The sequence below is a fragment of the Caulobacter sp. UNC279MFTsu5.1 genome (assembly GCF_900114015.1).
GTDB lineage: Bacteria > Pseudomonadota > Alphaproteobacteria > Caulobacterales > Caulobacteraceae > Caulobacter.
The window spans coordinates 1-57,671 of sequence record NZ_FORN01000028.1 but is presented as its reverse complement, the minus strand read 5'-3'; the positions used below and the strand labels follow the sequence as shown (position 1 = coordinate 57,671).

The window sequence follows — 57,671 nt, the reverse complement described above, 5'->3', positions numbered from 1 at the left end:
CTGCTTGACCGCCTTGCCGGTGGCGCCCAGCGGCGCGCCGCGCCGGAGCAGGGCGGCCTGGGCCCGGCTGGCGGCGGCGGCGACGCCGTCGATCTCGACGACGCTTTCGGGGTTGGCTTCCAGCCGCTGGATCAGCGCCTCGGGCGGCGTTTCGCGCGCCGCCTGGCGGACGCCGTCGATGAAGGCCTCCTCCTGCAAGGCCGCGATGGCGCCGTAGGCGATCATGCCGGCGTCCAGCTGCTCGGGCTGGTAGGCCGCGCCCTTGGCCAGGGCCTCGGCGACGCCGCCGCCGCTGTCGAACGCCGCCGAGATGGTCCCGGCGCCGCGGGTGTAGGTTTCGAAGGCGCTGGCCGCGGCGACTAGGTCGCGGGCCAGGCTGACGCCGGGCGCGCCGCGCTCCTGGCGGGCGACGGCGAAACCGGAGATGGCGACGGCGGCGATCAGCGCGCTCGTCGCCCAAAGGACAGGTTGCTTCATGGTGATGGCCCCAGACCGAACATGGGACCTATTGGGCGACCGCCTCGGTTGACCACCCTCTAATGTTCATGCCGAATAGGACGTTAACACCTATGTATTGGACCGTTTTCGCCGGGCCTTTTGTCGCACCACAGCTTTGCCACGACCGGCATGTTCAGATTGGTGTCTTTCTATCCGAAAAGTACGAACAATGGACATTCACACATCGATGAATATTATTCACCCGAAGATTGCAAACCTCTGCAACCCCACACCACGACCACCACGGATGACGAGGTCCGAAAACCGCGAGACGGCGCTTCGTCCGGGGCTATGATCGGGCGCATGGACCTTGATCCCGACGCCTGTTACCGCGCCATCCAGACCCGCGACGCCCGCTTCGACGGCCGGCTGTTCGTGGCCGTGAAGACGACGGGCATCTACTGCCGGCCGGTGTGTCCGGCCCGCACGCCCAAGCGCGAGAACGTCACCTTCCACGCCACCGCCGCCTCGGCCCAGGAGGCCGGCTATCGCGCCTGCCTGCGCTGCAGGCCCGAGACTTCGCCGCAGTTGGGGGCGTGGAACGGGGCGTCCAACACCGTCAGCCGCGCCCTGGCCCTGATCGAGGCCGGCGCGCTCGATGAAGGAGACGTGGAAACTCTGGCCGAGCGGGTCGGGGTCGGCGGGCGTCAGCTGCGGCGGCTGTTCCTGCAGCACCTGGGCGCGACGCCGGTGGGCGTGGCCCAGACCCGGCGGGTGCTGCTGGCCAAGCAGCTGATCCACGAGACCGACCTGCCGATGGGCGAGGTGGCCCTGGCCGCCGGCTTCGGCAGCGTGCGGCGCTTCAACGAGACCTTCCAGCAACTCTACGACCGGCCGCCCGCCGCCCTGCGCCGCAGGAAAGCCCTCCCCGCTCCCGCCGGAGAAGCCATTTCCCTGACCCTGCGCTATCGCCCGCCCTACGACTGGGACGGCATGCTGGCCTTCCTGGCCATGCGGGCGATCCCCGGCGTCGAGGTCGTCGAGAACGATGTCTACCGTCGGGTCATCGCCCTGGACGGCGCGGCTGGGACCCTGGCCGTGGCGCCGATCGGCGGCGACCGGCTGAGCGTGGCGGTGCGGTTCCCCAAGCCCTCGGCCCTGCCCCGCATCCTGGCCCGGGTACGCGGGGTGTTCGACCTGTCGGCCGACCCGGTCGGCATCGGCGAGGTGCTGTCGCGCGATCCGGACCTGGCGCGCCGGGTGGCCCTGCGGCCCGGCCTGCGGGTGCCCGGGGCCTGGGATGGGTTCGAGCTGGCGGTGCGGGCGATCCTGGGCCAGCAGATCACCGTGGTCCAGGCCCGCAAGCTGGCCGGCGACCTGACCGCCGCATACGGCGAGCCGCTGTCGCAGACGTCTCCCGGTTTGGGGGCCGAACCGGGCCTGACCCACGCCTTCCCGTCGGCCCGGCGCCTGGCCGACGCCGACCTGTCCGGCCTGAAGATGCCCGGCGCCCGCATCCGCTGCCTGTCGGCCATGGCCGAGGCGGTCGCCGCCGACCCGAACCTGCTGTCGCCGACCGCCAGCCTGACGCAGATGGTCGCCCGCCTGCGCGCCTTGCCCGGCATCGGCGAATGGACGGCCCAGTACATCGCCATGCGCCAGCTGCGCGAGCCCGACGCCTTCCCGGCCGCCGACGTCGCCCTGATGCGCGCCCTGGCCGACGCCGACGGCGTCCGCCCGACGGCGGATCAGCTGCTGGCGCGGGCCGAGGCCTGGCGGCCCTGGCGGGCCTACGCCGCCCTGCACCTGTGGGCCTCGCTGGCCGATGAGGGCGCCCCGCCGGTCCGGAAGGTGAAGCGTGCGGCCTGAGATCCTGACGCTGGACGTGCTGGCCACCCCGATCGGCGAGGTCGACGTGGTCGCCGACGCCGAGGGCCGGCTGCGGGTGCTGGAGTTCCACGACCGGCCCCAACGCCTGGCCGGCGCCCTGCGCCTGCACCACCGCGGCCAGACGGTGGCGGCCGGCGCGGCGCCGGCGGCGGTGCGCGACGGGCTTGAGGCCTATTTCGCCGGCGAGCTTGCGGCGCTGAAGACCATCCCCTGGACGATCGGCGGCACGGCCTTCCAGCAGCAGGTCTGGAACGCCCTGGTCGAGATCCCGCTGGGTGAAACGACCAGCTACGCCCGCCTGGCCGAGCGGATCGGACGCCCCGCCGCCGTGCGCGCGGTCGGCGCGGCCAACGGCGCCAACCCGATCGCGGTCGTCGTGCCCTGCCACCGGGTGATCGGGACCGGCGGCGCCCTGACCGGCTATGGCGGCGGCGTCGAGCGCAAGCGCTGGCTGCTGGCGTACGAGCGCGGCGACCAGTCCTGAAGGCGCGCGCCCTCGCCCTTCGTCGACGCTCAGGCGCCGTTCGTCGATTTCCCCGCGGCTCGCTGTCGCATTCCCGGTCAAAGCCGCGTCCTTGGGCAAGAGCCTTCTGGAGCGCCCCATGACCGTCCCTGTCCTCGAAGCCCCCGTCCTCCTCGAAACCAAGACCCTGCTGGACGGCTTGGTGATGGGCGAGTCGCCGCGCTGGTGGAACGACCGGCTGTGGGTCTGCGACTGGGGCGCGCGCGAGCTGATCACGGTCGACATGGCCGGACGGCGCGAGACGATCGTTCCGGTCGACGCCCTGCCGTTCTGCATCGACCCCCTGCCCGACGGCCGGCTGCTGGTCAGCGCGGCCGGCCAGGTGTCGTACATGGCGCCGCACCGCCAGCTGAAGCCCTATGCCGACCTGTCGGCGCTGTCGGCCAAGCCCTGGAACGAGATCGTCGTTGTCGCCGAGGGGGATGGCCGGGGCAACGCCTATGTCAACAACATCGGCTTCGACTTCCCGCACGGCGAGCCGACGACCGGGATCATCGCTTTGGTCACGCCGGATGGCGCGGCGCGCCAGGTCGCCGACGGCGTGGCCTTTCCGAACGGCATGGCGGTCACCCCCGACGGCGCGACCCTGATCGTCGCGGAGTCCTACGGCCAACGCCTGACCGCCTTCGACATCGCCCCCGACGGCGGCCTTGCGAACCGGCGAATCTGGGCCGAGGTCGACGGCCATCCCGACGGGATCTGCCTCGATGCCGACGGAGCGCTCTGGTACGCCGACGTGCCGGGCCGCTGCTGCGTGCGGGTGGCCGAGGGCGGGCGGGTCCTGGCCCGAGTCGAGGCTGACCGCGGCTGCTTCTCCTGCGCCCTGGGCGGTCCGGACGGAACCACCCTGTTCATCGTCGCCGCCGACTGGCGCGGGCCGGAGGGCATGGCCCGGCCGGCGCGAACCGGCGTGGTGCTGACGGCCCAGGCGCCGGCGCCCGCCGCCACGCGGACCTAAGCCCGCACGCCACGCGTTGCCTCGCCCCGCTCAGCCCGTAAGATGGCGCGGTCCCGCGAAACCGTCAGGCCTCATGCAGCTGTCCCTCCCGACCTCCACCTCCGTGCGCTGGCTCAGCTGGCTGCGGCGGCGGATCCGGTCCAGCGAGCTGTGGCTAATCGCCGTGGCCACCCTGATCGGGGCCGGGGCCGGGGCGCTGGCCGTGCTGCAGGCCAAGCTGGCCCACGGCCTGCAGGTGCTGCTGTTCGCCATCAATATCGACGAGCGGCTCAGCGCCCAGAGCGTGATCGCCCCCTGGCGGACCCTGGCCATCCCCCTGGGCGGGCTGGTGCTGGGCGTCGCCACCTGGGCCTGGCTGAAATACCGCCCCAAGCCGGCCGTCGACCCGGTGGAGGCCAACGCCCTGCACGGCGGCCATCTGTCGGTCCGCGACAGCGCCTTCATCTGCGGCCAGACCCTGCTGTCGAACGGAGTCGGGGCCTCGGTCGGGCTGGAGGCCGCCTACGCCCAGGCCGGGGCGGCCATCGCCTCGTTCGTCGGCCAGCGGCTGAACCTGCGGCGGGCCGACATGCGCACCCTGGTCGGGGCGGGGGCCGGGGCGGCCATCGCCGCCGCCTTCGGCGCGCCCCTGACCGGCGCCTTCTACGCGTTCGAGATCGTGATCGGGGCCTACACCGTCGCCAACCTGGCCCCGGTGGCCGCCGCCGCCCTGGCCGCGGTGCTGGTGGCCGGGCGGATGGGCGGCCTGCCCTATCTGCTGAAGACCTCGACCCCGGCCGTGCAGTCGTGGTTCGACTACGGCCTCTACGCCCTGCTGGGCGTGGTCTGCGCGTTCGCGGGCGTGGCCCTGATGCGGCTGGTGGCCTCGGCCGAGGGGCTGGTCGGCAAGTCGAAGCTGCCCAAGACCTTCAGGCCGATGGTCGGCGGCCTGGCCCTGGCGGCCATGGCGATGATCACTCCCCAGACCCTGTCGGCGGGCCACGGCGCGGTGCACGTCAACCTGACGGCCGACCTGGGCCTGAGGATGCTGCTGATCCTGCTGGCCATGAAGGCCCTGGCCAGCGTGGTGTCGCTGAGCTTCGGCTTCCGGGGCGGCCTGTTCTTCGCCTCGCTGTTCCTGGGCGTGCTGGTGGGCCAGATCTTCGCGGCCCTGACCGTGTTCGTGCCCTGGCTGCCGTCGCTGGACCCGACGGTGGCGGCCCTGGTCGGACTGGGCGCGTTTGGGGTGGCGGTGGTCGGCGGGCCCTTCACCATGTCGTTCCTGGTGTTGGAGGCGACCGGCGACTTCACCGTGGCGGCCGCCGCCCTGGTGGCCTCGCTGATCGCCAGCGCCCTGGTGCGAGAGACCTTCGGCTACTCGTTCTCGACCTGGCGGCTGCACCTGCGCGGCGAGACCATCCGCAGCGCCCACGACGTCAGCTGGATGCGGCCCCTGACCGCCGGGCGGATGATGCGCAAGGACGCCAAGACCATCCCCGCCGAGGCCACCCTGGCGGAGTTTCGCCGCCGCTATCCGCTGGGCTCTACCAAGCGGGTGGTGATCCTGGACGCCGCCGGCCGCTACGCCGGCATCGTCCGCACCGCCCTGGCCTACGCCCATCCCGACGACAGCGAGGCGGCCGTCGCCTCCCTGGCCCTCTACGCCGACACCGCCCTGATGGCCGACCAGTCGATCAAGGAGGTCATGCGCGCCTTCGACCACACCCAGGCCGACGAACTGGCGGTGATCGACGCCAACCGCGAGGTGATCGGGATCCTGTCGGAAGCCTATGCGACGCGGCGCTATGCGGAGGAGCTGGACAAGGCGCGCAGGGAGCTGACGGGGGAAGCGGGGTAGGTTTCGAACCGCGGAGCTTCCCAACGGTTGTCATCCCGGAAGCCTCGCAGAGGCTGTCCGGGATCCAGGGGACTGGGCTGATGCGGTGCAGCGGCCCTCGATCCCGGACAAGCGCTACGCGCTTTCCGGGAAGACAACGAGAAAGAGGGCTAGCGCCCTACGCGCAGGTAAATCGGATTCCCGATCAACAGCAGACGGCCACCAGCGTCGCGCAGATTCAGCCGCACCCAGCTCGCCTTGTCGCCCATCTTCACCGTGAAGGCTCCGGACGGCCCCACGGCCACGGGCAGTCTCGTCCCATCACGGATCACCTCCAGCCCCGCCCTCTCGCCGCCGGTCAGCGACGCCGTGAACGCCACCGTCTCGTCCGGCTTCGCGATCAGGACGCCGCCCATCATCGCCTGGCCGGATTTCGAGCGAGCGCTCAGGTCCAGCATCCGGTCCCTGGTCCCGTCCAGGTCGATGAACACCCGGCCCGCGCGGATCCCCGCCAGGATGCCCGCCGTCGACAGCTCGGCGGCATGGACCACGGTGGTCGGGCGGCCGACGGCGCCGGGGGTGTCGGGGGCCAGGCCGGCGTCGTGGTTATCGCTGCCGCCGACGGCGGTGATCCGATGGCCGGCTTTCAGCCGGGCCTCCCAGAACGGAACGCCGAACAGCGGCCCTTCGACGCCGCCCTGCGCCCGCTGCGAGCCGCCGTTGGCGACCTCGATGGACTGCACCTGGTCATAGTCCGTGCCCGGAACGGTCCAGCCGCAGCCCATGCACTGCTCGCCCGACGGCGAGCTGGGGTGGTTGATCGAGAACAGCCCGCCGGCCGCCGCCACCGCGCCCTGCAGGGCCCGGATGTCCGGCACGCTGGGGTCGCCCAGCCGGAAGTCGATGAAAGCCGTGGGGCCGAAGACGTTGGCGTGGCCCTGGAAGGTGGTGATCTCGCGGCCGGGGATCAGCAGCAGTTGGTCGAAAGCCGGCTGCAGCTCGGCCATGGCCTCGTAGTGGCTGGTGGTGTTGTGGTCGGTGATGGCGATGAAATCCAGGCCCCGGGCCTTGGCCGCCTCGACCGTGCGATAGACCGGGCACGGGGCGCGGACGCCGGACTGGGCCAGGCAGGAACCGTCGCTGTGGGCGGTGTGCATGTGCAGGTCGCCGCGATACCAGCCCGGCGCCGCCTTCAGCGGTCCGGGCGCGAAGCCGACAGCGCCAGGCCGACGCTCGAAGGTGATCTTGGCCTCATAGGCCGCCGCCGAGCCCGGCCGGGCGTTGGGCACGCCCAGCAGCAGGGTCCAGCGGCCGGCCGGCAGCGGGCCGGGCAGATAGCTGGGCGTGGCGTCCTCGGCCGAGACGGTGAAGCGCTTCTTGTTGCCGCCGCTCCAGCCGCGGAACCGCACCGGATCCAGCAGGCCCAGGTCGACGACGGTCTTCTGGTCGCGGGCGTAGTCGACCTCGACGGTCAGGCGGATGACCCCGTCGGGCACGTCGAAGGTCACCGGCTTGTAGGTCTGATGGTCGGCGCCCCGCACTTGGCCGGTCAGGACCAGGTCGGGCTTGGCTTCAGCCCAGGCCGGAGCCGCCATGAGGAGGAAGAGAAGCGCCAGCCAACGGACCATGTTCGGCTCCTGAAAAAACGGGCGACCGGTGGAAACCGGCCGCCCAGTGGGGGGGATTCAGGGGAGGAAGACTAGAACCGGTACATCAGCGCCGCGCGGAACGAGCGACTGAACTCTGGACGGCCGACGCCGTACAGGGCCCCGGCCTCGCTGCTGATGATCTGGCCGGCGCGGGGGTTGCCCTCGGTCAGGCCCAGTTCGTTGGTCAGGTTGTTTCCGTAGGCGTAGACCGTCAGGGCGTCGGTGATGTCGTAGCGGACCGTGGCGCCCACCAGGGTGTAGGCCGGCAGCCTGGAGGTGTTGGCCGCGTCCGAATAGCGGTCGCCGTAGCGCTCGACGGTGGCCTCCAGCCGCAGCTTGCTGTCCAGCAGGTTCAGGCCGGGCGTCAGGCGGAACGAGGTCTTGGGCACGCGCACCAGGCGGTTGCCGGTGAAGTCGCGGGTGCGGCTGGCCGTGGCGGCCGGCGGCTTGACCTGGCAAGTTGGGTCGGCGGCCGAGACCGTGCAGGCCTCCTCGAACTTGTAGTCGCCGAACTCGGGGTTCTGGAGCGTGGCGTTGAAGCGCAGGTCGAACCACGCGGCCGGGCGCACCACGCCTTCCAGCTCCAGGCCCAGGGTCTTGGTGTCGGTGATGCTGGTCTGGTTGACGTAGGCCCCGGTGGTCGGGTTGAACACCAGGCTGCCGAAGCCGAGATTGTCATAGGTGGTCTGGAAGGCCGTGGCGTAGAGCTCGATCCTCGGGGTCACCCATTTGAAGCCCAGCTCGCTGAGGTCCATGGTCTGGACCGCGCCCGAGGCGTTGGTGGCGTTGGTGATGTAGTCGCCCAGCGACGGCAGGCGGAAGGCCGCCGTGTAGCGGCCGAACATGCCCATCTGGCCGGTGAACTTGTAGTCGACGCCCAGCGTCCAGCCGGCATGGTCGAACCTGCGGTCCAGGCGGTCGTAGACGCCCGTGCCGGACAGCACCGTGTCGTCGGCCGGGGTCGGCGACTGGCCGAGGTTCCGGGTCGCCGAGCGCTCGCTGCGGCCCTCGAACGCGATCTTCTCCCAGCGCACGCCGGCGTCGACGCGCAGCTTGGGGGTGAGGCTCCACTCGTCGGTCAGGTAGAGGGCGACGGTGTTGGACTTGCCGTCGCCGTTGGCGAACTCGGCGCCGTAGCGGCTGATGCCGTTCTCGGTCAGGCTGGACAGCACCTTGCCGGCGGCGTCGACGGCGACCAGGTCCAGGCGCCGGGCGTTGCTGCGCACGTCCAGCAGGGCGTTGGCCGAATAGCGGTTGAAGGCCTCTTCCACGTGGGCGGTGTAGACGCCGAACGCCACGTCGTGGGTCTGGTCGCCGAACTGGAACTTGTGCAGGACGCGGGCGTCGTTGATCAGCTCGTCCAGCGGCACGGAAACGTAGCGCAGCGAACCGTCGAGCACGAGGCCGTTGCCGTTCTGGCCGGCCCCGGCGATGTTGAAGACCTCGCCGCTCGTCGTGTAGCGCAGCTGCACGTCGGCGGCGCCCGGCGTGGCGGCCAGCAGGGCGGCGCGGTACTGCTTGATCCGATCGGAGCCCAGCACCGGGGTGTTGGGGAACAGACCGATGCGCTTGGACTCCGAGGTCCGGTAGCGCAGCGTGTCCTGGAAACGCCAGCCGTCGAACGGTTCGTACTTGAACACCGCCGTGGCCTGGGTCAGCTCGACCTCGGTGCCGCGCGTCAGGTCCCAGTTGAACGGACCCGTCGGGCCGCGCAGGGTCAGGTGAGCGGTTTCCGGCCCGGCCAGCGTGCCGGTCAGCGGGTCGAAGCCGGGGGCGGCGCTGGGTTCGCCGGCGGCGTTGAACTTCAGCGGCACCCCGGCGAACAGGATGATGTTGTCGTCCAGGTGTTTCAGGTTGAACTCGAAGCTGCCGCGCTCGAAGTCGCGGCCGGCCTCGATCCGCCACTGATAGCCCTTGTTGGCCGTGTAGCCCGGGTCGCGGACGCCGTCTTCCTCGCGCCAGAAGCCGCCGACCGAGGCGTGCCAGCCGGCCGCCAGCGGGCCGCCGTAGAACAGGTCGACGCGCTTGGTCCCGTAGTCGCTGACCTGGACCTTGGCCAGGCCCTCGGGCGTGTCGCCGCCCTTTCGGGTGATGAAGTTGACCGTGCCGCCGGGCGCGTAGGAAGCGAAGATCGACGAGGGGCCGCCGCGCACCACCTCGATGCGGTCGATGGTCTCGTCCAGGCGGAACGACTGGTCGGCGTTCAGGTAGCCCAGGCCGCCGTCGTGCTGGATCGGCGCGCCGTCCTCCTGCAGGGCGATGGCCGAGAAGCCCTCCTGCGGGATGCCGCGGGCCCGGATGTTGGCGCTGGCCTCGCCGCCCGAGGCCTCGACCCAGAAGCCGGGCACGGCCTTCAGCGCGTCGGCCACGCCCATCGGCGCGCGCAGGCGCAGCGACTCCGCGCTCATGGTGGTGACGGCGTAGCTGGTCTCCAGCCGGGTGCGGACGTCCGAGCCGGCCCGCGAGGTGACGATGATCTCGCCGACCACGTCAGCCGGCGCGTCGGCCAAAGGGGCCGGGGCCTTCTGGCGCAGGGTGATGACCTGGGCGTTGGCCGAGGCGATCTCCAGCTCGCCGCCGTCGATCAGCCGGCGCAGGGCCTCCTCGCGGCCGTAGGCGCCCTTCAGCCCGGCGGTGCGGTGACGGGCGGCCACGTCGTAGGGGAACATCAGCTGCACGCCGGCCTGGCGCGAGAAGGCGTTCAGGGCGGCGGCGGTGTCGCCGGCCGGGATGTCGAAGGTCACGCGCGCGGCGGCCTGGGCCTGGGCCGCGGCCGGGACGATGGACGCCAGGGCCGTGGCGGCCAGCAAGGCGCAGGCGCCGATGCGCAGGCCCAAGGTCTTGATCATGGAAACACCCCCTTGTCGTTGGTCGCCGCGATCGGCGTCTCGAACGGCAAGACGGGGGAGCGGGGCGAAACCCCTATCGAGATTTAAGAAGAATTCGCGACGGTCCGTCCTCGACGATCCGTACACCGAAGGTCGTGCGCAGAGCGTCCAGGAAGCTGTCGGGGTCGCCGGTCAGGAAACGGCCGCCCAGGCGCAGGGCCCCTGCCCGCTCGTCGCCGATCACCAGCTTGCGGGTCAGGTAGCGGTTGTATTCCTCGACGGCGGCCGACAGGGCCTGGCCCTCGAAGACGATCTCGCCGCGCCGCCAGGCCTGGACGCTCTGGGCCTGGTCTTCCGGCGTGGCCACCACCGCCACGCCGCGGGCGCTGACCTCCAGCGCCTGGCGGGCGTCGGCGGGTCCGACCACCTGGGCCTGGGCCGCGCCCGAGGCGGTCTCGACCGCCGCCCGGCCGGCCAGCACGATCAGGTCCAGCCCCGCCGGCCGCAGGCGGGCGTTGAACTGGCCAGCGGCCAGGCGGGCCAGCCCTTGAGACGTGAACAGCTCGAACGGCCGCAGGCGGTCGTGGGCGACCATCAGGGCCGCCTCGCCGCGCGACAGCCACAGCCGTCGGCGCTTGCGGTCGAACCGCCAGAAGACCTCGGTGTCGGTGTTCAGCTCGACCGAGCTGCCGTCGGGCAGGGCCAGGGTCCGGCGCTCGCCCACCCCGGTGATCGCGCGGTCGCGCAGCAGGAGGTCGCGGCCCAGCCAGGCCCCGCCCACGAGACTGGCCGCCAGGGCCGCGCCGCCGCCGGCCAGCCAAGCCCGACGGCTGGGCCCGGGAACGGCCTGGCCGTCGGCGCCGCGCAGGGCGTCGAGCCGGGTCCAGGCGCCGGCCACCTCGGCGAAGGCGGCGGCGCGGCGCGGGTCGGCCTCGCGCCAGGCGTCCAGGTCCTGTTGGCAAGCCCGGCCGGTGTCGAGGCGCGCCAGCCACAGCGAAGCCTCGGCGATCAGCGCGTCTCTGTCTTGATCGCCCGGTTGCGCCATGAACTCGACCGTTTCCCGATACTGCGGCCATCGCCCGTGGCCAGGGCCTTGGTCAAGAGCTTGAGGCCCTTGGCCAGGTGCTTCTCGACTGTAGAGACGGACAGGTTCAACCTAACCGCTATCTGTCCGGGCGACAGGCCGTGCATTTTTCGCAGGGTCAGCACTTTTCGGCACTTGGCGGGCAGGCGATCCAGGGCCGCCAGCACCAGGTCCAGCTCCTGGCGAGCGCTGGTCACCGCATAGGCGTCCGGCGCCGGGTCGGGCAGAGCGTCCATCTCCAGCACCCCGATCTGACGGATGCCCACCACCTTGGCGCGGCGGAAACGTTCGAAGGCCAGGTTGCGGATGATGGTCAGCACGAACCGCTCTGGCGCCTCCAGCCGCCGCCACTCGGCCACGCCCAGCACCTTGGCGTAGGCCTCCTGCACCAGGTCCTCGGCGTCGCCCTCGTCGCCGACCAGCTTGCGGGCATAGGCTCGGTAGTTTCCCGCATAGGGCAGGACGCGGGCGGCGAACCAGCGGTCGATGTCGCGAAGCCAGGCCATGGAAGACGTCCCGCCCCCTCATCGCTGCGCCAGGATCCCGGACGCCGAACTAGCCGCATCGTGTGTCGGTTTGCTGACAGGCGCTGGGAGTTCGGCGCGCCGTGGAGCGCTTGAAGACCGAGGATTGTATAATCTCATAAAATGGATTGACGTTACAAAATATGGAATTAGCGTCCGAGGCGAGGCTGGCGGAGACCGCCCAGAGGACGCGCGCCCATGACGACGCCCACCCGACGTGATGTGATGGTGCAGGCGGCCCTGGCCGGCGCCCTGGCGGGACCGGCCGCGTCGCTGGCCGGCGCTCCGGTCCAGGCCGCGACGGGCAAGCCCTTGCCGCAAACGCTGGCGACGTGGATCGACGGCCGACCGCCGGCCCTGAACGCCGGCCAGACCTGGGGCGTCCCCTGGCCGCAGGGCGCGCTGCCCCGCAAGCAGGCGTTCCGCGCCCGGTCGGCCGACGGCGGCGCCGTGCCCCTGCAGACCTGGCCCCTGGCCTACTGGCCCGACGGCTCGCTGAAATGGACGGCCCACGCCGTGGGGGCCGGCGACCTGGGCGCACGCTTAACGATCGAGCCCGGCAAGCCGGATCCCGTCACGCCCGGTGTCCGCGTGACCGAAGGCCCGACCGCCATCGAGGTCTCGACCGGCCCGGCCACCTGGCGCTTCCCCCGCGACGGCTCGGCCCTGATCGCCTCGGCGACCCGGGGCGGGCGCGAGGTGCTGCGCAATGTCCGCCTCGTCCTGCAGACCCAGGACGCGCCCGAGATCGGCCCGGCGCCGGTGAGCCGCAAGACCTTCGAAAGCGCGCTCGACAAGGTCGTGATCGAGCAGAACGGACCGGTCCGGGCCGTGATCCGTGTCGAGGGCCGCCACAAGAACGCAGACCGCGCCTGGGCCCCGTTCATCGTCCGCTTCTACGCCTATGCCGGGGCGGACTCGCTGCGGATGATGCACACCTTCGTCTTCGACGGCGACGCAGGCGCGGACTTCGTCTGCGGCCTGGGCGTCACCGCAGACGTACCGATGGCCGATGAACTCTACGACCGCCACGTCCGCTTCACCGGCCAGGATGAAGGCCAAGATACGGGACTGTGGGCCGAGGCGGTCAAGCCGCTGACCGGCCTGCGCCGCGACCCCGGCGCGGCGTTCCGCGAGGCCCAGGTCGCCGGCCGCAAGGTTCCGCCCGTCGAGCAGATGGCGGCGCCCGTCCGCTCGGCCCTGCACCTGATCCCGGCCTGGGGCGACTTCCTGCTGTCGCAGCCCACGGCCGACGGCTTCACGATCCGCAAGCGCACCGCGCCGGGCCATGCCTGGATCCGTGCCGACGGCGGAGCGCGAGCCAGCGGCGTGGCCTATGTCGGCGGCGCCGGCGGCGGGGCGGCGATCGGCCTCGGCAACTTCTGGCGCGCCCCGCCGACCGCCCTGGAGATCCGCGGCGCGGCCGGCGACGTCGCCCAGCTGACCGCCTGGCTGTGGTCGCCCGACGCCCCGGTGATGGACACCCGCTTCTATCACGACGGCCTGGGCATGGAGACCCACGCCCAGGAGACCGAAGGCCTCAACATCACCTACGAGGACTACGAGAAGGGCTGGGGGACGCCCACGGGGATCGCCCGCACCACCGAGCTGCGGCTGTGGGCCTTGGACGCCACCCCGGCCCGCGACCGCTTCCCGCTGATGGCCCAGCTGAACGATCGGCCGCCACGGCTGATGGCGACGCCCGAGCGGATCCACGCCGCCGGCGTGCTGGGCGCCTGGAGCCTGCCCGACCGGAGCACGCCGCTGAAGGCCCGGATCGAGGACCGCCAGGACCAGTTGCTGAACTTCTACCTCGCTCAGATCGAGCAGCGCCGCTGGTACGGCTTCTGGGACTATGGCGACGTCATGCACAGCTACGACGTCGACCGCCACGTCTGGCGCTATGACATCGGCGGCTTCGCCTGGGACAATTCCGAGCTGTCGACCGATCTGTGGCTGTGGCTGAGCTTCCTGCGCGGCGGCCGGGCCGACGTGTTCCGGATGGCCGAGGCCATGACCCGCCACACCGGCGAGGTCGACGTCTATCACGTCGGCCCCTACCGGGGCCTGGGCACGCGGCACGGCGTGCAGCACTGGGGCGACAGCTCCAAGCAGCCGCGGGTCAGCAACGCCCTCTATCGCCGCATCTACTACTACCTGACCGCCGACGAGCGGGTCGGCGACCTGATGCGCGAGCTGGTCGACGGCGACCAGGCGCTGACCCGGGTCAATATCGGCCGCAAGCTGGAGGACGGCGCTTGGCCCAAGGGCGAGATCCGCGCCTCGTTCGGCACCGACTGGAGCTCGCTGTGCGGGGCCTGGTTCACCGAGTGGGAGCGGACCGGCGATCCGCGCTGGCGCGACCGGATCGTCGCCGGCATGAAGTCGATCACCGCCCTGCAGAAGCAGTGGTTCGCCGGCAGCGCGACCTACGACGCCAAGACCGGCGCGTTCTCCGGCGCGGGCGACCGCCTGGCGGTCTCGCACCTGAACGCGGCGTTCGGCGCCCCAGAGATCCATGTCGAGATGCTGGCCCTGATCCGCGAGCCCGCCTACGACAGGGCCTGGCTGGACTATTGCCGCTGGTACAACGCCTCGCGCGAGGAGCAGACGGCCCAGTTCGGCCGGCCGCTGGGCCCCAACGGCCTGCGCCAGGGCCATTCGCGCCTGACCGCCTACGCCGCCTCGCGCCTGGGCGACAAGGCGCTGGCCGAGCGGGCCTGGAGCGAGTTCTTCGGCCGCGGCGTGGTCGAGGACCTGAACCTGACGACCATGACCCGGCGCTTCGCCGGCCCCGACGTGCTCAACCCCGTCGACGAGGCGGCCGGGGTCACCACCAACGGCGCGGCCCAATGGGGCCTGGCGGCGATCATGAACCTGGCCCTGGTTCCGGAGGCGTTGGGGGCGGTGGAGGTGAAGTAGCGACCGCCTTACGGCTCATAACCGCTGTCATCTCGGAAGCCCCGCAGAGGCCGTCGGGGACCCAAGGGACTGGGCTGATGCGGTGCGGCTGCCCTGGATTCCGGACAAGTGCTGCGCGCTTTCCGGGATGACAACGGGAGGGGCTTGCCGAAGGACGCGGTTTTCGCTCCCCGGAAGGCGCTCTAGTCCAGGTCCAGCGCCCAGGTTTGCCCCAGAAGGTCGTGGCCGAACGAGTGGTGCGCCGTCTCGTCGACCAGCACGAAGCCCGCCCGCTGGTAGATCCGCCGGGCGGCGACCAGGATGCTGTTGGTCCACAGCTCCAGGCGGCGATAGCCGACCGCCCGCGCCCGCTCGATGCAGGCCTGGACGAGCATGGCCCCCACGCCCCGGCCTCGCATGTCGGGCTCGACATAGAGCAGCCGCAGCCTGCCGACGTCCGGCGCGTCGCCGCGCACCAAGAAGATCGACCCCACCACCCGGCCGTCCTGCTCGGCGATCCAAGCGGCCTCGCGCGTCGGATCGAACGCCTGGACGAAGTCGGCCAGGATCCGCGCCACCAGGGCTTCGTAGTCCTGGGTCCAGCCGTACTCCTGGGTGTAGAGCACCGCCTGCCGGTGGACGATCCAGCCCAGGTCGCCAGGGCGCAGGTCGCGGAGCGTCACCGCGCCGGCGGGCGCTTCCTCGAACACCTCGCCGATGGACCGGGCGGCCGCCAGCAGGATCTCGCGCTTGCCCGTCGGCAGGGCCGTCAGCAGGCCGGCGATCGCGTCGCGGGTGTTGCGCTCGAGGGCGGCGAAGGCTTCGCGACCGGCGGGCGTCAGGCGGATCGGCCGGCTGCGCCCCCCGCCGGGATGCGGGACCGTCTCGACCAGGCCGCGCGCCTCGAAGCGCTTGAGGGTCCGGCTCAGTTGGGCCGGGTCGAGGTCGAGGACGCGGGTGATCTCCGCCGCCGTCGGATCGCTCCGGTGGGCCAGTTCATACAGAACCCGCGCCTCGGTCAGCGAGAATGGACTGCTGTCCAGGCGAGGATTCAGGAGGCCGAGCTTGCGCGTGTACAGCCGGTTGAAGGCGCGCAGGGCGGCGATCTGGGTCTCCGGAATCATGGCGGGCTCCGCGCTGCATGTTGACGGAGTCAAATAGTTGATATCTTGACTGAGTCAATATACTGAGCAGGGCGCGTTCAGACCGCCGCCGGCGCCGCATGGGCGGGACGGTATCGGGCCGCGTCGGTGACGTATTCGGCGTGGCCGTAGCGGGCCAGCAGCCTGTGCACGCGGCGCTCCAGCACGGCGTCGGCCAGACCGCGCAGGCCCGGAACCTTGCCGGCCATCTGAAAAGCCGCCATCCGCGCGGTCACGTCCAGGGCCACGGCCGCGAACACCAGCCGGTCGACCGGCGCGACCTCGACCCCCATCCGCGCCGCCGCCGCCCGGTCGCCGTTCAGGAAGTGGCGCACGAAGAACACCTTGGCGAAGCGGCGCTCGACGTGGTCGTGCAGACGGTTGGCCGGCGAGCGGTCGGGCGGCAGGTAGGCGGCCAGGGTGGCTCGGATCAGGGCGCCGCAGGTCTCGTCGTCGAAGCCCCGGCGCAGGGTGGAGTCGCGGGCGGTCATGGCGCGGACGATCCCCTCGGGCGTGTCGGCCAGCAGGTCGCGCGGCAGGCCCAGCAGGAAGCAGCGATAGCGGGCCAGCTCGACCTTGGCCCGCTCCTCGGCGGTGAACCGCCGTCGGCCCTGGCGCAGGATCTTGAACGACAGCAGGTAGATCGGGATCAGGCCGGCCGGCATCTGGTCGACCTGAGGGATCGGCACGCCGTAGACCGACGCGTCCCAACGGCCCGAGCGAAGGGCGTTGAACCGCACCATCGAATGCATCAGCCGCACCATGGCGGCGGCCTTGAACCCGGCGCCATGGCGCTCCAGAGCGCCGGGCAGCACCGTGGTGGCGAAGAAGGCCGCCGTCTCGTTGACCCGCCGGGCGGCGCCGTCGTGGGTCAGAGTCCCGGTCAGGGCCATGGGCAGGGCCGAGTATTTGTTCAGGAAGGTGGCCACGAACGCCCCCCGGATCGCGAACGGCGCCAGGTGAGCCATGGCGTTGAGGTCCAGCCGCGCCCCCTCGCGCACCAGGTCCATGTCGATCCAGTCGGGCGCGGCCTCCATGTCGGCGATGAAGGCGGCCAGTTGCGGCGGCGCGTCGGCCACGGCCTCCACGCCGTGCTCGCAGGCCGTGGTCAGCATGTCGATCAGCCGGCGAAAGCCGTACTTGGGGATCAGGGCGGCGTAGGCGTCGGCGACCATGTCGCCCAGCAGGGTGTAGGCCTGGACCCGGTCCAGGTCGTCCTGGGTGACGGTCACGCCCAGCGGCGCGCGGTCGCGCACCACGGCCTTGGACGCGTCCGGCGTGAAGCGCTTGGGCACGGCGTCGAAATCGAGGTTTCCGTAAAGCGCCGGCAGTCGCGTCTTCTGCGACGCCACCTTGGCGCGGACCTGGTCGATAGAGAGACTCATCGGCGCTCCTGGAGGTGCGAACTTGGGGGCGAAACCCTGGTGTCGCCGCCGAGCTTATGTAACCGTCGTTCAGGGTCTACTCGCCTTCCCGCCGAGACGGCGGAGCGGCAGGGGAAGGATGGCAAGTGGCTGAAAGACAACGCAGAACCCCGCGCCAGGCCCGCTCGGAATCGACGATCGACGCGATCCTGGACGCGACCTTTCAACTTCTCGAGGCCGACGGCGTCGACCGGCTGACCACCAACCGCATCGCCGAGCGGGCCGGGGTCAGCATCGGCACCCTCTACCAGTACTTCGCCGGCAAGCAGGACATCCTGGCCGCCCTGGCCCAGCGCCGGGCCGCCAGCGTGCGCGACGCCATCGCCGAGACGGTGATCGAGCGCCCGGAGATCGGCAGCGTGCGAGATATCGTCCGCACCCTGATGAAAAGCGTCGAAGGTTCGCCCGCCACCGGCCAGGTGCTGTTCGACGCCCTGTTCCAGAAGGGCAAGGACGGCATGCTGGCGCACCACCACCAGGCCTTCCTGGCCTCGATCGCCGGCAAGGCGCGGCTGGAGATCGCCCTGACCAACGAGTCGGCCTTCGTCCTGACCCACGCCGCGATCGGCCTGCTGCGCGCCGCGGCGGCCGAGAAGGACCTGAGCCTGGACCCGGCGGCGCTGGAGGACGAGCTGGTGCGGCTGATGGAGGCCTATGTGGCGGCGCTGGCGACGGCCCAGCGAACCCAATAGGCGTTGTCATCCTCGAGGTGTTCGGGGGCGTCCCGCGCCTTAACCGGACAAGCGGAGAAGCGGTAATATTGCAGCCCGATACAGCGATGTTTCGGCCCGATACAAAGCCGCATCAAAAAAGACGCCGGAAGACCTGACAAAGGGTCCAACCGCGCCGCTTCGCCCATGATGCAAGTCCAGGCGAGGCCATAATCTGGCTGTATGTCCGCTGTCATGATCCTGAACGCCCTCGCCGAAACCGCCACCGTCCTGCTGGTCGAGGACGACGACGTGCTGCGCCAGGAGATGGCCGACTATCTGGCGGGCCAGGGCTACGCCGTGCGCCAGGCCGCCGACGCGCACGCCGCCCGCGCGGTGCTGGAGACGCGGCCGGTCGACGTGCTGGTGCTGGACGTCAACCTGCCCGGCGAGACCGGCCTGTCGCTGTGCCGCCGGGTGTCGGGGACCGACGGGCCGGCCATCCTGCTGCTCAGCGCCCTGGGCGATCCGATCGACCGCATCGTCGGCCTGGAGCTGGGCGCCGACGACTATGTGGTCAAGCCGATCCCGCCGCGCGAGCTGCTGGCCCGGGTCAAGGCCCTGCTGCGCCGCCGGGCCGGCGGCAAGGGGCCGCGCCGCGACGTGCGCCTGTTCGCCGGCTTCCGGCTGGACGCCGCCGCCCGCCAGCTGACCGCGCCCAACGGCGTGCTGCTGCTGCTGACCCCGGGCGAGTTCGCCATCCTGTCGACCCTGGCCGACCACGCCCGCTCGGTGGTGTCGCGCGACGAGCTGCTGACCATCATCGCCGGCGAGACGGTCGAGAACCTGGGCCGCCGGGTCGACCTGCACATCAGCCGCCTGCGCCGCAAGATCGAGGCCCAGTCCGAGCAGCCCCTGATCCGCACCTATCGCGGCATGGGCTACATGCTGGACGCCAAGGTCACGCTGGAATGACGGGCCGGGGGGCCCTTCCCGGCGGTCGCCTGTTCAAGGGGTGGCCCAGCCCGCCGATCGCCTTGCAGATCCTGGCCCTGCTGATCGCCGGCCTGGTCGTGGCCCAGACCGTGACCCTGGTCCTGACCGTGCTGCTGCCGCCGGCCCCGGCCATGCACCACAGCCTGGCCGACATCGCCGCCGGCCTGCGCGGGGCCGTGCCCGACAGCGACGACGACCGCCCCCTGGTCCGTACGGTCGAGACCCAGCCGCCCAGCCTGCTGAGTCCCGGCTGGGTGGCCTCCGAGCCGGCCCGCGCCGACCTGGCCCGCCTGCTGAACGCGCCACGCGAGGACGTCCGCCTGCTGTTCTACGCCCCGCCGCCGTTCGCCGGCACGGAGAGCCGCCCCGCCCGGTCGCCGCTGGCCCTGCTGTTCACCACCTACGCCGAGGCCCAGACCCTGCCGCCGGGGCCTGGCCCCAGCAACGTAGGCGGCGTGGGCGGGATGGGCGGCGGCATGGGGCCGATGGGCGACTCGATGGGCCCGGGGAGCGTGCAGATCCACCAGGACTTTCCGTCCGGCGCGGCGATGCGCGCCGGGCCCGGCCAGCGCGTCTTCCGCTACGTGTCGCCCGAGGCCGGCCGCTCGACCGACCCGCTGTTCGCCGCCCCGTTCCGTTCACGGACGACCCTGCCGGATTCGCTGCGCGGCGTGGCTCCGCCGGCGCCGCCTCTGGATCCGGTCGCCGACGCCGCCGCGCGCGAGCCGACCTTGAAGCGCCCGCCGCCGCCCCAGCCCCTGGCCCGGACCACCCCGGTCACCGAGCCTGTCCAGTCCGCGCCCCACGTCGCCCTCCCCGCGCCCCGGCCGGTCCCGCCCAGGCCCGAGCCGGCCGCCGAGGCGACGGCCGGCCGCCCCCTGGCCGCGCCGGTGACCCGCAGCCTTTTCGGCCTGGCCCCGCCGCCGTTCATCGAGGGCGACTTCGTGGCCGCCCTGCGCGTCGGTCCAAACCAGTGGGCGACCCTGCGGCCCCGGCCCGAGGCCTTCCCCAACAGCTGGCAACGCCGGGTGCTGATGTGGTTCGCCCTGTCCCTGGCCGTGGTCGCGCCGCTGGGCTGGATCTTCGCCCGCCGGCTGGCCGCGCCCCTGGCCGGCTTCGCCGCCGCCGCCGAGCAGCTGGGCCGCGACCCCGCCTCGCCGGTCATCGTCTCCGACGGACCGGCCGAGATCGGCCGCGCCGCCCGGGCCTTCAACGCCATGCAGGGCCGGCTGAGCCGCTACATCACCGACCGCACAGCGATGATCGGCGCCATCTCGCACGACCTGCGCACGCCCCTGGCCCGGCTGCGCTTCCGCCTGGAGCGCGCCTCGCCCGCGCTGCGCCGCGAGATCACCCAGGACCTGGACCAGATGGAGGCGATGATCACCTCGGTGCTGGCCTTCATGCGCGAGGACGCCGAGGCCGGCGCCCGCCAGCGGGTCGACCTGCGCTCGCTGCTGGAATGCGTGATCGACGAGGCCGAGGTCACCGGCGCCGACGCGGCCTTGGCCCCGGGCGAACCGGCCGAGGTCGAGGTCTCGGTGCTCGGCCTGCAGCGGGTGTTCGCCAACCTGGTGGACAACGCCGTCAAGTACGGCGACAGCGCCCGGGTGTCCCTGCATGTCGAGGGCGACGAGACGGTGGTCGAGATCCGCGACCGGGGCCCCGGCCTGGCCCCGGACGAACTTGAGCGGGTGTTCACCCCGTTCTATCGCGGCGTCGAGGCCCGCACCTCCAGCAAGCAAGGCGTCGGCCTGGGCCTCAGCTCGGCCCGCTCGATCATCCGCGCCCACGGCGGCGACATCCGCCTGGCGCTGCCGGGCGAGGGCCTGCTGGTGCAGGTGCGCCTGCCGCTGGTCGGCGGCGGCGTGGCGGCGGCGCCGGCGCGGCTGCAGGCGGCGGAGTAGGCGGCCTCTCCCGTTGTCATCCCGAAAAGCACACAGCGCTTGCCGGTCCGCGATCAGGTCGCCGCGACGCCGCAGTATCGGTCGATAAAGGCCTGGTGGTTCGGCAGGCCGCCGACGGCGCGGGCGATGTTGCCGCTCAGGTCGGCCAGGGCCCGGCGCAGCTGCTCCGGGGGCATCAGGCGGCCCATCTGGTGATGGGCCGCCGGCTGCAGCCGCTGGCCCAGCATCACCTGCAGCCAGGAATCGACCTGGAACAGCTCGCCCGGCGCCTGGAAGGCCTGGGCGCTCTCGCGGAACAGGGCGATGCGTTGGGCCAGGCTGTCGGGAATGTCCATCGTCCGGCAGCGGTCCCAGAACGGGCTGTCGGTCCGCTCGGTCAGCTTGTAGTGCAGGATGATGAAGTCGCGGATCTTCTCCAGCTCGTCGACGGCCTGCTGGTTGTAGCGGGCGACCACGGCCTCGCTGACGCCGCCGAACGGGAACAGCTGCATCAGCCGCGTCACCCCGATCATGATCAGGTGGATCGAGGTCGATTCCAGCGGCTCGACGAAACCGCTGGCCAGGCCCAGGGCGACGCAGTTCTTGGACCAGGTCTTGCGCCGGCGGCCGGTGCGGTAGCGGATCACCCGCGGCTCGATCAGCCGCTCGCCGTCCAGCGCCCCAAGCAGCGTCTCGCGCGCCTGGTCATCCGACATGTATTCGTTGCAGTACACCAGGCCGTTGCCGACCCGGTGCTGCAGCGGGATCTTCCAGCGCCAGCCGGCCGCGTGGGCGATGGCGCGGGTATAGGGCACGGCCGGGCCGGTCGAGCGGGTCTGCACGGCCAGGGCGCTGTTGGTCGGCAGCCAATGGCTCCAGTCCTCGTAGCCCGCCTCCAGCGTCTGCTCGATCAGCAGGCCCCGGAAGCCGGTGCAGTCGACGAACAGGTCGCCCTCGACCCGGTCGCCGTTCTCCATGACCAGGGCCTGGATGAAGCCGGTCTCCGGGTGCTGCTGGACCTGGCTGATCTTGCCCTCGACCCGCCGGACGCCCAGGTCCTCGCTCATCCGCCGCAGGAAGCCGCCGTACAGCGTGGCGTCCAGGTGATAGGCGTAGTTCAGCTCGGGGCCCTCGCCGGCCGAGAACCGGTCGGCCTCCGCGGCCTTCAGCTCGAAGCAGTAGTCGCCCAGCTCGCCGCCGAAGCCGGCCGCCTTGGCCGCCAGCCAGAAGTGATGGAAGCTTCCCATCCAGTTCGACTTTCCCACCTGGCCGAACGAGTGGATGTAGCGGTCGCCGATCTGGCCCCAGTGCTCGAACGAGATGCCCAGCTTGAACGTCGCCTGGGTGGCGCGCATGAAGGCCGGCTCGTCGATGCCCAGCAGGGCGTTGAAGGTGCGGGCGGTGGGGATGGTCGACTCCCCCACCCCGACCGTGCCGATCTCGTCGGACTCGATCAGGGTGATGTCGAGCAGCGGGCCCAGCTGCTTAGCCAGCGCCGCCGCCGCCATCCAACCCGCCGTGCCGCCCCCGGCGATGACGACCTTCTTCACGACCTGGTCTTGCATGGGGCTCTCCTGGCCGTCAGCGATTCAAGCGGTTGAGCAGATAGGCCCGCAGCCGCCGGGCCTTGCGTTCGTCCAGGGGCGCGAGGTCGCCGCGCGCCGCCTCGGGCAGGTGCGCGCCCGCCCGATCGGCCGGGCCGAAGACGTAGTAGTCGAACAGGCGCTTCCAGGCCTGCTTCTCGAAATCGGGCCGGTCGCGCAGGCTGAGCAGGCCGTGCAGCAGGGTGTTCATGGGGGTGTCCATGAAGGCCGGCACGGCGTTCCACCAATAGTTTATCAGCACGTTGAACGGGTCCAGCGCCTCGACCTGGTGCCACCACAGGGCCGGATAGACCAGCACGTCGCCGGGCTCCAGCTCGGCGACCTGGGCCGCCGCCAGGGCGTCCTTGAACCGCGGGAAACGGTCGAAGTCCGGCGCGGCGAAGTCCACCATGCTGACCGCCTGGCCGCCGGGCGTCAGGTCCAGCGGGCCAGGATAGAGGTTGTCCACCTGGTCGGGCGGAAACAGCGTGAACCGCCGCCGTCCGACCATGCAGCAGGCGATGTTGTTGGACATGTCGTAATGGGCGGCCGCCACCGTGCGGTTGCCGATCCAGATGCTGGCCAGGGGCGTCTCGTCGCCCAGGGCGGCCCAGTCCAGGCCCAGGTCGTTCTCGGCCCGCAGGCCCGGCAGATAGGCGTCCAGGTCGCTGGAGCCGATGTAGAACGACGGCCCGTCGGCGACGTCGAGATGCTGCTCGACCCGCTCGAGGAAGGCCGCCAGCGGCACGCGTTCGGTCTGGAAGTTCAGCCGCGCGACGTCTTCGTTGTAGCCGAAGCGGCCCCGGATCTCCGGCGGCCCCGCATAGCCGATGAAGCGCTCGCCACGATCGTGGGCCAGCAGGTAGTCCATGGCCGCGCGGGGCGAGGCCAGGCCCGCTCGCACCAGCGGCCAGTCGCGAGCCATGCCGCGGAAGATCGTCGGCCGCTGCTCGGTCAGGATCGCGTCGAACGGGATCTGGTTCGGCGCCAGCCCCTCGACCACCGGCGTCTTGCGAGCGATGTCGATCATCGGCCCCTCCCGCTCAAGCCGCGCGGGCCCGCTTGCGGTTCTTCAGCTCGACCAGCGTCCCGACATTGCCCAGGGACGACAGCGTCCACTGGGCGGCCGCCAGGAAGCCTGCCCGATGCAACGCCTCCAGCGCCGCGCCGTCCAGGCCGGCGAACCGTTCCTGGGAGATCGTGTAGAGGTCGGGCAGGTCGTACTGGACGTGCTCGTCCAGCTTGATCTCGACGTCGACCGGCTCGATCAGGTCGTGGGCCGCGAAGGCGTCGAACATCGCCTTGCCGATCTCCAGCCCGTCATAGATCACACCCAGCAGGCGGGCGACGTGCTGCAGATAGGGCGAGTTGCCGCCGGCCGGCAGGAACACCGGCTCGCCCTGGCCGCTCCGGATCCGTGGGTGGTCCAGGTCGACATGGATCATCGGCTCGCCGTCCCGCTCGCGCAGGGCGATCGAGAACGGCCCGCGCTGCTGGACGGCCGGCACGTAGCGGGCGTTCCAGCCGTGCCCGTCAAGGAACAGGTTCTCGTCGCGGTCCAGGCCCAGCAGGGCCACCGCCTGGAAGGCCCCGTCGGCGTCCTTGCGGAAGAAGATCGGATATTCGCGCTGAACCGCCTCGAACTCGGTGGAGAAGATCAGCACCTGGTTGATGTCGTCGCCGAACGCGGCGCCATGCCCCGTGACGACCCGCAGGTCGCCATGGTCGACATTGTTGAGCAGCACTCTGTTGGTCATGTCCGCCTTCCGCCCCATCGCGGTTCGATGCGCGGCTACTGTAGAGAAGAAAGGGCCGCTGCGAACAGCGACCCTTTCCAAATCCGGGCCGGGTCCGAGGATCCGGCCATCACCCGCCCCTAGAAGCGGTAGCGCGCGCCGAGCAGGAAGCGGCGGTCCAGCTCCTGGGCGTACCACAGCTCGTTTTCGTCGCGAGCATAGGTGCGCAGGTGCTCCTTGGTCAGGTTGATGCCTTCCAGCGAGATCGCCAATTTGGGCGTCACGTCGTAGCTGATGTTGAAGTCCAGCTGGGCGAACGGCGCGACGAACACCGGGTTGCGCGAGCCGCCGCGATTGGTGGCCTGCAGGAACTTGTCGCGCCAGTTGTAGGCCAGCCGCGCCGAGATCCCGTTCTTGTCGTAGATCAGGGTGGCGTTGGCCGTGTCGCTCAGGCCCAGCAGAGCGAACTGGTCCTCGGCCGGATTGGCGCCGTTGTTGAACCCGACATCGCCGCTGACCAGCGTATAGGCCCCCGAGACGCCGAAGCCGGTGTCGCCGAAGAAGTGCTGGGCCGCGACTTCGAAGCCGTGGATCTTGCCGGTCCGGTTGTTGATCGGCTGCGAGATCTGGAAGTTGAACAGCGGATCGCTGCTGTTGGCCGTGATGTCGTACGCCGCCAGGATCTGGTCGACGAAGGCTTGGTTCAGGTCGCCGCCGGCGATGCGGTTGGCCTGGAACTGGGCCGTCGCCGCCGCCACCGAGCCGGTCTGCTGGATCAGGGCGGTCATCGTGAACAGGTTCACGTCGGTCTGGTTGGCGCCGATGCCTGTGAGGGCCGTCTTCGCGTCGCCCGACCGGCTGCCCGCCGCCCCGGAGCTGGGGTCACGCAGGCCGAACAGGTTGCCCGTCTTGGTGCCGGTGCCGACGAAGTTGTTCACCCGCTTCTCGAAGAAGCCGACCGACACGTAGCTGCTGGGCTTGTAGTACCACTCGACCGACACGTCGAAGTTGTCGGAAATCAGCGGATCCAGGTCCGGGTTGCCGCTGGTGCCCAGCGGAATGGCCCCGTTGGCGATCGGACGGTTCGGCGCCCCGGCCGTCTGGGCGGCGAACAGGTTGCCGTACTCCGGCCGCGCGATGGTGCGGCTGAACGAGAAGCGGCCCGTCAAGTCGTCCCGCAGGTCGATGCGGAAATCCATCGACGGCAACAGGTTGTTGTACTTACCCTTGCCCGAGATCGGCTGATAGGTGCTCGACGTCTGGACCGTGAAGTCGTTGTCGGCCGTCCAGACGATGGCGCTGGGCGTGCGGACCAGCGACGTCGAGGCGACCTTGGTGGTCTCGTAGCGGATGCCGGTGACCAGTTCGGTCGGCCGGCCCGCCAGTTCCGACTTCCAGGTGATCTGGCCGTAGATGGCCGAGATGTCTTCCTTGACGCGGTTGTTGTCCTGGCCGGTCACGCCGATGGCGTTGCCCTTGGCCACGTATGGAGCCGACAACGCGTTGTAGAGGTCGATGGCGTTGGCGCGGAACGACACCAGGCCAGCGCCCGTCTGGTTCGGGTGGAACGAGTTGAACTGGCAGGCCAGGCAGAATTGCTTGACCAGGCTGCCGGCGTACTGCTGCACGTCACGCGGGTTCGAAATGCCCCAGCTGCCCAGGTCCTGCTGGGTGTTCAGGCTGGTCTGGATCATGGTCGACGTGCGGTAGTCGGCCCCGAAGTCGAAGCGGCTGCCGTTGTCGTCCAGGTCCCAGTGGCCGTCGAGGCGGACTTCCTTGACCTTCTGCTGCTGGCGCTGGGCCGAGGTGCGGGCCACCTGGCTGCCCAGGTCGCCGGCGTCCAGGACGCCGTTGCCGTTGCCGCGCGGGGCGGCGTCGTTGATGGTGATCGTCTGCACCGGCACGTCGCCGCGATAGTCCACGCTGTGGGCCGAGACGACCGGCGCGCCGATCGAGACCGAGGTCATGCTGGTGCCGTTCGGGGCGTCCGGACCGCTGTCGGCCTTCGAGACATGAGCGTCCAGGCTCAAGCCGAAGCGATCGGTGACCTTCCAGTCGCCGTTGAAGCCGACCGACTTCAGCGTGTCCTTGGTGGCGCGGTACTGCTGCTCGAAGCCCATGTCCTTGGTGCCGCTCAGGGCTTCGGACAGCAGGACGGCGGTGGCGACGACGGGATTGTTGTCGAACGTCACCTTGTCGAACGGACGGTTGAACCAGTTGGTGCTGTCGTTGCGGCGTTCGAACTGCTTGTTCTGGGCGTAGACGCCGTCAACCGTCAGCGTCAGGTTCTCGACAGGACGGTACTGGACCGACATCTGGCCGTTGATCCGCTCACGCTCGCCTTGCGAGAAGTGATAGCGGCTGTCGTTGGGGATCGCGACCAGGGTGTTCGGGTTCGACGGCGCATTGGTGATCTGCGTCGCGCCGCCATTGCGGACGAAGCCGTTGGCCGGATTGATGAAGTCCGCGTAGGTGCGGATGTTCCAGTCGTTCGACGTGGCCGCGCGGCTGGTGAAGTCGCGCTTCTGATAGCTGCCGAACAGCGAGACGCCGAACTTCTCGCTGTCGTCGGCCCAGTTCACCAGACCCGACACTTCCGGCGTGAACTTGTGGCCGAAGTCGTCGACCTTCTTGTCCATGCTGGTGTCGTAGACGCCCTTGGCGCCGATGCTGCCCGTCAGGCCCGGCTTGCCGTCCAGCGGGCGGCGGGTCTTGACGTTGATCGTGGCGCCGATGCCGCCCGACGGGATCGCCGCCCGGCCGGTCTTGTAGACCTCCAGGGTCGAGACGCCTTCCGAGGCCAGGTTGGAGAAGTCGAACGAGCGGCTGGTGCCGGACGCGAAGTCGGCCGACTGGTCGCCGCCGACCGTGGCGACCTTGGCGGTGGGCATCGAGCGACCGTTCAGGGTCACCAGGTTGAAGCTGGGACCAAAGCCGCGGACCGTGACCTGCGAGCCTTCGCCATTGGTGCGGTCGATCGACACGCCGGTGATGCGCTGCAGCGATTCCGCCAGGTTGGTGTCGGGGAACTTGCCCATGTCTTCGGCCGAGATGGCGTCGACCACACCGCTGTTGGTGCGCTTGATCTCGATCGATCGCTCCAGCGAGGCGCGGATGCCGGTGACGACGATCTCCTCGACCGTGCTGTTGTCGGCGCCGCTCTGAGCCTGGGCCTGCGCCTGGCCGGCGGCGAAGATCGCCGCGGACAGCGCCAACAAGGAGGCAGAAGTATTCAAACGACGGTGTCGTTTCATGGTCGTTTCCCCGCGCAACGCCCCGAGCTGAGGGGCTTGGTTCTTTTTTTTCGGCATCGACAAACTTCGCCCGGCCGTTTTTGCGATCTTCGCTAAAAACAACCAGGCGTCGACGACTGCGTTAGCGGTAACATCAGTATCGGAAACCGGTCAAGCGACCCGAAACCAATTTTGACAGCGCTGTTTTCGTCGATAATTCATACAAATGAGGGTAAATCCCGGCCCCACAAGCGAATTGCCGCCTTTTTGACGCAAACGCCTTTTTCACGAGATGCGCCGCATGTTGCAGAAGAGACACGGAATGGTTTCGCAACGCCTGGATCAGTAGGCCCGCAAGCTCCACCATCGACGCCCAGGCGCCGGCCTATCCCGAACCGCGTCGCGGCGGCGCGCGAGACAAAGCCGTTGACGCAACCGGGGAGGCTGTTACCGCTATCTTCGGCTTTGAGAGCCGGCGCTCTTGAATCGCCTGCTCGAGCCGCCCGTGGACCACTTCAGGGGCCGCCATCCCGGATGTCGGCCCCGTTTTTCGGGCGTCGCTCCGAGCTCGCCGCAGCGACGGCGCCCCTACCCCGCCGGGTCCGCCTTCGCCCAGGCCCGTCGCTCGCCCCCGAACCGGTCCGGAACCACCGTGCAGGCCACGTCCAGCACCATCGTCGACCGCGTCTTCAGGTCGTAGGCGGGCCAGGCCGGCTGGCCCGGCGCGCTGGGCCGTCCGGTCCGGGCGAAATTGGCCCACATGGCGCTGACATTGCGCGCCGCCGCGAAGCGGTCAGCCCGGCTGCCGGCCAGGGTGTCGGGCGAGGCGACGGTGTTGAACACCAGAGGGATGTCGCTGGCGTGCATGGCCCCCAGCTCGATGTCGGTCCCGTCCATCTTGCGGTTCGAGCGGTAGGCGATGTTGTAGACATAGGCTGGGGCCCGGCCCTGGGCGGCCTTGCGCTCGGCGGCCAGCACCGAGCCCGCGCCCATGGCGTAGTAGCTGGACCCCGCCAGGTAGATGTCGCTGGGCGTCGCGCCGGGGCGGTCGGCGCGATAGGCGTCGATCAGCGCCTGGGTCTGGTCGCCGAACCGCCCCCCCAGCCGCGCCTTCAGTCCCGCCTCGTCCAGCCGGAACGCCTCGACGTCCTTGCCCGTCCAGGCGAAGAACGCCGCCTCGTTGTCCAGCCAGCCGATCATCAGCGGCTTGTCGGCGGCGCTGGCCGGGGCGGCCGGATCAAACGGGTGATGCGGCAGCAGGCCGCCATCGACGATCGGCCCGTACGAGCCCGGATTGAGCGACTGGATGCCCCGCCAACCGCCGCTGTCGCCCCTGACCTTGGCGTTCAGCGCCTTCTGGGCGGCCAGGACCTGGGGGGCCGGAACGTCCAGCACCTTGCGCCAGTCGGCCGGAGCGATGCCCAGCTCGGCCAAGAACATTCGCGTCGTCTGGGCCGCCACGTCCGGGGTCGAGATCCGCACCACCGGCCCGCTCTGGATGATCGCCTTGGAAAACAGCGGCGCGACCGACGGCATGGCGTAGAGGCACGAGGTCTTGGCCCCGCCGCCGGACTCGCCGAAGATCGTCACGTTGGCCGGATCGCCGCCGAAGGCTTCGATGTTCCGCCGCACCCATTTCAGGGCCAGCACGATGTCGGACAGGCCCTGGTTGCCCGAGCCGGCGTAGTCGGCCCCGCCCAGCTCGCCCAGGTACAGATAGCCCAGCACGCCCAGCCGGTGGTTGGTGGCCACCACCACCACGTCGTGCTCGCGGGCCAGCATCGCGCCGTCCTGGGACGTGCTGCCGCCCGAGCCGGTCGTGTAGCCGCCGCCGTGGCTGTAAAACATCACCGGCCTGCCCTTTCCGCCGCCGGCCGGGGTCCAGACGTTCAGCACCAGGCAGTCCTCGCCGGGCGCGGGCTCGTTGAGGCCGTAGACGGTGGTCGGGTCCTGCAGCGATGGCGTCCCCAGGCGGCTGGCGTCCAGCACGCCGGTCCAGGGCGCGACCGGCCTGGCCGGCTTGAAGCGACCGGCGTCCGAGACGCTGGCCCCATAAGGCACGCCCTTGTAGGCGTCGACCCCGCCGGTCCGCACGCCGCGCAGCCGCCCCTCGGCGATCTGGATCTCCACCGCTTCGGACGGCGCCTCGGCGGCGCAGGCCGCTGTCGGAACGGCCAGCAGGCCGGCGACCGCCGCCCCTCCGACCAGCAGGCGGCGGCGATCGACGCCGGTTTCTCGAGCAAACGACGTCATGGGCGGCTCTCCTCGAAGGTTTATCGGCACATCTTGTCGAGATCGGCGAAAGGCAGGTCCAGCCTGGGGACCGGCAGCCCCTTGGCCTTCATGGCCTCCTCCAGGGAGGTCGGGACGCTGGTCGCCTCGGTCTTGAAATCGGCCGCGTAGAACTTGTCGCGCTCGGCCTCCTCCAGGCTGACGAAGCGGACGCCGTTGTCGCGGTACAGTTGCAGCAGGCGGGGCGCCATCCGGGCGTCGAAGGCCCCGGCGTGCATCAGCAGCACATAGGGGATGTCGCGGCCGTACAGCGTGGCCGACAGGCTTCGCGAATAGTCCAGGCTGTCCTTGGCGGCCTTCAGGTAGCTGACCTCCAGCGTCGCCACCGCCGCCGCGTCGCCCTTGGCCATGCAGCGGGCGTAGGGTTCGTTCCAGGCGTAGTCGCCAAAGCTCATGGTCACGCTGGCGATGCGGTAGCCGCGGGCCTTGAGCATCTTGCGGGCGGCGACGTGCTTCTCCGGGGTCCCGCCCTCGCTGAGAAACGGATAGCGCAGCCAGCGCCAGTCCTGGCCGGCCATGTGCCTTTGCAGCAGCGGCTCGTTGCGGACTAGGTCGGCCTCCCAGTCGGCCAGGCTGTGGGTATTGAGGTCCATGTGCGACCAGGCGTGGTTGGCCAGCGGATGGCCGGCGGCGCGCCACAGCGACAGCACGCCCACCGAATCCGGCTCGCGCTCCTCGCCCACGCCGTTGACGAAGCCGTAGACCGGCCCCGTCCCCGCGTCGTGGAAGGCGGCCAGCAGCCGGCCCGCCACGTCGATGCGGCTGACGCCGGGCGGCAGGGCGCTGTGGGTGGGCAGGTCGTCGAAGGTCAGGGCCATCTTCACCGACTTGGCGGCCTGGGCGGCCTGGGCGGCCTGGGCGGCGCCCGCCATCGTCGCGGCGACGGCCAGCGGCGCGATCCAGCGCGCCCGAAGCCTCGCCCGCGCGTTCCTGCGGCCCTCGATGCCCATGCGTCCTCCCGTTTCATTCCTTGGCGAATGATAACGGTACCATCTATGCCGTCCTTCGCCGTCGCCGCAAGGCCGATCGCACGCGTCCCGACGCCGCGCGAAAACTTCAAGCGCCGCGCTGCGGGTTTTTCCGCGACGCGCGTCATACATCCTGGGAAAATCGCCAGACCTTCTTGGACAGGCCAGACCCTCTTGGACAGGACCGTGCGGCCAGCGACCGAGCCAGACCTGAGCAGACTCGACCGGCGCTATCGGCCCGCGCTGATGGCGTTCTTCATGCGCCGCGCCGCCAGCCACGGCGACGCCGAGGACATGACCCAGGAGCTGTTCGCCAAGCTGGCCACGGCGGAAGCCAGCTCGATCGACAACGCCGACGCCTACATCTTCCAGATGGCCGCCAACCTGCTGCGCGACCGGGGTCGGCGCGAGAAGGTGCGGGCCAACTACCGCGCCAGCCTCGACACCGGCGCCCTGGACCTTGAGCCGCTGGACCCCGCCCGCGTGCTGCTGGGCCGCGAGAGCCTGGGCGAGGTGTCCGACGCCCTGCGCGAGCTGCCCGAGCGCACCCGGGCCATCTTTCTTCTGTTCCGTCTGGAAGGCATGAAGCAATCCGAACTCGCCGCCCTGTACGGCGTCTCCGTCAGCGCGGTGCAAAAGCACATCCTCAAGGCCATGACCCATCTGACCCGACGCGTGAGGGCCGGCGAATGACCGCGATCTCTCCCGACGATCGGCTGGAGGCCGCCCGCGAGCAGGCCGCCCTGTGGTGCGTGCGCCTGGCCGACGGCGCCCTGGACCCGGCGCAGCAAGCCGATCTCCAGGCCTGGTTCGAGGCCGACGCGGCCCATCGCGGCCTGCTGGACGACGCCGTCGCCGCCTGGCGCGCCGTCGAGGAACAGGCCGCCAGCCCCGGCCTGATCACGCTGCGCCGCGAGGCGCTCGAGGACCTGCGCCGCGCCCAGCACGGGCGCTGGGCCCGGCCCGGCCGTCGCCGGGCGCTGTGGGCCGGCCTGGCCGCGGGCCTGGTCGTGGCCGTCGGGGCCGGAGCCGCCTGGCGGGCCAGCCTGCCCAACGTCTACCGCACCACCGAGGGCGAGCGGCGGATCGTCGAGCTGGCCGACGGCTCGCGCGCCTCGCTCGACAGCGCCACGGTGCTAAAGGTGAAATATTCGGACGGCCGCCGCCGGCTGTGGCTGGACAGCGGCCGGGCCAAGTTCTCGGTCGCCAAGGATCCGCTGCGGCCGTTCTCGGTGGCGGCCGGCGACAAGCTGGTGGTGGCCACCGGCACGGTGTTCAGCGTCGAGCGCCTGACCGGCCAGATGCGCGTGGTGCTGTACGAGGGCCACGTGGCGGTGCTGGACGACAAGACCGGCCGCGCCGACAAGGCCGCGCCCGTCCAGATCGACGGCGCGCCCGCCGACCGCCTGCTGACCCCCGACCACGAACTGGTGACCTCGACCCGGACCAACGCCACGGTCGTCAGCCAACTGGACCCGGTCCGCGCCAAGGCCTGGGAGAACGGCCAGCTGGTGTTCCAGGACGAACCCATGGACCTGGCCGTCGAGCGGGTGAACCGCTACGCCCGCGACAAGCTGCGGATCGGCGACCCGGGCGTGGCCAAGCTGCGGATCAGCGGGGTGTTCACCTCGGGCGACACCGGCGCCTTCATCGACGGGGTGACGGCCGTCCTGCCGGTCCACGCGGTTGCGGCCAACGGCGTGACCGTGCTGAAAATCGACCACGGCCAAAAAAATTCCACGCCGGCCGGTGTGTCTTCGACGAGCTGAGGCGTCTCACCTTCCAAAGCGCCGCAATCAACGTCGGCGCATCAGGGAGGGAAGAAATATGCGCAGACCGTTCGACCGCCGCCTGGCCTGGAGCTCCACCGCCGCCGCGGCCCTGATGCTGCTGGCCGCTCCCGCGGCGGTCCAGGCCCAGCAGCTCTCCCAACAGACTCGGGGAGCCGCCTACAGCTTCGACATTCCCGCCCAGGACCTGAGCGGCGCCCTGCGCGCCTTCGGCCAGGCGTCCGGCCAGCAGGTGGCCTTCGACGAGGCCAGCGTGCGCGGCAAGCGCGCCCCGGCCCTGCAGGGCTCCTACACCGCCGAGGCCGCGCTCAAGCGCCTGCTCAGCGGCGCCGGCCTCAGCGCCCAGCCCACCGCCAGCGGCGTCTACGCCATCCGCGCCAAGACCCTGCTGGTGGCCACCAGCGCCCAGACCCAGGCCCAGCCCGCCACGGCGGTCGAGCCCGAACCCGAAACCCCCGCCCAGGTCGACGAGCTGATCGTGGTCGGCACCCCCGGCGGCAAGGGCATCGACAAGCTGGCCGCCAGCTTCGCGGTCACCACCGTCAACGCCGACGACATCACCAAGGCCTCGCCCAAGAGCACCGCCGAGCTGCTGACCCTGGTGCCCGGCGTCTGGGTCGAGACCTCGGGCGGGGTGGCCGGCGCCAACGTCTTCGTGCGCGGCTTCCCCGCCACCGGCGACGCCGAGTTCCTGACCATCCAGCTGCAGGGCTCGCCGATCTATCCGCCCTCGACGCTGTCGTTCCTCGAGAACAGCTCGATCTTCCGGGTCGACGAGACCATTTCGCGGATGGAGGCCCTGCGCGGCGGTCCCAACCCGATCTTCTCCAACGGCCAGCCGGGCCTGACCACCAACTTCCAGCTCAAGGAAGGCGGCGAGGAAACCCATGGCCTGGTCAAGCTGTCGACCTCCGACTACGACCTGCGCCGCGTCGACGGCCTGCTCAGCGGCAAGCTGGGCGACGACCTCTACTTCATGGTCGGCGGCTACGCGACGACCTCGCCGGGCGTGCGCGACACCCAGTTCGACAGCGAGGTCGGCCAGCAGTTCACGGTCAACATCACCAAGCGGATGGAGCGCGGCAAGATCAACCTCTACGCCCGCTACACCGACGACCACGGCGCCTGGTACCTGCCGTTCGCGATCAACGTGCCCGGCGTCGACAAGGGCGAGTACACCCAGCTGGGCAACGCCAGCCGCTTCCACACCCTGCAGGTCAACGGCGCCGGCGCGACCCGCAATTTCGATCTGGCCGACGGCCGGGGCTTCAAGGGCTATGTGGCCGGCGGCAGCTTCGACCACGAGTTCGGCGACGGCTGGACGGTGCGCGACCGCTTCAGCCTGACCGACGGCGACGCCGACACCTACGGCCTGGTGCCGGACGGGGCGGCGATCACGGTGGCCGCCCTGAACACCGTGGTCCCCGGCGCCATCAAGACGCGTGGCGGAACGACCCTGGGCGCCAACGACTACGTCCAGAACTGGGGCGCCTGGATCGTCGAGAAGAAGATCAAGGCCGTGACCAACGACCTGTCGATCGCCAAGACCCTCGGGACCCACCAGTTGTCGGCCGGCTACTACGCTTCCAGCTTCAAGTCCGACGACTTCTGGACGCTGGGCAATGTCGAGCCGATGCAGGTCAAGGCCAATGGCGACTACCTGGCCGCTCCGGTCACCTGCGCCAACCTGGCCGCGGCCGGCAGCACGTCCAGCTGCTTCAAGTTCGGCCTGACCTCGGCCGGCGACGGGCGGGTGGACGCCCTGTACCTGGCCGACTCCTGGCAGGTGATCGAGCCGCTGCGCATCGACCTGGGCGTGCGCCGCGAGCGGTTCCAGACCGACTACGTGGTCGACGACGGCCCCGGCTTCCCCGACGGCCTGGCCCTGCGCACCACCGACTACAGCAACAGCAAGACCAGCTACACGGTCGGGGTCAACTACGACCTCAACGCCGTTTCGGGCGTGTTCGGCCGCTATTCGCGCGGCTACAAGTTCCCCAGCTTCGACAACTTCCGCGAAGGCCTGACCGACACCCTGTCGGTCGACCAGTACGAACTGGGCTACAAGCTGCGCAGCGGACCGTTCGAGCTCTACGCCACCGGCTTCGCCAACAAGTTCGAGGGCGCCAAGTTCGCCGACGTCGGCGGGATCCAGGAAAGCAACAGCAACAAGGCCCACGGCGTCGAGCTGGACGGCCGCTGGCGCTCGGACTTCGGCCTGTCGCTGGCCCTGAACGGCACCTGGCAGAAGACCGAGATCGTCAAGTCGTCGATCCCGGGCAACAAGGGCAACAGCGCCCAGCGCCAGCCCGACTGGATGATCCGCTTCACCCCCAGCTACGACGTGACCCTGGGTTCTGTGGAGTCCACCTTCTACGGCACGGTCAGCGCGGTGGACGACCGCTTCGCCGACAACGCCAACACCCAGGTGCTGAAGGGCTACACCAAGGTCGACCTGGGCGCGATCTTCGACGTCAACGACTTCACGGTGCAGGTCTCGGCCGACAATCTCACCGACAGCCACGGCCTGACCGAGGGCGACCCGCGATCGACCAGCGGCGCCAACGCCCGCCCAATCCTGGGCCGGTCGTTCAAGGTCAGCGTCGGCTACAACTTCTGACCGGCCCCCAGTCCGGTCCGAATCCGCCGGGGCCGCTTCGGCCCGGCGGACGGGTTGTCCCCAGCAACCCTCCCTGCAAGCGGATCGGGTCCCCTACGGACCCGATCCGCGCTTTTGCCGTTTGAAACTCGGGTGATTTTAGAACCGCTCATCCCGGCGAACGCCGGGACCCAGATCCCAAAGCTGGGTAGCTGATTGGAAGAGCTCGGCGATCCTGGAAACAGCCTTTGAGCCATTCCATCTGGATCCCGGCTTTCGCCGGGATGAGCGGATATGTGGAGGAACCGTCGTGAAACGTCGCAACACCCTGCTCGCCTCCGCAATCTGGCTAGGCCTTGCCTCCCCGGCCCTGGCCCAGACGCCCCAGGCCAGCCAGGTCCCCTCCCCCGCCGACACCTATGGCGCGCTGTTCCACCAGGTGCAGATGCGCAGGCTGTTCCCGGACGGCAAGACCTTCGTCGACGCCACGCCCAAGCGTCCGCCGGCCCAAATCCTGGCCGCCTACCGCGCCCACGCCGCCTTCACCGACGCCGAGCTGAAGCGCTTCGTGCGCGCCAACTTCGTCGTGCCGGACAGCGCGCCCCCGCCCCCGCCGTCCCAAGACCGCACCACGCTGAAGGCCCACGTCGCCGCCCTGTGGCCGGTGCTCACCCGCCCGCCCGTCAAGGCCGTGGACGGCGACAGCGCCCTGCCGCTGGACAAGCCGTTCGTGGTGCCCGGCGGGCGTTTCCGCGAGATGTACTACTGGGACAGCTATTTCACGATGCTGGGCCTGGCCGCCGACGGCCGCCGGGACGCGGTCGAAAACATGGTCGACGACTTCGGCGGGCTGATCGACCGTTACGGCCACATCCCCAACGGCACGCGCACCTACTATCTCAGCCGCTCGCAGCCGCCGTTCTACTTCGCCATGGTCGGCCTCGCCCAGAAAGAGGGGGCCGACAAGACCGACAAGGCGCGGTTCAAGGCTCGGGTCGACCTGATGCGCCGCGAACACGCCTTCTGGATGGACGGCGAGAAGACCGTGGCGCCCGGCCAGGCGCACCGCCGCGTGGTCGCCCTGCCCGACGGCGCGATCCTCAACCGCTACGCCGACGACCGCGCCACCCCGCGCGACGAGTCCTACCGCGAAGACGTGCTGACCGCCCGCGAGGTCACTAACCGCCCTGCCGGCGAGGTCTTCCGCGACCTGCGCTCGGGCGCCGAAAGTGGTTGGGACTTCAGCTCGCGCTGGATGGCCGACGGCAAGAGCCTGAAGACCATCCAGACCACGTCGATCGTCCCGGTCGACCTGAACGCCCTGATGTACGGCCTGGAGACGGCGATCGCCCAGGGCTGCGCCGACCTGGCCGACGCCCCCTGCGTCGCCGAGTTCAGCGGCCGCGCCAAGGCCCGCCAGGCGGCGATGGACGCCTGGCTGTGGGACGCTCCGCGCGGCCTCTATCTGGACTACCAATGGCGTGCGCGGACGCGGCTGGACCATCCCAGCGCCGCGACCCTCTATCCGCTGTTCGTCGGGGCGGCGAGCCCGGACCAGGCCAAGGCCGTGGCGGCCAGCACCCGCGCCCTGCTTCTGGCGCCCGGCGGCCTGCGCACCACCACCGTCTCGACCGGCCAGCAGTGGGACACCCCCAACGGCTGGGCCCCGCTGCAATGGGTGGCGGTGTCGGGCCTGCGCCGCTATGGCGATGAAGCCCTGGCCCGGGACATCGGCCAGCGCTGGCTGGCCACCGTGGCCCGCGAATACCAGGCCAGCGGCAAGATGCTGGAGAAGTACGACGTCGAGGAGGCCAAAGCGGGCGGCGGCGGCGAGTATCCCCTGCAGGACGGCTTCGGCTGGACCAACGGCGTGACCCGCGCCCTGTTCGACCTCTATCCGGCGCCGCGCTGAACGTCCGGGCGATCTCGCCGCCGGCGCGAACCCGGACACATTTCTGGGTTGAATTTATACAAATAATCACTCAAAGGCAGTACCCTGTACTGTGAAGCTGCGAGCGCGACGAGCCTTGTCGCGTGACCCAGGCTGTCGCGGCGCGTCGGGAAAGCCGTCGCGACCAGGCCAGGTCCTGGGGTCCTCGCGAGACACGAAGTGACAGTCAGCGTCCGCGTCCACCCACCGCGAGCGGCCCCAGGCCCGGCCGCCGCCCCGCAACGGAGGCAAGACCCGATGATCTCTTCCACACGCCGCGCCCTGACCGCCTCGGTCTTCATTCTGACTGTCGCCATGGGAGCGCCGGCCCTCGCCGCTGATCCGCCGGGCGCCGGGATCACCGAACCGGAAGTCCGCGCCGCCGAGAAGGCCTGGGGCGACGCCCTGGTGGCCATCTCGCGCGACTACGAGACCGGCGGCATCAAAAAGGCCAGGGCGACCGCCAACGCGGTGCTCGACGCGGCCTACGGCTACAATCTGGGACCGGTGCTGTTCAAGCCGACCCTGACCCGCGAACCCCAGACCTTCCGCCTCACCAAGGCGGGCGCCCTGGCCTATTTCGTCGGCCACGACCCGCAATATCCCAACGACACGGGCTTCGCGCTCAAGCACTGGCGCGCGGTGGAGGTCAAGGACGTGGGCGTCCAGATCAACGGCGACGTCGCCAACACCATGGGCAGGGTCATGATGCGCGACCGGGCCGGCAAGATCACCACGGTCGACAAGACCTGGGTGTTCAAGAAGGACGAGGCCGGCGTGGTGCGCATCATCGTGCACCACTCCTCGTTGCCCTACACCGGCAAGTAGGCGGGTTCCTGGAACGCGGTCACCGGCTTGCCGCGAGACTCGTCATGCGCCGTTCCGGGGACGGTCCCGTCTCGTGATCGGTCTGGCGCGGGGTCCGGCCGGCGCGCGTCACCGTCGCGACCAGCGCGGCCATGTCCACCGGCTTAACCACGAAGTCGTCCATGCCGGCTTCGCGGCAGGCCTGGATCTGGTCGTCCATCACGTCGGCGGTCAGGGCGATGATCGGCAGTCCGGCCCAGTCCGGGCGGGCGCGGATGCGGCGCGTCGCCTCCAGGCCGTCCATCACCGGCATGTTGACGTCCATCAGCACCACGTCGAAAGGCTCGGCCTCCAGCCGGTCCAGCGCGGCCTGGCCGTGCTCGGCCTCGACGACCACGCAGCCGAACGGGGCCAGCATCACGCCGACCACCTTGCGGTTCACCGGATGGTCGTCGACCAACAGGACCCTGCGCTCCCGGAGATCGAACGGCGCGGCGGCCGCCTCGGCCTCGGTCCGCGGCGTGGCCTCGGCCAGCGCCCCGCAACGGAACGACAGGGTGAAGGTCGAACCGACGCCTTCCTGGCTCTCGACCGTCACGTCGCCGCCCATCATCACCGCCAGGCGACGGGTGATGTTGAGCCCCAGGCCCGTGCCGCCGAACCGGCGCGCGGTCGACGCGTCGGCCTGCACATAGGCTCCGAACAGCTTGGCCAAGGTTTCGGGCGACATGCCCACCCCGGTGTCGGAGACGCGGATGGTCGCCAGGACCTCGCCATCCGCCAGCGGCTCGCAGCGCAGGGTCATCGCGACCTCGCCATGGGCGGTGAACTTGACGGCGTTGGACAACAGGTTGGAGACGCACTGGCGCACCCGCACCGGGTCGAACGACAGGCTGGCGGGCGTGTCGTCGGCCGCGGCGAAGGTGATCGCCAGGCCCTTGTCCGCGGCCAGGGCGCCCTGCACCCGGACCAGCCGCGCGCAGGTCTGGACCAGGTCGCCGGGGATCGGCGCGATGTCCAGCTTGCCGGCCTCGATCTTGGACAGGTCCAGCACGTCGTTGAGCAGGGTCAGGAGGTTGCGGCCCGAATCCTCCAGCAGCTCCACCTGCTCGCGCTCGCCTGGCTCCAGCGGTTCCAGCTTCAGCGTTTGGGCCAGGCCCAGCATGCCGTTCAGGGGCGTGCGCAGCTCGTGGCTCATGGTGGCCAGGAAGGTCGACTTGGCCTCGCTGGCCGCCTCGGCGCGGGCCCGCGCGTCGCGCAGCTCCCGCGAGACCCGCCGCTGGTGGACCATCCAGGCCGCGCCGCCTGCGGCCAGCAGCGTCATCAGGCCGGCGACCATGGTCCAGGCCGTGTTCAGCCCGCGCTGGAGCGCCGCTTCCTTCTCCACATGCTGGAGCTGCTCGCGTTTGGAGCCCAGCTCGGCCTGCAGGGCCGAGGAGATGGCGGCGATCTTGTGCTGGTGGTCCTCTTTCATCGCCCGCATCGCCTTGCGGCGCCAGCGATCATAGACGTCGAAGGCCTCCAGCCCCTTCTTCTCGGCCCGCAGGGTGTAGGCGTCGCTGAACAGGTCGGACAGCGGATCCTCTGCGCCCAGCCCATCGGGCGCGGCGCGCAGGCGCGCGAAATCCTGGCGGGCGCCCTTGGCGTCGCCGAGGCGCGCCTTGACCTCCAGCCGCATGCGCAGGGCGCCCACGGCCCACCCGTCCTGGGGTTTGTCGAGGAGCGGCGCAACGGTGTCCAGGCAGCGCAGCGTCCGCGCCCATTGCGCCTGGTCGTAGGCGATCGAGGCGCAGAGATAGCGGTTGAAGAACGTCGCCCGGGGCCCGCCGGACGTCTTGATGACCTCGCCATGCAGGGCCGCCAGCCGTTCGGCGGCCGCGTATTCGCCGGCCGCGCTGGCCATGTCGGCCAGGTCGTAGACACGCTCGGCGTCCTGGGTCGCCGAGCCGATCCGGCGGTCCAGGTCGGCCGCCGCGGTCAGGTGGTCCAGGGCGCTGAGATGGTCGCCCAGATCGCCCAATGTCGTCGCCAGCAGGGTGTGGGCCTCGGCCGCCAGCGGCCAGGTCAGGCGGTTTTGGCCGTCGACGTCGCGGATCAACGCCGCGCCCACCGCCGAGGCCCTGGCCCACTGGTTCAGGCCCACCGCCACGCGCAGCCGCTCCAGCTGCGCTACGCGGCGGACATCGGGACCCGCGGCGTCGAACCGGCTCCAGACCGCGTCGTCCAGGCTGTCCGCGCGCCCCGACAGCACGGGCCCGGACAGCCTCATCGCCTCGGCCATGCCGGCCAATCGCGGGTCGCCATCGCGGGTCGCGACCTTGCGGAGCTGGCCGGCCCAGCGGTCGAAATCGGCGTCCTGGCCGTTGTTCCTGTAGTAGTTCAGCACCCGCCAAGCGCCGTAGAAGCGCGCGTCGCCCTTGGCCTCCAGCGCCGAGCGGCCCATCGACTCGATCAGCGTTGGCGTCAGCTTGCCGTGATGGGCGCGAATCTGCGCGCCCAGGGCGTCGAGGCGTTCGGCCCGGGTTTCGGCGTGCGCCGCGCCGACCGTCAGCGCACCCAAGACCAGCGCGGCCGCCAAGGCCAAACCCACGCTCTTGCAGGCCGGTCGTCCGCGTCCGGCGGTCTTGTCCGCGATCCTGACTATCGCCATCGGCGATCACCCCCATTTGGTCTCTCGAGGGACAAGATCACGACTTGATGCAGCCAGGCTTAACAACACGCCCAAAACCGCGGTCGAGCCTGCGACGGATCGCCCTATCCACTGCCCTCTCTCTGGGCCCTTCGAAAAGGGATCAGGGACGGGCACCGCGCCTGGAGGGGCGATAGGCGTCGATCTCGATGCCGTGGCGACGCAGCTTGTCGTAGAAGGTTTTGCGCGGCGTGCGCAGCAGGGTCATGGCCGTGCGCGCGTCGCCGTCGCAGGCGGCCAGCGTCTCGCGAATCGCCATCGCCTCGTAGCGTTCCACCCGTTCGGCCAAGCCTTCGGCCTGGCCGTCGGCCGCGGGCTCGGAGGTGATGGCGGACGGCAGGCCCAGGGCCACGCGCTCGGCGTAGTGGGCCAGCTCCCGCACATTGCCGGGCCAGTCGTGGCCCAGCAGATGGTCACGGACCGCGGCGGTGAGGCGCGGAACGGGCCGGCGGAACCGCGCCGCGGCCTCGGCCAGGAAATGGCCGAACAGCATCGGCACGTCCTCGCGCCGCTCGCGCAGCGGGGGCACCACCAGGGTGACGACGTTCAGCCGGTAATAAAGATCCGCACGGAAGGCGCCGTCGCGGACCGGTCCGGCCAGGTCGATCTTGCCGGCGGCGATGATCCGCAAGTCCAGGTGCCGGGGCTCGGCCGCGCCGATCGGCCAGATCTCACGTTCCTCGACCACCCTCAGCAGCTTGGCCTGCATGGCCGGGGTCAGGCCCTCGATCTCGTCGAGGAACAGCACGCCGCGATCGGCGTGCTCCAGGCGGCCGATGCGAGGCCGCCCGCCCGCCGCGCCGCCCGCCACCCCGAACAGTTCGGCCTCGAACACCGCCTCGGGCAGGGCGGCGCAGTTGACCGTCGCCATCGGGCGGGCGCGACGCGGACCGCCGCGATGCAGGGCCTGGGCGACGAGGTCCTTGCCGACCCCCGTCTCGCCCTGGATCAGCACGTCGACCTCGGCCTCGGCCAGCTGGGCGATCGTCGCCCGAAGCCGCTGCATGACCGGGGCCTCGCCCAGCAGGGGCGAGCCCGCCGTCGCCTGGGCGGCCGACGCCTCCAGCCGCCGGTTGTCGAGCACCAGGTTGCGCTTCTCCAGGGCGCGCGCCAGGGCCACCGCCAGCCGCTCGTTCGGGAACGGCTTGGAGACGAAATCGTAGACCCCGTCCTTCAGAGCGGCCACGGCCATGGCCACGTCGCCGTGGCCGGTGATCAACAGCACCGGAATGTCCGGGTCGATCGCCTGGATGCGCGCGAACAGCGCCAGGCCGTCCATGCCGGGCATGCGAACGTCGGAGACCACCGCCCCCGCGAAGTCCCGCGACAGCGCCTTGAGGGCCGCGGGACCGTTGTCGAAGGCCGCGACGTCGAAGCCGGCCAGCTCCAGCCCCTGGACGGCGGCGACCCGCAGAGCGTCGTCGTCGTCGACGAACACGACCTTGCCGGCCGGCGCGGTCATCGGTCGGCCTTGCGCAGGGTCAGGGTGAAGGTCGCGCCCTGGCCGGGGGTCGAGACGACGGTCAGCTGGCCGCCGAAGCCGGCCGCGATGTCGCGGGCGATGACCAGACCCAGGCCCAGCCCCTGGGGCTTGGTGGTCAGGAACGGCGTGAACAGGCCGCGCTCGACCTCGGGAGCCAGGCCCGGCCCATTGTCGCCGACGGCGATCTCCACCGTGTCGCCCGCGTCGCGCACGCCCAGCGTCACCAGGCCCTCGGCGCGAGGCTCCACCGCCTCGAAGGCGTTCTGCAGCAGGTTGACCAGCACCTGTTCCAGTCGGATCCGTTCGCCCAGCACCCTCAATCCCGACGCCTCGCCCTCGCGGACCAGCCGCGCGTCGTGGCGGCGCGACCGGCTGGCGGTCAGCAGGACCGAGCCCTCGATGACTTCGGACACCAGGGTCGGCTCGACCCGGCCATCGGCCTTGCGCGAAAAGGCCCGCAGTTCGTCGGTGATGCGGCCGATCCGCTCGGTCATGGCGGCGATGGCCACCAGGTTCTCCCGCGCCGTCTCCGGACGGCCGCGGTCGAGCAGCACCAGCCCGTTGTCGGCGTTGGCCCGGATGGCGGCGACCGGCTGGTTGATCTCGTGCGCCACGCCGGCGGCGATCTGGCCCAGGGCGGCCAGCTTGTTGGCCTGGACCAGGTCGGCCTGCAGCGCCCGCAGCCGGGTTTCGGTCCGCTGCCGCTCGTCGACCTCGCGCGACAGGGCGCGGTTGACCTCGGTCAGCTCCTGGGTGCGGACCTCGACCCGTCGTTCCAGCTCGACGCGGGCCTCGCGTTCGCGCAGGGCGGCCAGGCGGATGCGGCGGCGGCGGATCCCCAGCCAGAACAGCGCCGTGCACAGCAGGGCCCAGACCAGGGCGGTGATCCAGCGCGCCGCCGCCGCCGCTTGGTCGGCGGGGGTGGCGGCGGTCAGCAGGTGCAGCGTCCAGCCGGGCGCGACGTCGGCCAGCCGCGTCTCGATCTGGCGTTCGGCCCGGGGAACGTCGGTGCGCTGCACACCGTCGCCGCCCCGCGACCGCAGCGGCAAGGGCGCGAACGCCGCGTCGCCGAACTGGCCCTGGGCCCGCAGCGCCGCGCGCGCCTTGTCGGATAGGGGGCGGCGCGCCTGGAAGCGCCATTCCGGCTGGCTGGTGATCAGCACCAGGCCGCGCGGGTCGACGACGAAGGCCGGCTCGCCGATGGCCCGCCAGGCCGCCTCGACGCCGTCGAACTCCAGCTTGACCACCACCACGCCCAGCGGCCCGGCGGCGCCGTCCACCCGCCGCGCCAGATAGAGGCCCGGCTTGCGGCTGACCGTGCCCAGCGCGAACTGCTCGGCGTAGCCCTGGCGCAGGGCCTGGGTGAAGTAGGGCCGAAAGCCGTAGTTCGAACCGACGAAGCTGGTCGGCCGACTCCAGTTGCTGGCCGCGACGGTCGTGCCGTCGGTCGCGATGACATAGACCGCGGCGGCGCGGGCCTGGACGCCCAGGATCTCCAGCTTGCGCGACAGGGCGGCCAGCCGGGCGGGGGCGCGCGTCGACAGGGCCGCCTCGAGATCGGCGTCGTCGGCCAGGACCAGCGGCAGGGCCCGCTGCTTGTCCAGCTCGCTGCGCAACACCGCCGCGTGCAGCGCCGCCGAAGCCGCGGCCCGCGACCGCAGGCTGGCCATGGCGCGGTCCTGCACCAGCGCCCCGACCGCCCACGCCAGGCCCAGGCCGACGGCGGCCGCCGCCAGGGCCAGGCCCAGCAGCCGCCGGCGCGAAATCGGCGCGTCCGATGTCGAAGAGGATCCCAAGGCCACCTCCGGAGATCGTGTCATATACCACACAAACGCGGATTCTCATGGGCGGAATGCGATACAATTTAGGCTGCCAAGGCAAGACCGCGCTCAAATTATATGCTGTTAAATCATGCACTTATTCCGCACGAAAGAAATCTCCGAACACGACGGTGAAATTCCCGCACTCTAGGCCCAAGCGCCAAGCCTTCAGAGACGCGCGAGGAAACGAGCCCAGGAGCCCGCCGATGATTCCGCAGACCCCCGCCGCCGCGCCGTCGCGCCCCGGCCGCTGGTACGCCCACCTCTATGTCCAGGTGCTGATCGCGATCACCGCCGGCGCCCTGATCGGCCACTTCTATCCGCACTTCGGCGAGTCCCTCAAACCGCTGGGCGACGCCTTCATCAAGCTGGTGAAGATGGTCATCGCCCCGGTGATCTTCCTGACCGTGGTCACCGGCATCGCCGGCATGCGCGACCTGGGCAAGTTCGGCCGCGTGGTGCTGAAGGCCTTCGTCTACTTCTTCACCTTCTCGACCCTGGCCCTGATCCTGGGCATGGTGGTGGCCAATGTCGTCCACCCCGGGGCCGGCATGAACATCGACCCGGCCAGTCTGCACAGCGACAAGGTCGCCGACTACGCGGCCAAGGCCCACGAGACGACGGTCGTCGGCTTCCTCAGCAACATCATCCCCGCCACGGTCACCGGCGCGTTCGCCGACGGCGACATCCTGCAGGTGCTGTTCTTCTCGATCCTGTTCGGCGTCGCCCTGGCCCTGGTCGGCGACAAGGGCCAGCCGGTCGTCGACCTGCTGGAGTCGATCGCCCACGCCTTCTTCCGCCTGGTCGGCATTCTGATGAAGGCCGCCCCGATCGGCGCCTTCGGGGCCTTCGCCTTCACGATCGGCAAGTACGGCATCGGCTCGGTGATCAACCTGGCCGCCCTGATCGGCACCTTCTACGCCACCTCGCTGGTGTTCGTGCTGGTGATCCTGGGCGCGGTGGCGCGGTTCAACGGCTTCTCGATCCTGCGCCTGATCCGCTACCTGAAGAGCGAGCTGCTGCTGGTGCTGGGCACTAGCTCGTCGGAATCGGCCCTGCCCAGCCTGATCGACAAGCTGGAGCGCGCGGGCTGCGCCAAGCCGGTCGTCGGCCTGGTCGTGCCGACCGGCTATTCGTTCAATCTGGACGGCACCAACATCTACATGACCCTGGCGGCGCTGTTCATCGCCCAGGCCACCGGCGTGCACCTGTCGCTGGGCGACCAGCTGCTGCTGCTGGGCGTGGCCATGCTCAGCTCCAAGGGCGCGGCCGGCGTCACCGGGGCCGGGTTCATCACCCTGGCGGCGACCCTGTCGGTGGTGCCGTCGGTGCCGGTGGCCGGCATGGCCCTGATCCTGGGCGTCGACCGGTTCATGTCCGAGTGCCGGGCCCTGACCAACTTCATCGGCAACGCCGTGGCCACCATCGTCGTCAGCCGCTGGGAGAACGCCCTGGACAAGGACCAGCTGGAGGCGGCCCTGGCCGGCCATCCGCTCCCGTCCGACGTCGAGCCCTCGCCGGACCCGGCGGCGATCGCGGCCGAATAGGCGCTCCCCACCTCGGAGGCCGCCGCGGCGGCCTCCTTTTTCCATCCCGATCCTGACCACCGTCTTCCGGCGCACGGCGCCGAAGAAGGGGAGACTCCGCCATGCGCATGCTTTTCGCCACCACCGCCCTCGTCGCCGCCAGCCTGACCGGCGCGGCCCACGCTGAAGATCCCGACCTGGCCGCGCTGAAGGCGCAGATCCAGGCGCTGCAGGCGCGGCTCGACGTGCTGGAGCGCCAGGCCGCGCCCCCGGCCGCCGCCCCGGCTCCGACGCCCGCCGCCGCCGCGCCGATCCAGACCCTGCCGTCCAAGCCGGCCGCCGAGCCGATCCGCTGGGAGAACTCGCCGCGCTTCACCGACCCGTCCGGCGCGACCTTCAAGCTGCGCGGACGGATGTCGCTGGACGCGGTGGACTCCACCACCGAGCGCGACGGCCTGGCCGACTATCACGCCCGGCAGTTCCGGGCCCGCCAGCTGTTCCTCGGCGTCGAGGGCCAGACCGGCCGCTGGGCCTATCGCCTGGAGGGCGGCGCGGTCAGCGGCGGCGCCTGGGGCTGGGACGACGCCATCATCGAATACAAGCTCGACAGCCAGACCTCGCTGCTGGCCGGCAACCAGAAGGCCGCCTCGCTGGAGGGCCTGACCTCGTTCAAGTCGATCACCTTCATGGAGCGTGGCGCCTATGGCGACCTGATCGACGCCAGCTACACCCTGGCGCTGGAGGCGGTGCGGACCGGACCCAACTGGTCGCTATGGGCGGCCCTGCAGGGCGACAGCATCAACAAGGCCGACGTGACCGGCGGCTTCGACCCCAACCAGGCGGTCGAGCGGACGGGCGCGACGGTGCGGGCCACCTGGTCGCCGAAGCTGTCGGAGAACGATCGCCTGCACCTGGGGGCGTGGGCGCGGCGGCGAGACCGCGGCGGCGAGACCGGCTTCACCTATTCGGCGGCCGCCAACACCGCCTTCCGGCCGCAGACCGCCTCGGGCGCGACCTTGCTGACCACCGGCGCGGTCGGCGACGGCGACACGACCCTGGCCCTGGAAGGCGCCTGGGTGCACCGGGCCCTGTCGGTGCAGGCCGAGGCCGCGCGGATCAAGGTCGACCGCATCGCCACCACCCTGAGCCCGACCCTGGGCGGTCCGAACTTCGACATCGTCACCGCCTACGGCTCCGTCAGCTGGTTCCCGACCGGCGAGACCCGGCCCTACAATCCCAACGGCTCGTTCGGCCGGGTCAAGGTGCTGCACCCGCTCGACAAGGGCGGCCTGGGCGCGGTGGAGCTGGCGGCCCGCTACGACTACGCCGACCTCAGCGACATGGCGGCCAACACCCTGGTCGCCCCCTCGCTGCAGACCGGCCTGGCCACGGCCGGGATCTATCGCGGCGTCACGCTGGGGGCCAATTGGTATCCCTACAGCTATGTCCGGCTGACTGGGAACCTAACCCGGGCCAAGATCGACAACCGCAACATCGCCGGCGCGGAGCTCGACGCCGACGTCACCGTGGCCCAGGCGCGGCTGCAGGTGGAGTTCTAGGGGGATCCAGGTTCAGCTCTCTCGGGCGGCTGGGCCGACACCCAGGCCCGCCTCCTTTGATCCGTCATTCCCGCCCTTGTGGCGGGAATCCCTGGTTCAGCTGACCGTGAAGCGCCTTGGCGCGCTAGCGCGCCACACTCCCGCACCTGCGGCGGACAGAAGGATTCTCGCCACAAGGGCGAGAATGACGGACTCGTTGGGGAGCGGCTCCGGAATTCAGCGCCCGGTCCCTTCGATGACCGCCACGCCCCAGGGCGGCAGGTCGAGAGGCTGGCCGGCCTCGACCTTGCGGCCCGACAGAAGCTCCGTCCCCTGCCCCGCGCCCCCCGCCAACCGCTGCGGCGCGGCGGAGTAGTTGAGCACGTAGCGCACCGCATGGCCGTTCGAGAGCCGGCCGCCGCGGACGATGACTGGGAACCGGGCTTGCGGGAGCTCGACGCCGGCGCGCCGGGCCTCGCCCGCCAAGATCTTCTCGATCATCGCGTCGGTCGGCATGAACCCGACATAGGCGACCTCGCCCTTGCCGTAGGCGTTGCGGGTCATCGCCGCATAGGCGGGCCAGGACGGATGCCTGTAGCGCGCCACGACGCTGGCGGTGGTCGGCGTCAGGAACTCCATCCACCAGCGGGCGGCGTTGTCCTTGTCGCCGACGGCGAAGGGATCGCCGTCTAGCGATACGCCCTCTGGCCGGGTGAACTGCTCGTAGCGAACGCCGGCCGCCTCGGCGATCCCGCCGGGCTGGGGCGTGGAGCGCACCTTGGTGTTCTCGTCCGAGAAGCCGCTCTTGAAGGTGTAGACCAGATGGCCGCCGGCCTTGGCGTAGGCGTTCAGCCGGTCGATCTCGGCGTCGCTGGCGGCGTAGAGCGCCGGGACGACGATCAGCTGGTAGTCGGACAGCGGGACCTTGGACGTGGGCGACAGGATGTCGACCTCGACGTTCATCCGGTAAAGCGCGTCGTAATAGGGACGCAGCACCTCGTTGTAGCCGACGTCCGAACTGATCTTGAATGAGTCGAAGGCGGTCAGCGCGGCGTTGCTGACATAGAGCGCCACGCGGTTGCGCTTCTTCAGATTGACCAGCTTCGGCCCCAGCCGCTTGAGGTCGGCGCCGATGGTCGCGACCTCCTCGTAGACGGCGTTGGGCCGGTAGTCCTGCGAGAGCACCCCGCGCCAGTAGGTCTCGACGGCGTTGGCCGTGCTGGCCCAGTGCCAGTACTCGACCATGTTGGCGCCGGACGCCAGGTGGCTGAAGGCCTGCAGCCGCAGCTGCCCAGGATAGGGCGTCCACTCGGGGAAACCTTGGGCCTGGGTCTCCAGCACCAGATAGTTCTGGCCGTCGCGCAGCGAGCGGGTCAGGTCGCCGCCGAACGCGATCTCGGCGCCGGTCAGCCTGTCCTGGCTGGGGTGGTAGATGTCGATGCCGGCGACGTCGAGCGCCCGGGCCGCTTCCCAGTGGTTGACCTCGGGCTGCACGCCGAACGAATGGCCGCGCCAGCCTAGGTCGAAGTTCTGGGTGATGAACTGTCCGGGCCGGGCGTGGGCCCGCACCAGGTCCGCCTGCCAGGCCAGGAAGTCGGTGACCAGGCCGCGCTGGAACCGCGCGAAGGCGTTGGACAGGCTGGCGTTGATCGAGCCGTTGACCGACGGGAAGTCCTCCCAGCGGTTGATGCGGTTGCTCCAGTAGTCGAGACCGTAGGCCTTGTTCAGGGCGTCCAGGTCGGGCCAGCGGCGCTTCATGTCGGCGACGAAGGCGGCCTGCACGTTGGGGCCGCTGGTGTCGTAGGCCTTGGTCTCGTTGTCGACCTGGTAGCCGATGACCGCCGGATGGTCCTTCACGTGGTCGACCAGGGCGACGATCACCCGCTCGGCGGCGCGGCGATAGTCGGGATCGGTGATGTCCATGTTCTGGCGGCGGCCGTACTCGGCCCGGCCGCGCGGCGTCACCACCAGGACGTTGGGATGCTCGCGCGCCAGCCAGGTGGGGACGGCGTAGGTGGGCGTGCCGACGATCACCTTGATCCCGTGCCGCTGCATGGCCGCCAGGGTGCGGTCGACATGGCTGAAGTCGAAGACGCCAGGCTGGGGCTCCAGCGTGCCCCAGGTGGATTCGGCGATCCGCACGACGGTGATCCCCGCCGCCTGCATCATCCGCGCGTCCTCCTCGACGCGGTCTGTGGGGGTGTATTCGTCGTAATAGGCGACGCCGTAGAGGATGGTGTTCGGCAGGTCCGCCGCCGCCGCGACCTGGCCGCCGGCCAGCGTGAGCAGGAGCGCCAGCGCCGCGGCCCGCAGGCGTCGATCGAGGTTCAACATCCCTGCCTCCCGAGCCGTTCGTCAGTGGTCGGTAACCGGCCAGCGGCGTCGCCGCTGGCCGGTCCCGCATCATTCGCCGAAGCGGAAACGCAGGCCCAGGCCGTAGTAGCGGCCTTCGTAGCGGACATCGACCGGATAGGTCCGATCGGGCTGGTAGTTGTTGATGTTCTCGAACGGCTTGGCCAGCAGGTTCGAGACGTCGGCGCTGACGGTCAGGTGCTTGGAGACGTCGTAACTCAGCGACGCGTCCAGACGGGAGACCGCCTTGACTCCGACCCCTGTATACTGGGAGCCGTCAGGCGCATCGCGATAATAGCTGACCCAAGGCGACCGGCGATTGTACGAGAGCCGCCCCGTCAGGCCGTTGCGTTCATAGAAGACGGCCGCGTTGTAGGTCCACTTGGACAGGCCCGTGATACGGACGTAAGCCGGATCCGCGACCAGCGCCTTGGGAAACTGGTTCTTGCCGTCGACATAGGTGACGTTCCCCTGGACGCCGAAGCCCTTGAACGCGTCTGGCAGGAAGTCCAGGAAGGTCTGGGCGTTGACCTCAAAGCCCTTGATTTTACCCGCCCCGGCATTCTCCGGACGGCTAATCCGGATAAGACCATAGACGGGGTCTTGGACGGTGCGAGTGTAGTTGGACGTGAAGCCGAAGAGGTCGCGATAGAAGCCTGCAAAAGTAATGCTGCCGGTGCTTGAGAAATAATATTCGACGCTGGCGTCGTAGTTGTTGGAGGTGAGCGGGAGGAGGTCAGGGTTTCCGCCCGAACCCGTGGCGTTTATCAGCGCGTTGGGGTCGGTAGGATTGATGGGGACCGAGGGGTCCCGGATGATCTGGTCGACGTTCAGGGCTGGGTTCAGCGCGCCAAAATCGACGCGCGTGCGGGTCTGAGTGTAGCCCAAGCGCAGCTGCAGCTTGTCGATCGGCCGGATCCGCATGCTGATGTTCGGCAGCACGTCGGTGTAGTTCTGTTTGATCGTGCGCGGGACCAGGGTCGTGACGTTGTTGTTCCTGACGCGCGAGGTGCCGGAGAACTCGCCGAGCGTCTGGACAACCCGGATCCCGACCACGCCGTCGACTGCGACCGAGCCGACATCGAAGGCGTACTTCGCCTGGGCGTACTCGGCATAGCTTTGCTCGGTGGCGCGGAAAGCGCCCGCCACATCCAACGGCACGTCCGGGGCGGAAAACGCCGTCAGCGCGTCCTTGTAGCCCTGGTCGTTGGGGTTGAGCGCGACTTGCTGCTGCAGCGCCGCGACCGAGCGCTGGCGCAGCGCCGCGGCGTTCCCCGCAATGCCGTCACGCGTCGGCATCAGGTACTGGGTGAAGCCCTGCGCATCACCGCGGAACGGATCTTCGATGAGTTGCAGTTGGCCCACGGGCAGGCTGGCGAGCGGGATCTTCAGCGGAAGCGTCCACGCGTAGCGCGACCCTTGAATGAGCGAGGCGTCTCGATCGGTATAGCGCAGCCCGAACTTGATCTCCGGCAGCCACGACGCGCCCGTGTCGAACTTGGCGTCGCCCCGCCACTGCACCCCGCTGCCCTTGGCGATGTAGTGTCGCTCGTAATAGCCGCGCCACAGATAGTTGGCCGGATCGGAAGCGTTGAAGCCGGGAAGGTCGAACGCCGCGCCGTTCTTCTCGTTGAATTTCACCACGACGGTCGGCGCCGAGGCGAAGGCGCTGTCGAAGCTCCAGTTGCGGGCCTCGTACTCGCTGTCCTCGTAGGCCAGGTCGGTGGACAGGGTCAGGCGGTCACCGCGCCAGATCGCCCCGACCGCGCCCTGGTAGGTGTCGGTATGGTCCGCGCCGGTCGAGCGATAGGCCTGCGGCGCAGTGCCCCCGGTCTTGGTGAAGCCCGCCGCCTGGTCGGTCGTCCCCTCGACGAACGTGACATTGGTCAGCGTCGGATCCTGCCGGACCGTCGAATCCCAGTCCCGCAGATTGACGTCCAGATTGTCCGTCGCCTGCCGGCCGCGATAGCCCTGGTAGATGCCGTCGAAGTAGACCTCGAGCTTGTCGTTCGGCCGCCATTGGAGGGCGATATTGCCAGACGGCCGGAAGCGCTTGCCCCCGTCGTTGTAGAGGCCGACCGAGTGGGGATAGCGGAAGCTGTGGCCTGCCGACGCCGGCGAGACGCTTGAAAGCGAGCTGACCGTCGAGATGTCCTGATTGTTGTAGCGCACCGCGTTGCGGTACTGCGACTGGGCGTAGGTGGCGTTGGCCAGGACGCCGATCTCGCCGATCGGCGTGTCCCAGCGGTCCGAAACCAGGATGTTGCCGTTCGGGTCGTACTTCTTGGTCTGGTCGTTGTAGGTGCCGCGGACGCCGCCGCCGACGAACCAGTCCTTGAAGTCGAACGGCCGCCGGGAGCGGACATTGATCAGGCCGGCCAGGCCGGGCTCGACGATGTCGGCGGTGCCCGACTTGTAGACCTCGATCCCCGCCAGCGCCTGGGCCGGGAAGTCCTGCAGCTGCACGCGGCGCAGCTCGGCCGTGAAGATCTCGCGGCCGTTATAGGTGGTGGCCACGTCCGGCAGGCCGCGGATGAGCACGCGGTTGGCCTCGTCGCTGAAGCGCTCGACCTGCACGCCGGTGATTCGCGCCAGGGTCTCGGCGGCGGTGTTGTCGGGAAGCTTGCCGATGTCCTCGGCGACGACCGCGTCGAGGATGGCGTCGGAATTGCGCTTGATCTGCTGCGCCGACCGCAGGCTTTCCCGCAGGCCGGTCACGACGATTTCGTCGACGGCGGCGGTCTCGGTCTTCGGGCTGGCGTCGGCGGTGGGCTCGGCGGCGGCGAACTGCCTGGTCTGGGCCGGCTTGTCAGACAATTTCTGGATCGCCGGCGCCGTCTGGGCCGCGGCGGGCATGGCCAAGAGCGCGATCGGCGCGACAGACAGCATAAACGCAAGGCGTTTCATCGTTCCCCCTAGTGAGCAAGCCCGAGGTATTTTCCTCGTGGCGACCTTTTGTCCGACTATATCTGCCCGCGTCGTGAACGACCGTCAACAGGTTTGTAACATCAATATCATCTTTGCCGAACCTTGGAAATTATCGTACACTCCTGGAAACCGGCCTGTGGCCTGGGATTGTCGATGCGCGAGCGCGCTCGCTGTCACCGGAATATCGTCCTACGCCACAGCAGATTGCGGTTGTGGATTTCAAGCACCGCAGACCCCGCCGCACGCCGATGCGCTGGCGCGGATATATACCCTGACAAAAAGGGAAGTTCGTCCGGAAAGCCGATGCGGCGCCTGGCCCGCCTCGCCGACCGAAAGCGACGCCGCACGAGACCCCTCATCCCGAACACTCGGCTTCCCGGGGAGCGCCGCCTGGCGTCAGAGGGGCGAGTCGCCGTCCACACCAGGCCGTGAACCGGGTGGACGGGGCGATTGACGACCTTGGCCGAACCCGTGAGCCTGGCGCCGCGCCGCCACGACAGGCTGGCGTTCAGACCAGGGCCTTGAGAATTTCGAGCATGACCTCGATGTCAGGCATCGGCGCGACGGCGGCGATCTGGGCCGGCATGCGGCCGGCGATCATCGGATCGGTCTCGGCCCCGATCGCGCCGAGCGGCCCGCGGAAGCCGTGGTCGCGCCAGCCGATCTCCTGCAGTTGCCGCGACATCAGGGCGTCGATCAGCGACAGGGCCTGCGGATCCAGGGCGATCAGCGGGTGGGCGGAATAGACCGTCGGCCGGGGATAGAGGGCCACCGGCTTGGCCGGCCCGGCGGCGCCGGCGATGCGCTTCCAGCGCTCCTTGTCGGCCAGTATCCATTCGACCAGCTGGTTCTCGTAGCCGACCACCATCGGCTGGGCGCCCGGACCGCCGGCCACGTAGTCGTCGAACACCTTGCCCGACGAGCTGGACTTGAAGCCCATGCCCCGGAACAGGTCGACCAGCTTGGGCAGCACCGCCGGCAGGGTGTCGGCGGTGGCGACGTCGCCCGCCAGCAGGTTGGCGGCCAGGCCCGCGAACATGAACCCGGAGTTGGACTTGTTGGGATCCGACGCGATCAGCCGCACCCGGCCGTAGAGGTCGGGCTGGCCCAGCTCGCTCCAGGCCCGGCGCGCCAGCACCGCGTCGATCAGCCCCTTGGCGTCTATAGAGTAGTGGGCGCCTTCCTGGGTCGCCAGGCCGGCCCGGACCAGGCCGTCGGCGATCGGGACCCAGGAATAGATGACGATGGGCGAGTTGAAGATCACCTCGTCCTTCAGGATCTTGACCTGGCGGCGCGCCAGATCGACCAGCGGGCTGGAGCTGGGCCACAGGAACTGGGGCTTGGTCGCCAGCAGGGTCGGGTCGCGGACCTGCTCCACCGAACCGGCGCGCTCGGCCGCCAGGGCCAGCCCGTGCTGCTTGAGGGCGGCGACGGTGCGAGGGTTCTGGATGAAGCCGATCTTTTCGCCGCCGGCATAGCCCTTGACCAGGTTGACGTCGCCCAGAGCCCCGCGGACCTCCGGCCGGTCGCGAAACAGCACGACCCCGCCGGTGACCGCCGCGCTGCCCCCCAGGACGCCCAGCCCCGCCATCGCCCGCCTGCTCATGGCCATGCCTCAGGTCTCCTTCACGAGGTGTTGCTCAGATCGGCCTTGAGGGCGTCCTTCAACACCTTCAGGTCCAGGTCCAGCGTCTGCAGTTCAGGTTCGGCGACGTCGTCGGCGTATTTGGCGAAGGCCTGGGACAGCCCGCCCATCACTTCGCGGGTCTGGGTCATGCGCTCGGCGGAAGGGACGGCGCGGGCCTCCAGCGTGCGCCAGCCGTCGGCGACGCTGGCGGCGTTGGGCAGGTAGAAGGCCAGCAGGCGGCGCACGGCCATGGCGCGGTTCGGATCCTCGCGCACCTCGCGCACCACCTTGTCGCCGACCTCCAGAAGGTGGGCGATCTCGGCGCGCATGGGGGCGTCCGTGATCTCGCGACGGGCCTTGCGCAGGCGGTCGATGGCGTTGGCGGCTTCCTGCAGCAGGCCCTGGGCCGTAGCGCTGCGCGCATCCAGGACGGCCTCGTCGACGAGCCCGCCCCCCAGACCGCCGCCCGGCTTCAGCACCAGCCAGACCCCGCCGAACACCGCCACGGCGATCCCCAGGGCCAGCCACCACGGCAGGTTCAGGCCCAGCGCCAGCAGCGGCAGGGTCAGGGCCGCGGCCACGGCCGCCAGCAGGGTCGCCGTCCCCCGCCCCATCAACCCGACTCCGGGAGAGGATGAGGCCGCTTGGCCAACCGCCCATTCACCCGCAAGACCGCCGCGCCCTTCATCGAACCGGCTCAGTTATAGCCCCTGGCGGACCGGAAGGCCTCCGTCAGGTTCTTGCCGCCGTCGAACACCCGCGCCCGGGTCAGTTTCGCCACCGCGTCCAGCTGGTCCTTGTCGGCCTCGCCGAAGGTCACCCCGAACACCGGCAACTCGCGGCCGCCCCGCCGCCAGGCGGCGTCGAAGCCTTCCGCGTTGTCCGACTGGCCGTCGGTCATCAGCACCACCGCCGGCAAATAGCCCTTGTCGAGATAGGGCTGCATGGCGGCGAAGGCGGCGTTGGCGCAGGCGTACATGTCGGTGCCGCCGCCCGAGCTTTCGGCCTCGATCGCGGCGAGCAGCCGGGCCTGGGAGGCGGGACCGCCGTCGCCGGTGATGGTCGCGCGCGGGCTGGAGTCGAAGGGAATGACGATGATGCGATCGGCCGGCGACCACTGGATCAGCGACTTGGAGGCTTCGGCGGGGGTGAGCAGGGTCCGCATGGCGGTCTTCAGCTGCTCTTCCCCCTGCCCCTGCATCGATCCGGAGAAATCCAGGCACAGGGCGGTGAGGGACGGGCGACGCAGCACCTCCTGATAGAGGGTCAGGGCCCGGGAGATCACCGCCGGCTCGGGCAGGGCGACGGACGGCACGACGCGCGACGGGTCGAAGTTCCAGTCCGGTTCGGCGCGGGCCGGGACGGCCATGCCCGGGGCGGTGCGGCGGCCGTCGGCGGCGATGCGGGCCTGGGCCTCGGCGCTCAGCAGATAGGCCTGCAGGGCGTCGAAGAAGGCCCGGGTCTTCTTGCCTTGGCCGCGCTCGACATAGCCCAGCGGCGCGTCGGCATAGGCGGCGCCCTCGGCCGGGTAGACGGCGTACAGCATCTCGCCGCCGGTCAGGCGCAGGGCGTCGCTGGTTTCCTTCAGCACCGCCTCGTAGTTCCACATCGCGTCGTAGGGCCTGCCGGCCTGGGCGGTCTCCAGATAGAGGTCCTTCAGCCAGCCGGAGGAGCCCGACGAGCGCGCCACGCCCTTCAGCAGGGCCTTGACCTTGGCGCGCGCCGCCTGGTCGTCGAGCGCCGCCGGATCCAGCCGCGAGCCGTCGCCGAACGCCGCCGCCAGCATGGCCAGATAGGCCGCCGCGCCGGAGTTGGACTGGGTGGCCGAGGTCATCAGGAACGACAGCTTGCCGGCCTGCACCGCCTGGAGGATGTCGTCCATCCGCACCGGCTTGCCCACCCAGCCGAGCTCGCGCGCCTTGCTCGCCCTTACCCCGAGGATCACCGGCGTGGTGTCGATCGACTTCAGGTCCTTGACCCGGCGGCGGGTGTCGTAGAGCTCGATCCACAGGCTGGAGGCCGGCCAGACCGCGTCCACCTCGGGCGGCGCGTCGGCGGCCAGCATCAGGCCGATGTCGAGCGAGCCCTTGTAGTCGATCTGGCATCTGACGTGCTGGCGCTTGCAGAACGCCTGGACCAGGGGCTCCAGCGACTTCTGCTCCGAACCGGCGACGATGCGGAAATCAGGAGCCCGCGATCCGCAACCGGCCAGCAGCCCGGCCAGGACAGCGACCGCCAGGACGGCCAGCCGCCTCACCGGGCGGGGCCCTGCGACAGCGCCGTCTTCAGGGCCTCGGTCTGGCGGTCCATCTCGATCTCGACCAGCTCGCGCTTCTTGCGGCCCTCGGCCTGGACTTGCAGCACGCCGGAAATGGTGTCGATCAGGTCCTGGTTGGTCTTCTGCAGGGTCTCGATGTCGACGATTCCGCGCTGCGACTGGGTTTCGATGTCGACGGCCTGGGTCTTCATCATCTCCGAAGCCTGGCGCAGCATCTGGTTGGTGGTGTCGGTGACCGTCTTCTGCAGGGCCAGGGCCTCGCGCTGGCGGGTCAGGCCCAGCAGCAGCACCATCTTCTGCTTCCAGGCCGGGACGGTGAGGTTGATCGAGGCGGCCAGGCTCTCGATCAGGGTGGCGTCGCCGTTCTGGACGATGCGGATCTGCGGCAGCTGCTGGATGGCGATCTGCCGGGCCTGCTGCAGGTAGAGCACCCGCTTTTCCAGGCGGTCCAGCGACTGGACGGCGTCCTGATAGGTCTGGGCGGCCATCAGCTCCTGGCTGCCGCCGTCGGCGCCCGACGCCTTGGCTTTCAGCTCGACCAGCGGCCCCTTCTGGAACGCTTCGGCGAACGCCTTGCCGGCGGCGATGTAAGCGTCGAGCTCGCCGATCGAGTCGCGGGTCTGGTCGTGCAGGCCGTCGAGCATGGCGACGTCGCGGCGCAGGCGGTCGATCCGCTTCTCCAGCTCGACGGTGATACGGTCGATCTGGGCCGCCACCGTCTCGAACTTGGCGGTGAAGCGATGCAGGCGCCGGCGCAGGCCGCCGAACAGCCTGGCGACCAGGCCGGCGTTCTGCAGGTCGGCCGGGTCCAGGCCCTTGGCCTTGGCGATGATGTCGCTGAGCAGCTCGCCGGTGTCGCCCAGCTCGCGGTTGCGGGTCTGCTCCAGGATCCGGTCGGCGAAGCCCGCCACCTGCTGCTGGGCCCGCTCGCCGAAGGCGGTGATCTGGGCGGTGTCGGCGATGTCGATGGTCGCCTGGATCGTCGCCACCCTGCCGCCGTCGGCCGGCGCGACGACCGGCGCCGTCGCCTGCGCCGTCTTGTCGATCTCGCTCATGTCCGCCTCCCAAGCCCGGCAGGAAGTATGCGGAGCGTTGCACGCAAGACGAGTGACAGTTTTATTACAAGTCCAGCGCCCGGCCCCACACCTCGACGTCGACCTTGGCGGCGCTCTCGGACAGCAGGTCGCGGCGCAATGGGTCGCCCGCGTCGCTGAAGACGATTTGCGCCCAGCCGTCGCCGCGCTGGGTGACGGGGTGGGCGCCCCCTCGAAGACCGCGCGAGCCAGACGCGCCCCGTCTCGACGTTGGGCGCGGAGAGTCAAATTAGTGCACTGTCACCGTAATTCCCAGGGTAAGCAGATGGCGGCGGTCGGTCAGCGACGCGCCCTCGTACCAGACGATCGGGTCGTCGACCGCGGCGCCGTGGACGTAGCGGCGCAGCAGGGCGCCGGCGCCGTCATATTCGGCCACCAGTTCGTCGCCGTCGTACAGGAACCGGGTGGTCCCGGCCCCGCTCGGGCCGGCGGTCTGATACAGCCGCCCCAGCGGGTCGTAGCTGAGCGTCGCCGTCGTCGCCCCGCTGGCGCTGGTCAGCCGGTTCTCGACGTCATAGAGGAAGCTGGTCGAGCCGTCCGAGGTCAGGTTGCCGTTGGCGTCGTAGCCGAGGCTGGCCTGGCCGACGACGCTATATTGGTTCAGTCCGTTCGTCGTATAGCCGCGATCGACCGTGCTCGCCCCGTACCAGGCATAGGCGTCGTTGTTGCGGCTGTTGCTGATCAGCTGC

The 57,671-nt window shown here is 70.1% G+C and carries 38 protein-coding genes (1 of these 38 running past the window's edge); 15 read left to right on the top strand and 23 right to left on the bottom strand.

What is annotated here, in order from left to right; genetic code table 11:
• Positions 1–477 carry the 5' portion of a hypothetical protein gene (locus BM066_RS15930; protein WP_089929512.1) on the bottom strand. The gene continues 552 nt to the left of window position 1, outside the view, so 477 of the gene's 1,029 nt are visible here — the first part of the coding sequence; it begins with the start codon at positions 475–477; its stop codon lies beyond the left edge, outside the window.
• Between the two features lie 324 nt (positions 478–801).
• Here BM066_RS15930 and BM066_RS15925 point away from each other — a divergent pair, with 324 nt between their 5' ends.
• The 4 genes from BM066_RS15925 (at position 802) to BM066_RS15910 (ending at position 5,646) form a co-directional block, all read left to right on the top strand.
• Entirely contained in the window at positions 802–2,307 is a 1,506-nt protein-coding gene (locus tag BM066_RS15925; protein WP_177218479.1) for a DNA-3-methyladenine glycosylase 2 family protein, read from the top strand.
• Positions 2,297–2,812 (top strand): methylated-DNA--[protein]-cysteine S-methyltransferase, encoded by a 516-nt coding sequence (locus BM066_RS15920; protein ID WP_089929508.1) that lies wholly within the window; start codon positions 2,297–2,299, stop codon positions 2,810–2,812. Before BM066_RS15925 ends, BM066_RS15920 begins: the two co-directional genes overlap by 11 nt.
• A gap of 118 nt (positions 2,813–2,930) precedes the next feature.
• On the top strand, positions 2,931–3,809 hold the full coding sequence (locus BM066_RS15915) for an SMP-30/gluconolactonase/LRE family protein (RefSeq protein WP_089929507.1): 879 nt from the start codon (positions 2,931–2,933) through the stop codon (positions 3,807–3,809).
• A gap of 73 nt (positions 3,810–3,882) precedes the next feature.
• Complete coding sequence (locus tag BM066_RS15910) at positions 3,883–5,646, top strand: chloride channel protein (protein WP_089929504.1); 1,764 nt, start codon at positions 3,883–3,885, stop codon at positions 5,644–5,646.
• A gap of 149 nt (positions 5,647–5,795) precedes the next feature.
• Here the strand turns inward: BM066_RS15910 and BM066_RS15905 are convergent, their stop codons facing one another.
• From BM066_RS15905 to BM066_RS15890, 4 genes are all read right to left on the bottom strand, one after another.
• Entirely contained in the window at positions 5,796–7,253 is a 1,458-nt protein-coding gene (locus BM066_RS15905; protein ID WP_089929502.1) for a CehA/McbA family metallohydrolase, read from the bottom strand.
• Positions 7,254–7,324: 71 nt separating this feature from the next.
• Entirely contained in the window at positions 7,325–10,123 is a 2,799-nt protein-coding gene (locus BM066_RS15900; RefSeq protein WP_177218478.1) for a TonB-dependent receptor, read from the bottom strand.
• A gap of 73 nt (positions 10,124–10,196) precedes the next feature.
• A complete protein-coding gene (locus tag BM066_RS15895) occupies positions 10,197–11,147 on the bottom strand; it encodes a FecR family protein (RefSeq protein WP_089929500.1) in 951 nt (316 codons plus the stop codon).
• Positions 11,111–11,692 carry an RNA polymerase sigma factor gene (locus BM066_RS15890; protein WP_089929499.1) on the bottom strand — a complete coding sequence of 194 codons (582 nt, stop codon included), beginning with the start codon at positions 11,690–11,692 and terminating at the stop codon, positions 11,111–11,113. The genes BM066_RS15895 and BM066_RS15890 overlap by 37 nt, the downstream gene beginning before the upstream one ends.
• 216 nt (positions 11,693–11,908) lie before the next feature.
• On the opposite strand from BM066_RS15890, the gene BM066_RS15885 reads away from it, so the two are divergent.
• Complete coding sequence (locus tag BM066_RS15885; protein ID WP_089929497.1) at positions 11,909–14,632, top strand: exo-rhamnogalacturonan lyase family protein; 2,724 nt, start codon at positions 11,909–11,911, stop codon at positions 14,630–14,632.
• Positions 14,633–14,814: 182 nt separating this feature from the next.
• On the opposite strand, the gene BM066_RS15880 is transcribed toward BM066_RS15885, so the two are convergent.
• The gene (locus BM066_RS15880) at positions 14,815–15,735 is read right to left on the bottom strand and encodes a bifunctional helix-turn-helix transcriptional regulator/GNAT family N-acetyltransferase (RefSeq protein ID WP_089929495.1); all 921 of its coding nucleotides are present in this window, start codon (positions 15,733–15,735) and stop codon (positions 14,815–14,817) included.
• 77 nt (positions 15,736–15,812) lie between these two features.
• Positions 15,813–17,138, bottom strand: a complete 1,326-nt coding sequence (locus BM066_RS15875; protein ID WP_089929494.1) for an oxygenase MpaB family protein — start codon at positions 17,136–17,138, stop codon at positions 15,813–15,815.
• Positions 17,139–17,263: 125 nt separating this feature from the next.
• On the opposite strand from BM066_RS15875, the gene BM066_RS15870 reads away from it, so the two are divergent.
• From BM066_RS15870 to BM066_RS15860, 3 genes are all read left to right on the top strand, one after another.
• On the top strand, positions 17,264–17,869 hold the full coding sequence (locus BM066_RS15870) for a TetR/AcrR family transcriptional regulator (RefSeq protein ID WP_018061163.1): 606 nt from the start codon (positions 17,264–17,266) through the stop codon (positions 17,867–17,869).
• Positions 17,870–18,070: 201 nt separating this feature from the next.
• Positions 18,071–18,802 carry a response regulator gene (locus tag BM066_RS15865; RefSeq protein WP_255367618.1) on the top strand — a complete coding sequence of 244 codons (732 nt, stop codon included), beginning with the start codon at positions 18,071–18,073 and terminating at the stop codon, positions 18,800–18,802.
• Positions 18,799–20,730 (top strand): sensor histidine kinase, encoded by a 1,932-nt coding sequence (locus tag BM066_RS15860; protein WP_018113303.1) that lies wholly within the window; start codon positions 18,799–18,801, stop codon positions 20,728–20,730. Before BM066_RS15865 ends, BM066_RS15860 begins: the two co-directional genes overlap by 4 nt.
• A 53-nt stretch (positions 20,731–20,783) precedes the next feature.
• On the opposite strand, the gene BM066_RS15855 is transcribed toward BM066_RS15860, so the two are convergent.
• The 6 genes from BM066_RS15855 to BM066_RS15830 all read right to left on the bottom strand — a co-directional run bounded on the left by BM066_RS15855 (position 20,784) and on the right by BM066_RS15830 (position 30,503).
• Positions 20,784–22,274 carry a tryptophan halogenase family protein gene (locus BM066_RS15855; protein WP_018061933.1) on the bottom strand — a complete coding sequence of 497 codons (1,491 nt, stop codon included), beginning with the start codon at positions 22,272–22,274 and terminating at the stop codon, positions 20,784–20,786.
• Between the two features lie 16 nt (positions 22,275–22,290).
• Positions 22,291–23,322, bottom strand: a complete 1,032-nt coding sequence (locus BM066_RS15850) for a cupin-like domain-containing protein (RefSeq protein WP_018061932.1) — start codon at positions 23,320–23,322, stop codon at positions 22,291–22,293.
• A gap of 13 nt (positions 23,323–23,335) precedes the next feature.
• On the bottom strand, positions 23,336–24,049 hold the full coding sequence (locus tag BM066_RS15845) for a SapC family protein (protein ID WP_049801085.1): 714 nt from the start codon (positions 24,047–24,049) through the stop codon (positions 23,336–23,338).
• Positions 24,050–24,168: 119 nt separating this feature from the next.
• On the bottom strand, positions 24,169–27,282 hold the full coding sequence (locus BM066_RS15840; protein WP_026176529.1) for a TonB-dependent receptor: 3,114 nt from the start codon (positions 27,280–27,282) through the stop codon (positions 24,169–24,171).
• A gap of 567 nt (positions 27,283–27,849) precedes the next feature.
• Positions 27,850–29,514 (bottom strand): carboxylesterase/lipase family protein, encoded by a 1,665-nt coding sequence (locus BM066_RS15835; RefSeq protein ID WP_018061929.1) that lies wholly within the window; start codon positions 29,512–29,514, stop codon positions 27,850–27,852.
• 20 nt (positions 29,515–29,534) lie between these two features.
• Positions 29,535–30,503 carry a polysaccharide deacetylase family protein gene (locus tag BM066_RS15830; protein ID WP_018061928.1) on the bottom strand — a complete coding sequence of 323 codons (969 nt, stop codon included), beginning with the start codon at positions 30,501–30,503 and terminating at the stop codon, positions 29,535–29,537.
• A 204-nt stretch (positions 30,504–30,707) separates the two neighbouring features.
• Between BM066_RS15830 and BM066_RS15825 the strand changes: the two genes are divergently transcribed.
• The 5 genes from BM066_RS15825 to BM066_RS15805 all read left to right on the top strand — a co-directional run bounded on the left by BM066_RS15825 (position 30,708) and on the right by BM066_RS15805 (position 37,668).
• A complete protein-coding gene (locus BM066_RS15825) occupies positions 30,708–31,214 on the top strand; it encodes an RNA polymerase sigma factor (RefSeq protein ID WP_255367617.1) in 507 nt (168 codons plus the stop codon).
• Positions 31,211–32,290: a FecR family protein gene (locus tag BM066_RS15820; protein WP_018061926.1), complete on the top strand. Its 1,080-nt coding sequence runs from the start codon at positions 31,211–31,213 to the stop codon at positions 32,288–32,290. Before BM066_RS15825 ends, BM066_RS15820 begins: the two co-directional genes overlap by 4 nt.
• A gap of 58 nt (positions 32,291–32,348) precedes the next feature.
• Positions 32,349–34,931 carry a TonB-dependent receptor gene (locus tag BM066_RS15815; RefSeq protein ID WP_018061925.1) on the top strand — a complete coding sequence of 861 codons (2,583 nt, stop codon included), beginning with the start codon at positions 32,349–32,351 and terminating at the stop codon, positions 34,929–34,931.
• A gap of 289 nt (positions 34,932–35,220) precedes the next feature.
• Positions 35,221–36,822, top strand: coding sequence for an alpha,alpha-trehalase TreF (treF, locus tag BM066_RS15810; RefSeq protein WP_018061924.1), 1,602 nt, complete (start codon positions 35,221–35,223; stop codon positions 36,820–36,822).
• A gap of 276 nt (positions 36,823–37,098) precedes the next feature.
• Complete coding sequence (locus BM066_RS15805) at positions 37,099–37,668, top strand: hypothetical protein (RefSeq protein WP_018113302.1); 570 nt, start codon at positions 37,099–37,101, stop codon at positions 37,666–37,668.
• A 19-nt stretch (positions 37,669–37,687) separates the two neighbouring features.
• Here BM066_RS15805 and BM066_RS15800 read toward each other — a convergent pair whose 3' ends face one another.
• The 3 genes from BM066_RS15800 to BM066_RS15790 form a co-directional block, all read right to left on the bottom strand.
• Positions 37,688–40,237 carry a hybrid sensor histidine kinase/response regulator gene (locus tag BM066_RS15800; RefSeq protein WP_255367619.1) on the bottom strand — a complete coding sequence of 850 codons (2,550 nt, stop codon included), beginning with the start codon at positions 40,235–40,237 and terminating at the stop codon, positions 37,688–37,690.
• Positions 40,238–40,439: 202 nt separating this feature from the next.
• The gene (locus BM066_RS15795; RefSeq protein ID WP_018061921.1) at positions 40,440–41,798 is read right to left on the bottom strand and encodes a sigma-54-dependent transcriptional regulator; all 1,359 of its coding nucleotides are present in this window, start codon (positions 41,796–41,798) and stop codon (positions 40,440–40,442) included.
• The gene (locus BM066_RS15790; RefSeq protein ID WP_255367616.1) at positions 41,795–43,615 is read right to left on the bottom strand and encodes a sensor histidine kinase; all 1,821 of its coding nucleotides are present in this window, start codon (positions 43,613–43,615) and stop codon (positions 41,795–41,797) included. The genes BM066_RS15795 and BM066_RS15790 overlap by 4 nt, the downstream gene beginning before the upstream one ends.
• A 230-nt stretch (positions 43,616–43,845) precedes the next feature.
• On the opposite strand from BM066_RS15790, the gene BM066_RS15785 reads away from it, so the two are divergent.
• Entirely contained in the window at positions 43,846–45,186 is a 1,341-nt protein-coding gene (locus tag BM066_RS15785) for a dicarboxylate/amino acid:cation symporter (RefSeq protein WP_018061920.1), read from the top strand.
• A 101-nt stretch (positions 45,187–45,287) separates the two neighbouring features.
• Positions 45,288–46,724: an OprO/OprP family phosphate-selective porin gene (locus BM066_RS15780; RefSeq protein WP_018113300.1), complete on the top strand. Its 1,437-nt coding sequence runs from the start codon at positions 45,288–45,290 to the stop codon at positions 46,722–46,724.
• A 216-nt stretch (positions 46,725–46,940) separates the two neighbouring features.
• Here the strand turns inward: BM066_RS15780 and BM066_RS15775 are convergent, their stop codons facing one another.
• The 7 genes from BM066_RS15775 to BM066_RS15745 form a co-directional block, all read right to left on the bottom strand.
• Positions 46,941–49,037: a beta-galactosidase gene (locus tag BM066_RS15775; protein ID WP_018113299.1), complete on the bottom strand. Its 2,097-nt coding sequence runs from the start codon at positions 49,035–49,037 to the stop codon at positions 46,941–46,943.
• Positions 49,038–49,106: 69 nt separating this feature from the next.
• The gene (locus tag BM066_RS15770) at positions 49,107–51,944 is read right to left on the bottom strand and encodes a TonB-dependent receptor (protein WP_018061558.1); all 2,838 of its coding nucleotides are present in this window, start codon (positions 51,942–51,944) and stop codon (positions 49,107–49,109) included.
• A gap of 547 nt (positions 51,945–52,491) precedes the next feature.
• Positions 52,492–53,595 carry a type 2 periplasmic-binding domain-containing protein gene (locus BM066_RS15765; RefSeq protein ID WP_018061557.1) on the bottom strand — a complete coding sequence of 368 codons (1,104 nt, stop codon included), beginning with the start codon at positions 53,593–53,595 and terminating at the stop codon, positions 52,492–52,494.
• A 14-nt stretch (positions 53,596–53,609) separates the two neighbouring features.
• Entirely contained in the window at positions 53,610–54,224 is a 615-nt protein-coding gene (locus tag BM066_RS15760; protein ID WP_018061556.1) for a 5-bromo-4-chloroindolyl phosphate hydrolysis family protein, read from the bottom strand.
• Positions 54,225–54,307: 83 nt separating this feature from the next.
• On the bottom strand, positions 54,308–55,867 hold the full coding sequence (locus tag BM066_RS15755; RefSeq protein WP_018061555.1) for a substrate-binding domain-containing protein: 1,560 nt from the start codon (positions 55,865–55,867) through the stop codon (positions 54,308–54,310).
• Positions 55,864–56,943 (bottom strand): toxic anion resistance protein, encoded by a 1,080-nt coding sequence (locus BM066_RS15750; RefSeq protein WP_018061554.1) that lies wholly within the window; start codon positions 56,941–56,943, stop codon positions 55,864–55,866. The genes BM066_RS15755 and BM066_RS15750 overlap by 4 nt, the downstream gene beginning before the upstream one ends.
• Before the next feature lie 268 nt (positions 56,944–57,211).
• A partial coding sequence (locus BM066_RS15745; RefSeq protein WP_089929490.1) for a hypothetical protein occupies positions 57,212–57,671 on the bottom strand: 460 nt, incomplete at its 5' end.

What these genes read in the sequence shown, in the direction of transcription:
- BM066_RS15925 (WP_177218479.1), top strand. Translation starts at nt 802, where the DNA reads ATGGACCTTGATCCCGACGCCTGTTACCGCGCCATCCAGACCCGCGAC.
- BM066_RS15915 (WP_089929507.1), top strand. Translation starts at nt 2,931, where the DNA reads ATGACCGTCCCTGTCCTCGAAGCCCCCGTCCTCCTCGAAACCAAGACC.
- BM066_RS15910 (WP_089929504.1), top strand. Translation starts at nt 3,883, where the DNA reads ATGCAGCTGTCCCTCCCGACCTCCACCTCCGTGCGCTGGCTCAGCTGG.
- BM066_RS15905 (WP_089929502.1), bottom strand. Translation starts at nt 7,253, where the DNA reads ATGGTCCGTTGGCTGGCGCTTCTCTTCCTCCTCATGGCGGCTCCGGCC.
- BM066_RS15900 (WP_177218478.1), bottom strand. Translation starts at nt 10,123, where the DNA reads ATGATCAAGACCTTGGGCCTGCGCATCGGCGCCTGCGCCTTGCTGGCC.
- BM066_RS15895 (WP_089929500.1), bottom strand. Translation starts at nt 11,147, where the DNA reads ATGGCGCAACCGGGCGATCAAGACAGAGACGCGCTGATCGCCGAGGCT.
- BM066_RS15890 (WP_089929499.1), bottom strand. Translation starts at nt 11,692, where the DNA reads ATGGCCTGGCTTCGCGACATCGACCGCTGGTTCGCCGCCCGCGTCCTG.
- BM066_RS15885 (WP_089929497.1), top strand. Translation starts at nt 11,909, where the DNA reads ATGACGACGCCCACCCGACGTGATGTGATGGTGCAGGCGGCCCTGGCC.
- BM066_RS15880 (WP_089929495.1), bottom strand. Translation starts at nt 15,735, where the DNA reads ATGATTCCGGAGACCCAGATCGCCGCCCTGCGCGCCTTCAACCGGCTG.
- BM066_RS15875 (WP_089929494.1), bottom strand. Translation starts at nt 17,138, where the DNA reads ATGAGTCTCTCTATCGACCAGGTCCGCGCCAAGGTGGCGTCGCAGAAG.
- BM066_RS15865 (WP_255367618.1), top strand. Translation starts at nt 18,071, where the DNA reads ATGTCCGCTGTCATGATCCTGAACGCCCTCGCCGAAACCGCCACCGTC.
- BM066_RS15860 (WP_018113303.1), top strand. Translation starts at nt 18,799, where the DNA reads ATGACGGGCCGGGGGGCCCTTCCCGGCGGTCGCCTGTTCAAGGGGTGG.
- BM066_RS15855 (WP_018061933.1), bottom strand. Translation starts at nt 22,274, where the DNA reads ATGCAAGACCAGGTCGTGAAGAAGGTCGTCATCGCCGGGGGCGGCACG.
- BM066_RS15850 (WP_018061932.1), bottom strand. Translation starts at nt 23,322, where the DNA reads ATGATCGACATCGCTCGCAAGACGCCGGTGGTCGAGGGGCTGGCGCCG.
- BM066_RS15845 (WP_049801085.1), bottom strand. Translation starts at nt 24,049, where the DNA reads ATGACCAACAGAGTGCTGCTCAACAATGTCGACCATGGCGACCTGCGG.
- BM066_RS15840 (WP_026176529.1), bottom strand. Translation starts at nt 27,282, where the DNA reads ATGAAACGACACCGTCGTTTGAATACTTCTGCCTCCTTGTTGGCGCTG.
- BM066_RS15835 (WP_018061929.1), bottom strand. Translation starts at nt 29,514, where the DNA reads ATGACGTCGTTTGCTCGAGAAACCGGCGTCGATCGCCGCCGCCTGCTG.
- BM066_RS15830 (WP_018061928.1), bottom strand. Translation starts at nt 30,503, where the DNA reads ATGGGCATCGAGGGCCGCAGGAACGCGCGGGCGAGGCTTCGGGCGCGC.
- BM066_RS15820 (WP_018061926.1), top strand. Translation starts at nt 31,211, where the DNA reads ATGACCGCGATCTCTCCCGACGATCGGCTGGAGGCCGCCCGCGAGCAG.
- BM066_RS15815 (WP_018061925.1), top strand. Translation starts at nt 32,349, where the DNA reads ATGCGCAGACCGTTCGACCGCCGCCTGGCCTGGAGCTCCACCGCCGCC.
- BM066_RS15805 (WP_018113302.1), top strand. Translation starts at nt 37,099, where the DNA reads ATGATCTCTTCCACACGCCGCGCCCTGACCGCCTCGGTCTTCATTCTG.
- BM066_RS15795 (WP_018061921.1), bottom strand. Translation starts at nt 41,798, where the DNA reads ATGACCGCGCCGGCCGGCAAGGTCGTGTTCGTCGACGACGACGACGCT.
- BM066_RS15785 (WP_018061920.1), top strand. Translation starts at nt 43,846, where the DNA reads ATGATTCCGCAGACCCCCGCCGCCGCGCCGTCGCGCCCCGGCCGCTGG.
- BM066_RS15780 (WP_018113300.1), top strand. Translation starts at nt 45,288, where the DNA reads ATGCGCATGCTTTTCGCCACCACCGCCCTCGTCGCCGCCAGCCTGACC.
- BM066_RS15775 (WP_018113299.1), bottom strand. Translation starts at nt 49,037, where the DNA reads ATGTTGAACCTCGATCGACGCCTGCGGGCCGCGGCGCTGGCGCTCCTG.
- BM066_RS15770 (WP_018061558.1), bottom strand. Translation starts at nt 51,944, where the DNA reads ATGCTGTCTGTCGCGCCGATCGCGCTCTTGGCCATGCCCGCCGCGGCC.
- BM066_RS15765 (WP_018061557.1), bottom strand. Translation starts at nt 53,595, where the DNA reads ATGGCCATGAGCAGGCGGGCGATGGCGGGGCTGGGCGTCCTGGGGGGC.
- BM066_RS15760 (WP_018061556.1), bottom strand. Translation starts at nt 54,224, where the DNA reads ATGGGGCGGGGGACGGCGACCCTGCTGGCGGCCGTGGCCGCGGCCCTG.
- BM066_RS15750 (WP_018061554.1), bottom strand. Translation starts at nt 56,943, where the DNA reads ATGAGCGAGATCGACAAGACGGCGCAGGCGACGGCGCCGGTCGTCGCG.